Origin of the sequence: Neobacillus sp. NPDC093127 (genome assembly GCF_044754175.1) — a bacterium.
GTDB lineage: Bacteria > Bacillota > Bacilli > Bacillales > Cytobacillaceae > Neobacillus.
On sequence record NZ_JBIVOP010000032.1, the window covers coordinates 1 to 51,411 of the forward strand.

The window sequence follows — 51,411 nt, forward strand, 5'->3', positions numbered from 1 at the left end:
ACTTACTGGCTTCCCCTTTCTATCGGCCAATATCTCCGTCAGATTTAGGACAAATAATACCGTCAATTTCTTGCCAAAATAGAACGTCAGTAACAATATTACAAAAACGCTTGGAAAAACCAAGCGTTTTTATGTGCTAATTTACTTGTTATTTTTACTGCAAAACAATTTATATTTTACATACTAATTCAGCATCTATTTTAGATTTTCTACTTCAAAACTGAACTACTTAAATGCGGGAAACCGCTGCTTTTTTCTTTCGGAAAAACATTCTAGAAAACAAGAAAACCGCCCTACGCCGTCGCAAGCAAAAAGGGTGGTTCTCACAAATAACAAACTATGACAACCACCACCCTGACGGTAGCAGTTGCAGGGAGAAGTGTTAGCGCACTTCTCTTTTTTATTATATATCATTATATACAAAAATATTCTTATTTAAAAGGGAAAACTCCAGAACTTATTCACTGCTAGTGTTTATTCATCAGGCGCGTTTTTTCGGACCTTTCTTAATGGGATGGGGTACATATCCTTTCTCAGCCATCATTCTCTTAAATTGATCAGCGGTTTGCAGTTTATGGTTAAAAGAATAAAGCTTCGATGGAACTGTGATGATTAATCCATTCGTAAACTCTACCTTAGCTTTCCATTTAACGTGTTCGTTCTAACAATATGCTCAGGATTAAACCACATGGTGTCAGCATGCTTGGCAGATTTATTAGGAAAGACACAAATGTTATGTATAGGATTAACCATGACGGGACACATATGTTTATTACCAAGGAGCCATTTGGCCGTTTCCATCGCCCCTCTTAAATCAAAACCGATACATCTGATACTGTCATTTAGGATTTCTAAAGGAGAACTGTCAACAATGAAAGTTCTATTAAGTTCCGTTACCCCCTGCTTTATTAGATCAGCTAAAGAAGCACTTTGATATTGAGCAAGAAGGAAAAGAAAATTAGAGAAACTAGAAAATAATTACTGTATTTGGAAATCAAAAATGTATGGTATTGTAATAGAAAGATAGAAAAAATATTATCATAAAGCAGCGTAAAACCCCTAACTTCAGATATGGGGATATAAGCTGTTTTTTTATTCTTTGAAGAGGGCAAATACTTTGTATTCTATCAACCTATTTGATATAATAAGAACATAGGTTCCGTTAATAGGGGGTGAAAGGAATGTATAGCGCCTATAAAATACAAATCCGTTCCGATCATGAACTATTTGAATATTGTGATTCTCTCTGCTTCAAAGCCAAAAATTTATATAACATTACAAATTACTACGTTAGACAGGTATATACAGCTCTGAAGGCAGAAAAGAAAAATGAAAATCAATTACAAGTACTAATGGATATCGAAACAAATTTACCGATAATGAATGAAATTCGACAGAAACACTATGAAAAGGAAATGAAAAAACCTAAGAAAGTAGATAAAAAGGGCAAAGAAATAGAACCGATGCTAAAACTCTTTAAAATGCCAACCATAGATCAATCATTCATTGGGTATTGTTTTGTAGAAGCCTTGTTTAAAGTCATGAAGCAGATTGATTACACTTCCATGCCCTCTCAGTCTAATCAGCAAACGATGAGAAAAGTATTTGATGATTGGAAAAGTTTCTTCGAAGCTTCAAAAAATTACAAACTGAATCCAAGCTGCTTTTCGGGTAAACCAAAGATTCCAAAATATAAATCAAAATCGGGCAGAACAACCTGTTATTTAACGAATCAAATTACAGAAATTAAAGAAGGAAATGTTCTTAAATTACCGGGTACCAGCCTTCAACTGAAATTAGGAAAGGTAGCCCTTTCAGAAGGAAAGCTGCAACAGGTTCGAATCGTACCTTCCTATGGTCAATATGTTGTGGAAGTCGTTTTCAAAGCTGAACATCAAGAAAGGACGATTGTAAGAACAGCAGAACAAATCAATAAATTCATTTTCGAGCCGAAAAAAGTAATGGGTATTGATTTAGGAGTAGATAACCTGGCAACTATTGTCGATAACTTAGGGCTTAAACCTCTGCTTATCAAGGGCGCATGGTTAAAATCCATCAATCAATACTATAATAAATTACGAGCCAATTACATGAGTATAATTCGAAACGGAAAGAGTCCCAAAGAAGGCGTATTTACGACAAACCGTTTGGTTGCATTGGACCGAAAAAGAAACAATCGAGTGATGGATTTCTTACACAAGGCAAGTGTTAAGGTGGTTACTATTGCCCTAGAAAGAGACATCGACACCATTATTATTGGTAAAAATTCGGGGTGGAAATTAGACGTTAACATGAGAAAATCAGCAAAACAAACCTTCATCCAAATCCCCTACACGACATTTATTGACATGATTCGCTACAAAGCAGAACGCAAAGGAATTCAGGTCATTATCCGCGATGAAAGCTACACATCCAAGTCTTGTTTTTTAACAAAGGACCCGATTCCGACATTTGGTGAAGAACACCAAACAACTTTTAGCGGACAACGAGTGAAAAGAGCTTTTTACAAAATCACAGGGTCTACTATTCAAATACACGCCGACGTAAATGGGGCGTTCAATATTGTTCGGAAACATGTTGGTGGTGCCTTTGAAGGACTTGAAAAAAAACAATTCCTTCAATCTCCTAAGAAGATCATCATCGTTAAAAGTAAGAAAAAAGCAAAGCTGAAGGCTTCGGCCTGATGTATTAGCGGGACTTGTGGTAGCCCACGTAAAGACAATGGGGCTTTTTAGCCTATTCTTTCGAAACCCCTAGCTTTAGCTATGGGGATACTCATTTGTTGTTGAATGAAAAAGATCAGTGTCCATGGCTGGGGTTAATGATAATTCATGCAGATTACCAAGGCTTTGGATTCGGAAAGCAAGCCTATTGTAAATTTGAAAAGGAATTGATTGAAAAAGGATTGAGCATTTTACGTGTGGGCGTTTTGAAAGAGAACCATCATGCCCAGAGGTTCTGGAGTTCTCTTGGATTTGAATACTTTAAAACAGCGCAATCAAATCACTCAAATGAAGTGAATTGTTATGAAAAAAAGTTATAAGACCATGGGGGACGGTTCTTGTGGAGCCTCCGAGAACTTACGATGTATTTTTGAGCGCTTACAGGTATATTCGGTAGCTTATGACATCCTTCCGGTCACTTACGACCTATTTTCCAAAACTTACGACATTTATTGGAAATTAATTGGAAATCAAACGAAGGAAAAATGAAGCCAACTATCATAGGGAGAGTTGGCTCCGTAGGTTTTAATAATTATTTAAGTTAATCTACCAGAGGTTTTGTTTTTATGTTCCTCTGCTTATTTATCGTCCCTTCAGTTTCTTTACTTATATCCACACGTTTAATGAAGAAAACTAATAGTAGGGCGACAATATTAATGCCAAGTGCTATATAGAATGAATATTGGATTCCGGCTAATAATGCTTTCTGGGTTAATAAAGCTTTAGTAGCTGCTGTAAAGGTTGTTGGATTAACCCCGCTCATTAAACTTTCAGCTTTAGTTTTTGTCACAGAATTCATTATTGTAATAAGAATAGCCGTACCAATCGAACCGGACACTTGCTGAGCTGTATTGTTAACAGCTGTACCGTGTGGATTTAAGCGTGTTGGCAATTGATTAAGGCCGTTTGTCATAATTGGCATCATCACCATTGCCATCCCAAACATACGCAGACTGTAAACAATGATAATATATGTGTGACTAGAGTCGATTTGCAGGTTTGCCAACATGTAGGTTGAAACGGCTGTAATGGCAAGCCCTATTACGCCAAGGGTCCGTGGTCCATATTTATCGAATAATTTACCTGTAATTGGTGACATAATTCCCATAATTATCGCACCAGGCAGCATCATTAAACCTGAATCAAGTGGTGAGATACCTCTCACGTTTTGTACATATGCCGGTGTTAAAATCATGCCGGAAAACATCGCTACTGCGTTTACAATGGCAATGACAGAGCCAAGTGCAAACATTGGGTACTTGTAAACACGTAAATCCAGTAATGGTTCATCCATTTTTAATTGACGTACAATGAAGGTGATGAGGGCAATAGCGCCAACGATTAAAGTTGTTAAGACAACTTTATCTGTCCAGCCATCAGAGCTTGCAGAACTGAAGCCATATAGCAAACCACCAAAACCGATAGATGATAAAAGTACTGAGAAATAATCAAGTGTAGCATCTTTGTTTACCGCCATTACATTCTTTGATTTCCAAATCCCCAAAATCAAACTAATGACAGCTAACGGTAAAATCATTTCAAAAAGTAATCGCCAGTCATAATATTCTACAATATAACCTGATAAGGTTGGCCCGATTGCTGGGGCAGTAATCATAACTAATCCGAAAATCCCCATTGCTGTTCCGCGTTTTTCTCGTGGGAAGCTGACAAGCATAATATTCATTAATAAAGGTCCCATTACCGAAGAACCTGCTGCTTGAACCATCCTTCCTGTAAGTAATAAACCAAAATTCGGTGCAAAGGCTGCTATGGCAGTACCTAAAGTGAAGATTGCCATGGATGTAATAAATAAACTTCTATTTGAGAAGCGTGTTAATAAAAATGCTGATGCCGGAATTAATATCCCACTGACAAGCATGTAGCCAGTAGAAAGCCACTGGATCGTGGAGTAATCTTTAATGTTTAAATCCACCATGATGGATGGCAATGCTACATTTAATAGCGAGTTATTTAGAAAAGAAACAAATGCCCCGACAAAAAGAATCGCAAGCATTAAATAGGGTGGTTTTCTTTCTTGTAATGTTGAATCCATATATTCGTTTTCTCCTTTTTTATCATTTCATTTAATATTTTAGGTCGTTTGTATATTTGTGCATCAATACCTTGTTCCTGAAGTTTTTTCACAAATCTCTCCAAATGGGTACTCTCTTTTTTCACTGCTTTAAGGGAACTCATTAGTGCTCTTCCTTATATATTCCTCTTTTTAGCATCTCCATTTGCTCAACATAACTTTTTAAAGCCTCTTCATCCGATAAATCCCTTACAAACTTTTGAACAAGGTTTTGAAAAGTTACCGCCATAATTATTTTTAAAATAGAATGAAGTTCTCGTTCATCATTTATGTTTAAATTTTTGGTATTCATTAAGCTAATCATAGTTAAATACTGATTTTTCTGATTCTCTTCATAAATATTATTAGCTAATGTATTTTCCATTTTATAATTCATATTTAAAAAAGCATTTTTAAAAAAGTTTTTGTGTTCTTGATTTCTGTGATTCTGAGTCATAAATTGAAATGAATCAAAAAAAGCTTCAAATATATCTCCGTTTTTCTCCTTTAAGACTGCAATAAATCGGTCATTATTTTTCTGTGAAAGCTGGTTTATCAGATAATAATATAGATCTTCTTTGTCTTCAAAATATTGATAAAAACTACCTCTGGGAATTCCAGCATCTTTGATAATATTAGCGATTGATGCTTCGTGTAATGGAACTCGAGAAAATTCCTTTTTAGCAGCTTGAATTAAAGTGTCTTGTTTATCTTTAGGCAAGTGAAGAAATGTTTGTTTTGGCATAATAAAATTCCCCCAATCTTAGCAAGTGACGACGTGTCACAATTGATTATGAATTGATTATATATGACACGTTGTCATAAGTCAACAGAAAAATGACACCGTGTCATAGATGTACTGGAAAAATTCCTGTGCCACCACTCGAGGGTGTCCATCGTGAGGAGGAATAAAGGAAGTGTTGTTTCTTACGAAGTTCTTGATGAAACAAAGAGAAAAAGTGCAATGAGGTGCAATGGGGAGAGGTTTAGCTGGATCTTTAGTACTTGGTCCAGTTGGTCTACTTGCTGGGTTGTCTGCAAAATCTAAAAGCACCCATACAATTGCAATTCATTTTAAAAACGGGAAGAAAAGTTTATTAGAAATTGACTGAATTATTATACCTTCGCCACTTATAACGACATTTGGACCGGATAGCACAACGTCTTTTTCTGTATAATCACCAGCAATAACCATGTTTTTCGCCACTATTATCCCCCCAATTATCAATAGTTAAATTACTACCAATATTATACAATATAAAACTATATTTATACATTTGATTTCCGTAATTGTTCCAATTTCAAGCCAGTCCCCCGCCCAGCTAAAGTTTAAAGCAGTAAAGTGTAATAGGTAAACAGGGTGAAAATAAGCGGTAAAATGAAGAAAAGCAAGAGCAGCTGGCGGCCCTTACTTTTTCAAATTAGTGAATCGTAGATGGCTCCCGGTTCATTAACAAAAGCATTTGAATCGCATTCATAATGGGTAACCGGTCCATAAACTGGTTTGGATAGCTTAGCTGAACAAAAGTTAAATGGAACCGTTCATTTAGCGATACTACTATTCTCTATTTACTAATCAGGTTTTTCCCAATTATACTGAAGTAAATACGTTTATTAGGAGATTTATTTATGAGAACATCTGTACCTTGCCCAAATTGTCAAAAAGCAATAACTCTTGATGACTTTGAGGATTTTTCATCACCTTTTACCATGAAGTGTCCGTACTGCAAAGCCAAATTAAAAGAAACAAAAGTAACCCCATTTCTTTTAATTGGTTTGATAGCAATAATTCCTATATTTATTTACTTAACAGAAACAATAATATCTTTGCTATCTGGCATAATACCTGTTATTGAAAAAATACCTTCCATTATTGTATTTATTGGTCTGTTATATCCTTTATATGCCCTATATGAGCGAATTAATGGACTTATTATGTTCAATAAAGGAAATTTAAAATTAAAAAAACGACAGTGAGATCTGCTTAGATAAAAGACTAAAGCGTTAAAGTAAACAGAGAAAGGTAACTGAGCTAAATAAAATACAAAAGCCCTTCAGATTTCTGAGGGCTTTTGTTATGGGGAATATAATGGTGCTAGGGTTTACCAATGGAGTTTTAGGGTCAGACAAACATGGAAACCAAGGTTTTCACCGCAAAGTATGGAAATAAGCCAATTTGTTTAGAACTATTAATTTAGATTTCAGTAATTCGGCTTATTTTCAGTGTAGACCCCCACCTGCAGGGCACCATACTGACTAACCTTTTTACTTGTTTTTATCATAGGTCCATTGAATTCCTAATTAATAATAATAAAAAACCTTTTTTCATAACACACCTTCTTTCAAAATTAGGACATTTAAGCATTTAGACGAATAATTCTATAAAAAGTTCCAAATACCTTCTTAACAGCAAATAGCATCAGCTATAAAAATGATGCTATTTTTTATGCTAATTGCTTAGCGGATTTCCCGCTATTTTGATATAAAAAAGGGTAACTGTTTTCAATTTTCTACTTCGAAACTGAACTACTTACCTTTGTAAGAAGGGTGCTCCCAAAAAAAATATAATAAGCAACAATATACGATAAGACCATTTTATTAATTGCATATATTTCCTTTTACTTTTTTCCTCTATTACAGCATTGAACAAGTTTAGTTTTAAAAATAATTTATTTATTAATAACCAACAAGCTAAAAAAATAAAAATACTAATTGCTAAAAATTTAAAGCCTTTTTCCATTAATCCTGTGATTTTAATGAATATTATAAATATCAATGATACATTAAAAGCTATTTTAAAACCTTGTTCTTTAAGAAATTCTCTGATAGTCATTTCATTTGTACCCCTTACTTTTAGTTAATTATATCAACGGAATAAGCATCTGTAATTAGGGGTTTTTACCTTTTTACATTGAATTTCAAATAATCCTTCTTCAACTAATCTGTCACGGTACTTGAATAAGAAAAAGGCATTACCTGGTTCCAGTAATGCACCCGTTTGTTGAATAAGAAATATTTTAAGTTATTTGGTATTTCTTTTGAAACACCTTAAACTGTTTTTCGTACTTTTGTAGCTTTTCAATATCTTTAGTTGAATTCAAGAATGGCTTTCGCTTTCCAATAACCATAATATCTTTTCCATCTATAGGGTCATCCTCCAGTTTAATGTAAGGATAACTTTTTTCTGAATCAGGCAATTAATTTAACGATAACGATAATATCATTACCCGTCTTTATTTTTGTATAATAATATTTAGGTATAAAAGAGGACAGAAGGGAAGCGAAAAATTGAAACCGAAAAGAATTACACTTGTCATTCCAATCATGATTATCGTTATGGCTGTAGCAATTTGGATGCTTAATGAGGAATTTTCAGAAATACAACTAGGGATTAGACTAATCATTGCAATAGGAGCTGCTCTATTTTCAGGAGTAATTTCCTATTTTCTTTTTCCAGAAAATGAGGGGAAGAAACGGTCTTGATTAAGTGGGACGATGGGACAGTAAACTGTACCCTTTGTCAAGGACACTTTAATTTGGGACATTAAGCTACACTAAGAGGATGATTTCTGTAATCCACAGGGATCATCTTTTTTAGATTCCATTGATATCTTGTAGGGATCGTGGGGTCAGCCTCCTATTGCACGGATGTTCCTATTCTAGAATTAGGGCGTGATTCCTTAACGCAATTCGCAAAAAGCTCTGTTCGTTTTGCGTGCTAAATTGAATAGTACAAGACCCTTTAGAACATATAGATAGTAATATCCATCAAGGTATATATTTTTAGGAATGGGGACCAGTATCTTTTGCTTTGTATCTTAGCTGCTATCGGCGGCGGGGCTTGGTATATTGGTATGAACTAAATATTTATACTTCTTACAAAGAACACACATAATAAGGTAAAAAAGGTGTGTTTGTCATTGGATTTCCCTACCATTAAAACGAATTTTTGGGATGCGATTTTTGCGATACCCATCATTATCGTGTTCACTCAACTAATTAAGATTTATTTCAGATTACCGAAATGGTTTGTACCAACAATCGCACTTTTTTTCGGACTAGGAATTTCCATATTTATCAGTCACAAACACAACATTGTTGGCGGAATATTTATGGGATGGTTTTATGGGTATGCGGCGATTGGAACATATGCTTCGTTAAAAACAAATATTATTGCTTTTCGAAATAAACGAAGCAATAAAGGATGAGCACTACACTTGGGCACACCGATAATCAAACGTTTGATTAACTGACAAAAATTTTGGCCGTTAATCTGAATGAATCCTTTACCAGAGGGCTTTCCGATAAATTCAATCAAACGTTTAGTTAACTGACAAAATTTTCAGCTGCAAAATGGGTTTATTCCTTATCCTGCGGGTTTCCTGGCCGATTTAATCAAACGATTGTTTAGTTTTTCTGAAGGTTTTTTTGTTGGGGTTTGTTGGTTTATGAGTGATGTAGGTGAAAATGGATGAGTGGAGCCAGGAATAAAGCCAACTTTCGTCAATTATTTTTTGAAAAGAAGGGAAGAAACATTGATATCACTAGGATAAGTACCAGTTTAATCAAACGTTTAGTTAACTGACAAAAATTTTGGCCGCCGAATGAATTAAATCCTTAAATGGCGGGATTCCTGGCATGTTTAATCAAACGAATATTTAGTTTTAATGGAAGGGAATTTTGTTTAGATTTGTCAGTTGAGTATTGCGGATAGAAAAAGCCAGCTGTGCGGAGTTTTGAGCCACTGTTTCCTGATGAATGAGCCATTGAGTGCGGCAAAGTGAGCCACTAGAACAGGTACTGTTCTAGTGGCTGTAGCTGTTTATCTTATCTAAATCTTTTATTCTCTGAATTTGGGGCTCAGACCCCCGCTTACTGATGCGTCGGTAAAAGAATCAAAGGAACAGGTTTCAACTGCACTGCATGATATGGGGTATTCTTTAGTAGATATGAAAGTAACCATTAATCTATCGCCTTCTGAACAAAAGAAAAATGATCCACTTTACCGGCAGCGAAAAGGGACGGTCCTTCCGCTTCACAGCAGAAGAACCGTCCCCAGATTTAACTATAGCCCTTTACATTGACCAGTTAAGGAGCCTTCTATTTTGTTTGCTGCTCCGAAATCATTTACCTTTGAGCTATTACCTTCACATTCTACTTTTCCGGTGAATGTATTTCCAGATACGATTGGTCCGTATTCACCAAACTGTTTGTTAGCTGATACTTGGTTGTTATCGGCCAGGGTTAGCCCGCCGTTAAACTGATTTCCTGCTAATGTTACGTTGCTGGAAGTCCCGGCGATTTGTGATTTTCCATTTACAGTGGTACCGAAAACTTGTATAACGTTCGCCTTGTCAGCCTTCAAGCCGCCATTAATTGTACTGTTGGAAATCACTAATGATGCACCTTTTTTAACGGTGACACCACCGCGGACGACCGCATCTTTGAGGCATGTTACACCTTTAGAAACAACCAGTCCGCCATTTTGGCTGCCGGTAACTGTTGTTGTACAATCAGGCATTTCTCCTGGTAAAACAGTTGCTTTAAATAATTCGACATTTCCAATGTTACCGGTGGCATCAATCGCTCTATGCTCAACGGTATGCGTACCGAAGCCTGGCACGAATGGACCGCCGGGATCACCGGTTTTATAGGATTGTTCAAAGGTTGCCTTTGACAGGCCGCCGGTTCCAAGGTTGCCGTATGTTAAGGCTTTGATATCCGTTCCGGAATGTGTGAACTTGAATGGTGTGCCATCCGGCTGCTCCGGGAACCCAAAATAATTGTACCAGCCGTCATGATCTAAACGGAACTCGCCGACAACGAACCCTTTCTGGTCATCCTTTGGATTGAGCAGCATATCAAACTCGTTAAAGTACACATTGTGCTCAATCTTGCCGTCCAGTTTTACAAGCGGCTGGGATAGAGTTCGCGGTGCTGAAGGCATTCCGTTGTCAACCGTCCATTGTACTGTGTCCGATGGGCCGTTAGGATTGGCCGGATCTGTCAGGGTTGCCTTTAGCTGGGAAGCTCCCTTTGGCAAGTCAAACTTTTCAAGATTGAGAAGCTGGCTGTTGTTTGTCCCCTCTATTTTTTTACCATTAAGTTCCCAAGTTACGTTAAGCACGCGATCATTCGGATTGGTCGTTTCAACGAAAGCAATCTCGTTATTAGCTAACGGGTGATCCGTTACGGACGTATTGGTGAACTTCACATTAACATCCGTCTTTGGCAGCGGTTGTCCGACAGTCCATTCACGGGTCTGTGTCATCCTTGGACCATTTAAATAGTTCGGATCACGGACGAACTCCGTTTTGTCTTTCACAGTTACTTTTATCTTGTCACCGTCTTTAACATTTAGTTCTGCAAGCTTGAGGTGGCGGCTGTTATGGGTGTCAGTTACCTCTTTGCCGTTAATTTCCCAAGTTACATCAAGGGCATGGAATCTTGGGTGCATCGTTTCCACCCATACCACATCTTTTGCTCCGACTTCGCCAACCGGAGTGGATGCTAATGGCATTGCATTGGCATTACGCATACCGGTAATCCGCTGTGTCATTTGTTCTCTTCCGACTTGGTCAAAGTAGAAGCCGGTATGGCGCATCATCGAATGTTCACTTGGACGCCATACGTTGGAACTGTAATATACGCCGCTCTCATGCCCGTCCGGGTCGGCCGCACGGATAATACCGCCGGATTCACTTTCCTCGCCGAGCCAGCGCCACCATTTGGTTTGTTTTTCAGTCATCTCCTTGGAGGTAAGACGGGTATGGTGATTCGAACTAGGTTCCTTTTCAGGATGTGGACCACCTGGAACACCGCGGTCATAGTAGGCATATTCATCTTGCAAATTACCAAGTGAATGCCCGAGTTCGTGTAATGATACTAGCGGTCCTTGCGGGCTGCCGCCAGTGGTAGTTGCATGAACGCCGCCGATACCGCCATACGTAAAGGTGTTAGCAATGTTGAGTGTTTGAATATTTTGGGCATTAGCCGAGATGCCCAGTTTGGGTGCAACATAGTTGGTCAGAATGTCAGTGCGGGCCTTGTCACCGCCAGTACCATAGGTGACACCGCGGGCAAGCTTGTCTGCAGGGCACTTAGCTGCATACTGAAGATTGAAGACTGTGTCACGCCGGATGTTGCCGTCATCCGGGTCACAACTGATGCCGGAGTCTTTGGATGGAGTTTGGATCATGTAGATATTGAAGTAATAACGGTAGCTGCGGAATGGCTCTACACTCCACTGGACGTTCAAGTTTCTTTCCACATCCTGCTGGAACCTGTCCATTTCTTCAGCGGTGTAACCATCGCCAAAGATAATAAGATTGAGTCGATCCTTTGCCGAACCGGTTACTTGAAGAGGGACCACTTTTACATCCCCAACTTTAAGTTCCGCTGCGGCATTTGTTTTCTGCAGATTCTGTTGCTGCGCCTTGACATCCGTTACAGTCAATCCTGTACCGGAGATCAGAAGCGCGGTACTTAGAACCACTGACTTAAGTAAAGACTTTCGTTTTAACATTCAAACCCACCCTTCTTTTCTACTAAATATTAGCATTATGCCAACCCTATTTTAGCACTGGGTAGAAGCGGTTTCTAACGGTATTTTGAATTTTCTGATTAATAATCCTTAAGTCCTATGAAAGAGGGGGGCGTTTTTCCTGCTTCTTTTAATGCATGGGGATGGGTTAGACTGCTCCTTGTTCTGGTGCCTGTCACGCCCCGAATTTTGTCGAAGATTGATAGATTTTTAGGATAGTGTGCTGAAAAGAAACATGGGCCCAACTACTTGCGGTTCTCGACATACTTTTTAGTGGTTTGAAGGTTGAAATATAGCAATAGTGCCCGCTTAAGCCGTTTTCAATCAAACGTTTATTTAACTGACAAAATTTTTAGCAGCCAAAGCTGTTGAATCTCAAAATAGCGGGTTTCGCGGCAAATTTAATCAAACGATTGTTTTGTTTTTCTGTAGAGGATTTTATCGAGGGGTGTCATTTCCCGAAAGAGATGGTTATCAGGCTGGAATGGATTCAGACAATAAACCAACTTTCGCTAATTTTTTTTCAAAATATAGAGGGAAATCATTGGTCTCACTGGCTTCCGCAGCAATTTAAATAAACGTTTGATTGAGTGACAAAGTTTTTGTCCGTTAAACCGCATTAATCCCTATGTGCCGCGGTTTCTAGCAAATTTAAATAAACGTTTGTATGGTTTAATCCATTGAGAAAATTGGCGAATGAACACAAACTTGAAGGTTTTGCATTTTTTACAGCTAACATTTGATAATTAGGCCAACTTTTATTGTAGCGTTTACTACATCGATGGACAAACCTTAAATGATTTTAACCTACAGCTCAAAAAAACAACCTTATCATATATGATAAAGTTGCTCTTCATGTTTACCCTCTAATCATCGGTATCAAATAACTTATAATAAACCACAGTATTCCGAAAAAAATAATAAGATAAGCAGCATATTTTATAAAGGTAGAAGCTACTTTACTGGAATCCGACTTCCTTTCAGTCCTTTCGACCTGCTTATGTTCGTCCATTATTAACATCTCCTTACTAAGAGTTTTTTACTTAAATACCCTTCCGGAGGAAAAATAAACTTTACCAATCGCCTCGACATTGGTGTCAGACCCCCACCCAACTGGAACTGGATGCTCAGAAAATTATTGATAATACAATTCTTAAAAGATTACAGATTTCGGGGTCAAACCTCCGCTCTAATAAATGTTTAAAGCGGTATAAAGTTATAATATTTTTTGGATTAAATTTTTTAAATAGATTATTTTTATACACTATTATAAATTTTTTGAATTTTAAAATTAAGTTTAATTATGATAGGTTATTACTATAGCGAAAGGGGAAATGTTGAAAATGGCACTAATAAAATTTTCCGGTGTATCCAAACAATTTGAACGTAATGATGAGACATTTTGGGCAACACGGAATATTAATTTAGAGGTTGAAAAAGGGGAGTTTCTAACAGTAATTGGTCCAAGCGGCTGCGGGAAATCAACCGTGCTAAATATGTGTGCCGGAATAATGACGGCCGATGAGGGAACCATCAAGTATGATGGGAAGCTGGTAAAGAAGGTAAATACTAAAGTTGGCTATATGACCCAAAAGGACAACCTGCTGCCTTGGCGAACAGTAATGAAAAATGTGGAACTGGGGTTAGAAATCCAAGGGACCAGTCGAAGTGAACGAGAAAAAAGATGTAGGCGCTATATTGAAATGGTAGGATTGGATGGATTTGAAAAACATTATCCTCAAGAACTTTCCGGTGGAATGCGAAAACGGGTAAGTTTGGCTCAATTGTTGGCCTACAATCCGGAAACCTTACTACTAGATGAACCGTTTGGTGCGCTAGATGCTCAATTACGGTTAATCATGCAAGATAAATTATTAGAAATATGGAAGGAAACGAAGAAAACCATTATCTTTGTTACCCATGATCTTGACGAAGCGGTTTCTTTAGGCGATAGAGTAGCGGTATTTAGTAAGCGCCCGGGGACCATTAAAATGATCGAAGAAATCAATATTCCTAGACCAAGAGACGTATATAACATTCGTCTTTCACCGGAATTTATGAAAGCGCACACAACTCTTTGGAGTGCACTAAAAGCTGAATTTGAATTGGAGGGTAGCAAATGAGTTCAGAAGCTATTATTGTCGAACAGTCAAATAAGAAGGCCTTTTCTAAAAAGAAAATGAGGAAACGGAAGGAATTTATTAAACTTTCTATTATTAGACTATTTATCATCATTTTTACACTTTTCATTTGGTATTTCTTATCTGGAAGAGTGATAGATAAGTTTTGGATCAGCTCTCCCAATGATGTTATGCATGCGATTTACAAGTGGACGGTTAGTGGCGAATTGTTTTTTCATCTATCCATCACAGTGCAAGAAACGTTACTAGGGTTCGTATTCGGTGCATTGGCAGGAGGGATTGTAGGATTTTTGCTTGGTCGCTGGACATATGGAGCGAAAATTTTCGAACCTTTTATAATGGCTTTATACAGCTTGCCTAAGATTGCGTTAGCACCGTTATTTATTCTTTGGTTTGGAATTGGAATCGATATGAAAATTGTCTTGGCTGCGGTTACAGTGTTTTTCTTAGTATTTATCAATACCTATGCTGGTGTTAGAAATGTGGATAAAGAAATGCTGGAAAACATTCGGATTATGGGAGCTTCTGAAAGACAAATTACCTTTAAAGTAGTTCTACCTTCTGCACTTTCTTGGATCATGGTTGGACTAAGAACGTCTATTCCCTATGCTTTAATTGGAGCCGTTGTAGGTGAAATTACTGCCTCGAACAGAGGAGTTGGTTACTTAATTCAATATTCGGCTGGACAATATGACACGGGTGGCACCTTTGCGGCCTTAATTATTCTAATGTTATTTTCAATTGCATTAAATTTCGTCGTTACAGGATTAATTGAAAAGCGCTTCCTGCGTTGGAAGACTGATAATTCAAACTAACCAAAGGAAATGGGGAGAATCTATGCGTAGGGTAAAAACATTTGCAGCAGGGTTATTAACAAGTATGTTATTATTATCGGCCTGTAGTGCTGAAAAATCTTCGAACGAAGCAGGAAAAAAGGGGAAAGCAGAAAAAATAACCATCGCTCAATCCTCTTCCAGCTTATTATTTACACCGATTTATGTTGCCCAAGAGAAAGGCTTTTTTAAGGAAGAAGGTTTGGACGTTGAAGTGACAATTGCCGGAGGGTCTACCAATGTTCTTTCCGCAGTAGTAGGGGGTGGAGCAGAGGTTGGGGCAACAGGCTTGGCCGTGGTAATGGACGTGAATAGTAAAGGTCAGGAAGTTCAAGCATTTGCCTCTTTAATTAATCAATATGCATCAAATGTGGTGATTAGGAAAGATGTGGCTCAGAAGCTAGGTGTAACCGAAGAATCGTCCATTGATGAGAAAATTAAGGCGTTAAAGGGCTTAAGCATTGGAGTTACACAGCCAGGCGGCGGCAGTGATCGTTTAGTTCGCTACTTATTAAAAAGTCAACATTTGAATCCTGATAAGGATACAACGATCGTCCCTCTAGGGAAAGCAGAAGCCATTCTCCCAGCATTTAAGAATAATCAAATTCAGGCATTTGTATTCTCTTCACCGACATCTGAACAAGCCATTAGCAGTGATGATGGTATGTTATTGCTAAACCTGTCGAAGGGTGAAATTAAAGAATTAGATGGGTTTGCACATAGTACATTACTAACAAAGAAAGATTTTATTAAAAAGAATCCGGAAACGATCCAAAAAATGACAAATGCAATTGCGAAAGCGGAAAAGTTTATAAGTGAGAATAAAGAAGCTGCGAAAGAAATAGTCAGAAAATCATTTGATAAGCTCGATAAGGAAACCTTTGATGCCGCATTTGAAAACAACTTCGATGCGTTTGCACGGACACCGGTTATAACCAAAAGTGGATATGAGTTGAATGTTGAGTTTGAAGGAGTGAATGCGCCTTTTGAAAAGGTTGTAAACAATGAGTTTGCCGAAAAGAGTATTCAATAAAACAAAGGGATAGAGTAGAAAAAGTCTTGTGGATGCTGCAAGACTTTTCCTTTTAATAGTGGGATTGGAAATTTTCTGAGGTAGGAAGAAGGTTTTTATAGGTGAATCGGAAAAAACTTTATATTTTGTTACTCTGTATCCTCTCGGGGTATCTTGTTTCATTAACAGGCATTTCTGTTGGTTGGATGATTGGGGCCTTCCTAATCGGTGGAATCTTTTCTCTTTGGATACCGTCTTGGATTCACCCTGCCCAAGGGTTAAAAGGAGTTCCGAAATACTGGATGTATATCGGTCAATGGATATTGGGGGTAGAATTGGGACAAAAAATGAATTCGGGCGTTTTCCACCTATTTATTGAAAGTTGGCATTATGTCATCACCATCCTCCTAGTATCCATTCTTTTTTCCCTTCTTTCCGGTTATTTGTTATGGCGATTTAGTCAAACGGATCTCTTAACAAGTTTTATTGGAACGGCACCTGGGGGAATATCAGTCATGCCTATTTTTGCCGAAGAAATAGGGGCGAATCCTGCTTTAGTTAGTATCATTCAAATCATCCGAGTTCTATTAGTGATTGGTACAGTGCCGCTTTTGGCCATTCATTGGACGAACAGCAGTGAAAAGTTTGGGGCAATCGTGCATACCAGTGTAATCGCCAGTGATGCTCCTGTGGAGGCCCAGCAACTTCTTTGGATGGGGTTAGTAGTGATTCTTTCTGTTGGTGGTTCATTCCTAGCGAAATATTTAAAATTCCCTACGCCATGGCTGCTAGGCAGTATGATCGTGGTAGCCATTTTGCAGGCAATAGGAGGTCTGTATAAGGAAAGTTTTTCAGTCATTTATTGGCCGCACTGGCTGCTCGTCATATCACAGCTATTAATTGGAGTCAGCATCGGCTCTCGATTTTCGAGTCGAATGTTTGTTGGAATCAAACGGATATTATTGGTCGGTACACTTGGATCGGTAGGGTTAATTATGGTGATGGCACTATGTGCAACCGTGATGTCAAAAGTAACCGATATTAGTTGGATTACTGCTATTTTAGCCTTCGCGCCAGGTGGAATTGCGGAAATGGCAGCTACTGCTGTTGCCCTAGATGCAGATTCTACCTTCGTCGTGGTCGTGCAAGTGCTCCGAATCGGCGTTGTCATCTCGGTATTACCAACAGTATTTAAATTTCTAGAGCGGCGAATAATGAAGAAAGAAATAAGTATGACAAAATAATGGTCAACCTAACGCGAATGGGAGCACACGAATCAGATCCGTGTGCCTTATTCGTTTGTATTCCGTTTGAGGATGAAATCTACGAATGCCTTTACAATTGATAATTCTAGGGAACTTTCATTAAAAATTAGCCAAGTCTTTCGAGAGAATTCACTATTATTTTTTGATGAAACTTCAATTCTATGTAATTGATGATAGCCTTTTAAGGAAATTTCAGGTACAACTGCGAATCCAAGTCCGTGTAACACCATCTCAATACAGGTATCAATCCGGTCGACCTCCATTGTATAGTTTGGAGGTGTATCAAATGTTTCTTGCCACCAGCTATCCGTTAATCCTTTTAATGTAAGATCCGTTTTGTAATTAATTCTAGGGAATTTAGGCAAATTTTCTATATTAAGTTTATTTTTAGAGACGACAAATAACTTTTCCTCATTAAGCAAATACTTCTTCCCCGGCCAATTATAATTCCCACGAATAATCCCAACATGTGTCTCTTCCTTCTGCAGTAAATTATGCATATCAGCACTCCAACCAGTTTTGAGGATGATTTCAATGTCAGGATATTCATTTAGGAAGTCACTTAAGATCTCAGGTAACTCATATCTTGCAAAAATACTAGCAACCCCTAGTCTTAATGTTCCTCTAATTTGGGTGTCCATATTTTCCAGATGTTCTTTCGTTTTCCTCAAATCTGCCAACATTTTATTTGAATAGAGTACTAGATAGTTCCCTTCCTGAGTAAATTCAACGCCTCTTTTTCCTCTTAAAAGTATTCTTACATTAAATTCTTCCTCTAATTGTTTTATTCGGTAGGTTAGGGCTGGCTGAGATATGTATAAACGCTCAGCAGCCTTGGTAATATTTCTCTCCTGATAAACTGTTTGAAGAATTCTCCAATCTTTTTCGTTCATTTTGCATACCTCGTAATCTATAATATTCTAAATATTAAGTATATTAGAATCTTAACATTATCTGTAAAGTTCCTCAACGCATCTATAAAAAAAATTTATTAATCAAAATAAAATAACGGTATTTTATTTATCGGTAATTTCCAAATAAACTAGAATTATCAGTTAATTGAGGAGGAGAAATAAATGATGAATTATGATGTTGTTGTTGTTGGAGCAGGAAATGCGGCACTTTGTGCGGCCATTTCAGCTCGAGAAAAGGGAGCAAACGTCCTTGTTCTTGAAAAAGCTCCATTGAACAAGAGAGGCGGAAATTCATTTTTTACTGATGGAGCGATTCGATTTGCTTATCAAGGAATAGAAGAAATTAGAAGAGTCATTCCTAGTATTACGGATGAAGAAGCTGAACAAATTAATATGCCGGTTTATTCCGAAAACGATTACTATCATGATTTGATGAGAGTGACAGAGGGGAAAAGTGATCCCGAATTAGCGAACCAACTTGTATCAAAGTCTTTTGAGACGATTGCGTGGATGCAGAGTCATGGAGTTGAATTTGAACTAAACTATGAGAATCAATCATATAAAAATGAGGGGAAACATCATTTTTGGGGTGGGCTCCCGGTAAAGACTCATAATAAAGGCGTGGGTCTTGTCCAGCAATTAAATGATCGGGCTAAAGAGATAGGAATCGATATTTGGTATGAGTCCCAGGCAATCGAACTTTTGGCTGAAGGTGATAAATTGAAAGGCGTCCTCGTTCAACGAGGAGAGGAAGCTGTCACTGTCAACACGGGTAGCGTTATATTGGCGTGTGGTGGTTTTGAAGCGAATAAACAAATGCGTACCCAATATATTGGATTGGAATGGGGGGCAGCCATTGTACGTGGAACCGAATATAATACAGGAGATGGCCTTTCTATGGCATTGGCTCTTGGTGCGCAAAAGTATGGTGATTGGTCAGGATGTCATTCCATTGGGACAGATCTTAACGCACCAAAAGTAGGAGACTTTAACAAGCCAGGTGATATTTATAAGAAATCTTCCTTTCCGATTGGTCTTTTAATAAATAAAAATGGCGAGCGATTCGTTGATGAAGGGGCAGATTTCCGAAATTATACCTACGCCAAATACGGACGGGAAATTTTAAAACAGCCAGACCAAATCGCCTACCAATTATTTGACTCGAATGTTCGCTCCATGTTACGTAAAGAGTACAATTTAGAAGAAGCGACAGTATATGAGGCGAATACTCTAGAAGAATTGGCTGACCAAATGGATGTGAATAAGGGACAATTTTTAAAAACGATTCTGGAATACAATGAGGCAGTCCAAGAGGGAGAATACAATCCAACCGTGAAGGATCAAAAAGGAACCGTTGGGATTACGCCTCCAAAAACGAACTGGGCTTTACGCTTAGACAAAACGCCTTTCTATGCCTACCCCGTCACCTGCGGAATCACTTTTACATTTGGGGGAGTCCGTGTTAGCCCGATAGGTGAAGTATTAAATAAGGAAGGAAATGCAATTAAAGGTCTTTACGCAGCAGGAGAAATGGTCGGCGGTCTTTTCTATGGAAATTACCCTGGAGGATCAGGTCTAATGTCTGGTGCAGTCTTTGGAAAGTTAGCAGGTGAATCGGCAGGAAGGCATTCACTAGAAAAGAGGGGAAATGTAGTTTTCTAATTTAAATTTGGAAATGGAATCTGGGATTGTTCCCAGGTTCTTTTTTGTATTATCAGAATTTATATCATTGGACTTCAAGAAATGCCCAGCCCCTAGCCCCTCGTGGTCAAATGTTCTTCTGAACGCATTAAGGGAGACTAAGCCGTTTTTCAATCGACTAAGTCTCCCTATATCGGGGCTGAACAAGGCGCTGTGCATTTCTTAAAAGATAAGAATAAAATTTTGGATCTACCACAGCTGTTTTGGCTGTGGTATTTTCAATATATTGAGACAAACATACTTAGACAAATTTTTTTCGATGAAAACCAACATTGGGAAGCTTTTAAGGAAAAAAACGCAGGTAAAATTCGCCCTATAGTGATTAAGTAGGTTTAGAAATTTCGCGAATGAGGAAACATCAAGACGGGATTCAAGCTTACTGTTGCACTTCTATTTTTTCTTTTCCTACTTCGTCATTTGCAGTAAGCATTGGAAATGGGACATAGGCATATCCATCCATGATTCTTCTAGCCGTTCTCCCGATTGCTGCGCGCGGGACATACCAGTTGGAATCTAACTTTTCGACAGTGGCCTCAGTATAAAGTATGCCTGTAGGGTGGCCAATTCTGATTCCGCTACCTGCTGCAAATACTTGTTGGTTCGGAATGGTTCCATTAATTTGGGTCGCGGTCGCAACAGCGATGGAGCCACTAACCGCAAAGGCTCGATGTAATGTCCCCATTGAAATATATCGGGATGTAATATCAAAATTATCTTTTCGAATGATTTCGTTATTTATATTTACATAATCTTGTGGTGGTGAAACAATAGCGATTTTTGGCAATGCGTGTGTGGAAGGTGTAACATGATCTCTATTTTTAAGGAAACCTGCAAGGATTCCTGCTTCTACACGAATTTTCTCAAGGGTATTTAATAGTTCTAGATTACCATTTATTTGAACGGGTAACTCAGTACCTTGTATACCTAGGTCCTTAGCTCGCACAAAGACAAGAGGATTGATAGAGTCTATAATCGAAACTTCAAATTTCCTTCCATCCGGTATCTGAATGATATCTGTTGGATTGGAGGTAGGCAATGTTTTTCCTGTATGTGTACCACCTGTATCTAAGAAATTTAACATGATTTTTGATGAATGACCGGGAACTCCGTCAATTTTAAAATCCCCTTCATACTGAATGTGACCATTTGCTACAGGTATTTCAATAGCAATTATTTTTTTTGTATTTGTGTTATAGACACGAATACATGTCAGGGATTCAGTTAATTTAGTATACCCTTCTTCTAACGCATAGAGCCCAACCGCTGTGGCAATATTTCCGCAAGTAGCCTGATAATCTATTGTATTTTGATTAAGACTGACTTGACCGAAAGTATAATCAATATGTGCATCTGGATGGGAAGGAGGACCAACAATCGCTAATTTACTCGTTAAGGAAGACCCACCTCCCAAACCATCAATCTGGCTTGTATCAGGGCTTCCAAATATGCGTAAAATCACTTGATCTCTAAGAAAGAGATTGGATGGGAGGTCGATGGAGCGTAATATTAAACCTTTGCTCGTTCCGCCTCTCATGATGGTAGTAGGAATTCGATAATTCTGAATATAGTTGCTCATCATATACACAACCTCGTTAATCAATTTACATATAGCTTAACGGGATTGAGACCATAAGAAAAATACAGGATTTTTATATTAGTTTATAAAAAAAATTTATAATTAATAATTTCGGTGCCTGTCACGCCTCTGGTGTGCTAACGGTTAAAGCTGAAATGAACCAGTTGTAAAAACGGAAATAGCCATCTAAAGTGTCATTGCTCAAATGGCAAAACATTAGATTGGCCCATTTCACGCCTCTAAGCTACATAATACCTAAACGGAAATAAGCGGCGATATGAAAAAAGGTAAGAGCAAATTTAGGAGCTCTTACCTTTCTTTGTTTTGGTTTGACATAGCTGGCTGCGGGTTCCTAGCCAGTAGGATTTCTAGGGTTCTCCTATTAGAACGTTGAATCATCCTCTTGGAAGTCTGAAATACTGTAGCTATTGTTTTCATTAATCACCGCAAAGTCCCTTTTTGATAGGTAGGGGAAATCTTTAGGATTGATTTCCCTAACAAAAACTGAGTTTAAATTATCGACTTTTATCCCACATTTGCTTGTACTGGTCAGTTCAAATAAGGCATATTTTGGAGACCACCTAACGGCGTTCGTAAGTTTAATAGAAGACATGCACATAAAAAGGTAACTAACGTATATTGTTGATAACTACCTTTTTAGGAGAGATGTGTTTTGTACTACTATAATAATCCGTATTTGAACCACCTCGTTAACGGTTATAGGTATGGTACGCAATATCTATATTCAACCACCGGAAGTCCAAAAGGGTATAGAAATAATCGTTCTGGAACTAGGGCTAAGTCTTTTTCCAAAGAGGAAGCAGCAGCAATTGCTTTACTTTTAGGCATTGACTTTAATAAAAGCAAGTTTGATTTAGATGAGTTTTGGATGGGAGTAAATACAGAGCTTGAACATGGAAAAATATCCAGCCAAACGAATGTTACAGGCGATGATCCTATTATTACTGGGAAAATTGCACTGGCTCATCTTAACGAGTTTCCTGATTACTACAAAAGATTAAAGGTACTTGAGGAAGAAGCAAAAGCCTATTGGAATAAATGATTTTTTGGATACTTAAATGATAAGAATATTTTATATTTGTAAGCGAGTTTGTGAAAATCGTATTTAGCTAACGGGGGGCCAGTGAGGTCAGAGACCCCCACTCAGCTAAAGTTTTATGCGGTAAAGGAACCACGGAGACAGTTCTCGTGGTCTTCTTTTTCAGCTATTTTCAATCTTGTTTAATTCTTCGCCATTAACCATTTCTAATTGGTGCCGCAACTCTGTTATGTAACGTGTCATTGCCAATCTTACAACTGATGGGTAGTATCGTGTGTTAAGCTCCTGTTCACATTCCTCTAAATCCATTTTTTTCACCGCGATAATTTTAGTTAATTCTTCAGTACTCATTGGCCATCCCCCTACATATTAAACTATTTTTATAGCTTTAGGATGGACACTTTTTTCATAGTTTATACAAAATGAAGCAGGGGAAGGAGGTTTTCATGTTTCATTGTACTTAGGGTGATGTGTTAGAAGAAATGTCGTTGGGTATCGGGGTTACATATTTCGACTCCTTTTATAATAGCAACTCGCTATTTACCAGTGGTGTGGGTAGTTTAATTAACCGTTTGTTTAGTATCAAAACGTGCCAATTTTTGTAGATTGATAGTTTTTATAAGTTACTATTGAAGATAGTTATCGAAGATGGGGACCTTTCATCGACAGAAATTCTTCTCACAAACTGACCTGAGTTCGTTTTACATAAGGGTTCTGGCCGCATTTAATCAAACGATTAAGTCGTAAATTTCTTGTTAATCAAACGATTGATTAGATTTGTTGCATTTGCAGTTAAAGAGGGGGTTAAGTGTTTTTTGGGGTACGAAGTTTGTCGAGAGGCTGTTTGGTAATAACGAGTGAAAATTGGTTTGATTTCACTGCTTTTTGAGGAAAAGGAGGGCTCTACTGACTTTTGGTAGAAGAAAGTGTTGTATAAAACTTGCGCTATATTTCCATTTCAACACAAAAATTTAGGGTTCAGTTCTGCTGTTTACGGAGCAGAACTGAACCTATTTATATGGATAAAACGTACTGAAGTTGTTTTCAAATAAACGTTAAAGTAATTGCGGAAAATAAATGATAATCCAGAGGTGCAACTGAATATTGTGAGGGTGGTTGGTTGTCACTCTCCTTCTGATTAAGGAAAGGAGGTGATAATTATGGAAACGTTTCTCACCGATTATCGATTAATTATTAAATTTCCCACAGGTTCTTGGATTTCAAATTATTTTGTTAGAAAAAGCATACCTCAAAAGTTGCTGTTTTGTAAAAATACGGAAGTCGTTAAGTGGAAACCAATAAACTAGAAGAATAGATTGACGAGTGTGGTGAATATTCCCACTAGGATAAAATAATAAAATATTGCGTTATTGCATTAGCATTTTTGCTATAATTATAGCAAAAGTGCTATTTTTCTGAAAAATGGAACGGAGGAGTATTTCGATGGAACATCTAGAAGATTTTTTTAAGGATAAATCTGAATTTTTACTTCGCAAACTCATTGGCAGTTCATTTGATGGTGTTACAATTACGAATTCAAGGGGACAAACCATATGGTATAATCAATCTTTTTTACAAATGTCAGGGTTACTGCCATCGCAGTTAGATAACTATACAGCGGTAGAATTAATTGAAAATGGCTGGATGAAAGATTCTGCATCCATTGAAGCTATATCAAAAGGAGTTACTACAACAAAGTCAGTTAAATACTCCACAGGAATAGAAGCTTTAGTTTCCGCTACACCTATTTTTGATGATGAAGGTAAACTTATTTTTACATTTCAAAATGTTAGAGATATTACAGAACTAAATAAATTAAAACATCAGCTGGATGAAACATATGCACTTTCTGAATCTTTTAGACAAACCTTGCAAGAGGTTCAACGAACGAAGGAAAATGGCAGTCAAATAGTCTTTCAAAGTGAATTAATGGAGAAAATTATTGTCCTTGCTCATAAATTTTCTAAAGTGAATACTCCTATTTTAATCCTAGGGGAATCTGGGACCGGAAAAGATGTTTTAGCCAACTACATACATTTTATTGATTCCCGAACCAATAAAGGACCTTTTGTAAAAATCAACTGTGGAGCCATTCCTGAACAGTTATTGGAATCAGAACTATTTGGATACGAAGCCGGTGCATTTTCCGGTGCTAACCGCAGTGGAAAAGCAGGGTTATTTGAAGTAGCCAATGGCGGGACAATTTTTTTAGATGAAATTGGAGAAATGCCCTTTGCCCTCCAGGTAAAATTACTTGGAGTATTGCAGGATATGAAAATTCAGAGAGTAGGGGGAACCAAACAAATACCAATAGATGTTAGAGTCATAGCTGCAACCAATGCAGATTTAGAAAAAATGATTAAAGAAAAACAGTTTAGGCAGGACCTTTACTTTCGGTTAAATGTATTGTCTATTACTATTCCACCACTTCGAGAAAGACCTGAAGATATCATCGTACTTATTGAACATTTCCTTAAAATGTTTAATGAAAAACATCATATTAATAAGTCTTTTTCGCCGAATATAATTAAATTATTTCTTTCTTATGGTTGGCCAGGGAATATTCGTGAATTAAAAAATTTAGTCGAGAGACTCATGATTATTTCGGATGGAAATGTGGTGAATGACACAATTATTCCAGCTAATATGCGAAATAAAATCAATAAATCGAATGATAACCTAATTGAAGGTTCTACAGACGAAACTCCAGACCCCCAGCTTAAGAACCTAATGGATGAATATGAAAAGAAAATTCTTTCTTACTATCTATCAAAGTATCGGCCTATGAAGAGTTGTGCAGATGTTTTAGGAATTGATCTTACTACCTTAGCCCGAAAGAAAAAAAGATATGGGCTGTGATTCAATAATATTTTTTTGGTTTTTACAAACAAATGCTAAAACACATGACAAATGTGTTTTGGCATTTTCTTTTTTGTAGAGTTATTTAAAATATTTGCCTAGCTTAAATTTTGGCACAATAATTGCATTCAATATTTATGAGTTTTAAAAACCTTGTTGAAAGAAATGAAAGGCCTTTCAGACTAAAAATTGAATGGCTGGATGGTTTTAAACGGAAAGCAGCAAAGGGCCGACAAAGGGGGTTGAAGATATCTATAGCAACTCAGTATAATGCAGAAGTTTTGCATTTAAAGCCCATTTTGCTTTTCCCTAAAAAGTCTAATGATCAGAAGGATGTGGAGAAATTGGTTAACGTAAAAAGTAGGATTGAAACAGAAAATCAATATTCAAAAGAATTTTTAGTTAAGTTGTATGAAGAAATGGTGAGAATCAGAACGTTCGAAACAAAAGCAGGAGAATGCTTCAACAAAGGAATGTTAGCAGGAAATATTCATCTTTGTATTGGCCAGGAAGCAACAGCAGTTGGGGCAAACTATGCCCTTGAGGAAAGAGATTTTATTACAAGTACTCACCGAGGACACGGTCATTGTATCGGAAAAGGAGCTAAAACGGATAAAACAATGGCTGAGCTTTTTGGTAAAGCAACAGGCTATTGTAAAGGAAAAGGCGGATCCATGCATATTGTAGATGTGAACTTGGGGATTCTTGGAGCAAACGGGATTGTTGGTGCAGGTATCCCAATTGCGACAGGGTCTGGTCTAGCTTCAAAAATTAAGGGAACAGATGAAGTAACTCTTTGTTTCTTCGGCGACTCTGGTGCAAATACGGGTGGATTCCATGAATCCATTAATATGGCTGCAACTTGGAAACTTCCTGTTGTGTATTTAATCGAAAATAATGGGCTTGGGGTTTCGGTTGATATCAAATCAGTTACAAACACACCCAATCTATCTATAAGGTCTGTAGCCTATAATATTCCAGGTAAAACAGTGGATGGAAATAATGTATTGGCCGTGTATGAAGCAGTCAAGGAAGCGGTGGATTATGCAAGAGCTGGTAACGGGCCATCTATCATCGAGTGTGAAACGTTTAGACATGAAGGCCATTATTGTGGGGATCCATCAAGCTATCGACCAAAAGAATATATTGAAGAAGCATATCAAAAAGATGCAATTAAGAGATTTAAAGAATACTTACTTGAAAATGATGTGACTGAGGCAGAATTAGTAGAAATCGATGGAGCTATGAAAAAGGAAATTGAGGAGGCATATGAATTTGCTGTTAATTCTCCCTATCCTGATCTTAGTGAAGTAACAACTGATGTATATTCTCAGGACAATGAAAGGAGTGTTATACGATGAGCAAAAAAATAAGCGTTAGTGCGGCAATAAGAGAAGGAATGCATGAAGAAATGGTAAGGGATGAAAATGTCATTATGGTGGGTGAAGATTTAGGAAAAATGGGCAGCCCTTTTGCTTTGACATTGGGATTTTTAGATGAATTTGGTCCGGATCGAGTAATTGAAACACCTATTTCTGAGTTAGGATTTACAGGGATGGCAGTAGGTGCGGCCATGAGAGGCATTAGACCAGTAGTTGAATTAATGTACAACGACTTTATTAGTGTGAGCCTAGACCCTGTTATGAACCAAGCTGCGAAATTACGATATATGACTGGTGGACAAATGACCATCCCAATGGTGATTCGGGCGCCTATGGGAGCAGGACGCAGAAATGCCGGTCAGCATTCACAGTGTTTGGAAGCGTTATTTGCACATATCCCCGGTTTAAAAGTGGTTTGTCCGTCAACCGCTAAAGATGCAAAAGGTTTAATGAAAGCAGCGATTAGAGATAATGACCCTGTTATCTTCCTGGAGCATAAACTCCTTTATGCTAAGAAGGAAGAAGTTCCTGAAGAAGAATATGTGATCCCGCTAGGTGAAGCGGATGTCAAAAGAGAAGGGAAAGATGTAACCATTATCACTTGGAGCAGACAGGTTTATTTCGCCTTAGATGCTGCTAAAGAATTTGCGAAATCAGGTATTGATGTGGAAGTATTAGATCTTCGTACCTTAGTTCCGCTTGATTGGGAAGCAATTAAAAAGTCAGTTTTAAAAACGCATAATGTAGTCGTAGTTGAAGAAGGAGTGAAAAGAGGCGGTTTCGGCGGTGAAATTAGTGCACAAATTATGGAGGAACTATTTGATGAACTAGATTCACCTGTTGAAAGGGTAGCGGGACTTAATATCGTATCACCTTTCAGTCCGCCACTCGAGGATGTAAATTTCCCACAAGTGAATGATATTACTGTTGCCGTTAAGAAAGTGTTAAATAAAGCGGTTAGTTTAGCTTAATCTAAAAAGTATATTTACGATTGATCGCTAGAAATAATCTATAAAAATAAAGAAATAGTTTGGAGGGTAATAGACATGGCTTTTGAAATTAGAATGCCACAGTTAGGTCTTACGATGGAAGAAGGAACCATAGACCAATGGCTGAAACAAGAGGGTGACGAAGTAAAGATCGGAGATCCGATTGTAGAGATCCAAACAGATAAATTGACGAGTGAAGTTGAAAGTGAAGCAAATGGCGTCCTATTGAAAATAGTGGCACAAGAAGGAGAAGACATTCCTGTAAAAGGCCTACTCGCCTACATTGGTGAAGCGGGTGAAACAGTAGGTATAGTAGATGAAGCTGCAGTAGAAGAAGTTGTTCCCGTTGAGGAAGAAGTAAAAATAGTAGAAACAGAAGAAACTTTACCAGTACAGATGGGGGGAAGAATCAAAATCTCACCTCTTGCTAAAAAAACAGCCAAAAAACTGGGGGTAGAATTTACAAGTCTTAAAGGAACCGGTCCTGGGGGAAGAATTGTCCAACAGGATATTCTGAAAAAGGCAGAAGAGTCAAAACCGGCTGCTCCTTCCCAAGTTTCTGCAGAACCTGCTGCAACGCAAAGTGGAAATATTGAATTAATGGATGGTGATACAGTTGTTAAACTCAGCGGAATGAGAAAAACCATTGCGGAAAGAATGTTCAAATCTCACAATGAGATCCCAGTTGTTACTCAAGATGTAAAAATTGATGTCACAAAATTAATGGAGTTCAGGAAACAACTTAATGCAAACAGAGAAACAAAATTATCGGTAAATGATTTTATGTTAAAAGCTGTAGCTAAGGCGTTGAAAAAGAATAACAATATTTTAGTAAGTCTGGATGGAGACAAGATCATTAAACGCGCTCATGTAAATCTTGGTATGGCTGTCTCATTAGAAGAAGGCCTTATTGTACCAGTAATAAAAGATGCAGATAAAATGGGAATCGAAGAATTATCGGAAACGGCAAAAAATCTAGCAGTAAGAGCACGTGAAGGAAAACTCAATATGGATGAATATGCAGGTTCGACATTTACCATCTCTAATTTAGGTATGTACGGTGTTACATCTTTTACTCCAATCATTAATCAACCAAATGCGGCGATTCTTGGTGTCAATACGATTCAAAGTGAACTGGATATGGATGATGAAGGCAATGTATTTAAGAAACAAGTATTGACCATTTCTTTGACATTCGATCATCGACTTCTTGACGGTTCAGAAGCAGCTGTATTCCAACTAGACATCAAGAAATTACTCGAAGATCCGATTACTATTATTCTCTAATATTTAGTATAAAAAGAACCATTTAAATAAATCTATACAATGAGTTTACACATAGGGGGGATAGTAAAATTGTCTAATGAAAACCAAGAAGTCATTGTCGTTGGAGGAGGGCCTGGTGGATATGTGGCAGCAATTAGAGCGGCCCAACTAGGTGGAAGAGTAACATTAATTGAAAAAAGTAAATTAGGTGGTACCTGCTTAAATGTGGGCTGTATCCCTACAAAAGTACTGCTGCATGCTGCGGATTTATTAGCGGAAGCGAATCATGCAAATGATTTCGGCATTAATGTGAATGTAACTGGTTTTGATTGGAAAAAGGTATTGAAGAAAAAGGATAGTGTCTCCAGTCAGCTTGTAAATGGCATAAACGGCTTAATGAGGGCAAATAAAATTAAAGTAATAAACGGAACGGCTGAATTCGTCTCTTCTGATACATTGTTCGTAACCAAAGCAGATGGAACAAAAGAAACATTAAGTGGCGGAAAAATAATTATTGCAACTGGATCCGTTCCAGCCATCCCGCCGATTCCAGGTGTAAAAGAAAATGATCATTGTATTAATTCTACAGGTGCCCTTTCCCTTGCGGAAATTCCTAAATCACTTCTTATCATTGGAGGAGGGGTAATCGGTGTAGAATTTGCATCCATCTACAGTCAATTCGGTACAAAAGTAACCATCATCGAAGCATTACCTAAACTTCTTCCATTGATGGAAGGTGAATTAACAGCTTTATTAAGAAATAAAATGGAAAAGAGCGGTATTGAGATTTATACAGAGGCGAAAGTGCAGTCTGTTGAATCGTCATCCGTAGGAGCCAAAGTAAATGTTGAATACAAAGGCGAAGGGAAATGTTTTGAAGCTGAAAAGGTTCTTGTAGCAGTTGGAAGAAGAGCTAATACAAAAGCATTGAATCTTGAAAAGGCTGGAATTGAGAACGACAATGGCAAAATTCGAGTGAATCATAAAATGGAAACAAATGTTCCTGATATCTACGCAATAGGAGACTGTTTGGGACAAGTCATGTTAGCACATGTAGCTTCTGTACAGGGTGAAGTGGCTGCCGAAAATGCAATGGGTTTAGAGGCTTCTTATAATGGTAAAACAGTTCCTTCCTGCATCTATACTAATCCTGAATTTGCAGGGGTAGGTTTAACGGAAGAAAACGCAAAAGAGAAGGGCATTGAATATATAACAGGTAATTTCCCCCTTATGTCTAATGGAAAGGCTCTCATCATGAATGGCGGAGAAGGTATGGTCAAGGTTATTCTCGGCAAAGAGTTTAAAGAAATCCTTGGTGTCCATATCTTAGGGCCAAGAGCAACCGACATCATTGCTGAATGCGCATTAGCCATAGGAATGGAAGCCACTATTGAAGATTTAATCGAAACCATTCATGCACATCCTACATTAACAGAAGCTGTAAGAGAAGCGGCTTTGGCTGCTGAAAAAATAGCTATCCATGCAATCAATAAATGATAAAAGAAAAGAGTGAATGCCAATGAATAAAACAATTGGTTTTATAGGCTTGGGTATAATGGGATTGCCCATGTCATTAAATCTATTAAAGAAAAGCGATTACTCTATTATGGGATATGATGTTTTTAGAGAAAAGCGGAGTATTTTTATAGGAAATGGAGGGAGATCCCCTGATCACGTAGACGAAATCTATCAAAATTGTGATATTATTTTCCTTTGTTTGCCTTCTAATAATCTTGTAAAAAGTAGTATTCAAGACATTATCGCTAAAGGGAAAAAAGGTACGATTATTGTGGATCTTAGCTCTACTTCTCCAACTCTTATTAGAGAAATGTATGAGAAGGCAAAGCAAGTTGGAATAAGGATTTTAGATTCGCCCGTTAGCGGTGGAGAATCTGGTGCGATTGCCGGTACACTGGTTATGATGTGCGGCGGGGATCAGGAAGTATTTGATCAAGTGAGTCCCTTACTTCGTTATATGGGAAGTACCGTTACATATATGGGACAATCAGGTTGTGGCAGTGTGGCTAAACTCGCAAATAATATGATTGTCGGTGGTTATCTGGGTGCTATTTCAGAGGGATTGGCGTTTGCTAGTAAGGCTGGACTTGACCCTGAAACATTATTTTATGCAATAAAAGATGGGGCTGCTGGAAGTTCAGTATTTGATTTAAAAGCTCCAAAAATGATAAGCCGAAATTTTGAAGCAAGTGCTAGAATTGCTGTTCATCAAAAAGATCTTATGAATGCTGTCCAACTTGCAGAAGAATTGAGTGTTGAAATACCCATGTCTAAAATGGTTCTCGATTATATGAATGAAATGGAAGCTTTAGGAAAAGTAAATGAGGATCACTGCGCTATTGTAAAAATTTACGAAAAAAATATGGGGGTAGAAATAAAAAAGCAACAAGATGTACGGATTAGTAAAAACTAAATTTGTAGAATATATTCAACCAATCTTTAGCTCTTAGGAAAATACCAGTAAGCCGTTGGGGAAATTTAAAATAAATAAAAAGTTTAACTTGACATCCAAACTAAATATTCATAATATTTTAAATATAGGACATTGTATACAATTATCGTTTTTGTATTCATTTTTAATTCTTGTATACTTAATTCTAGTTGATAAATTAAAATGTAGGGAGTTGGGTGTCATGAACACGAAAGAAGCGGTTGGTGATTTAGTCGAGAGAGCGAGAATAGCACAAAAAATTGTAGAAGGTTATTCTCAAAGGAAATTAGATGAGCTAGCAGCCGCAATTGTTTACACTCTTTCAAGGCATGAGGTAGCACAAGAGATAGCGGAATTAGCAGTAGCAGAAACAGATATGGGTGATGCAGAATCTAAAATAAAAAAACTCACTAAAAAAATGCCTGCAGTTTTTTGGCAAGTAAAATCTGTAAAAACAGTTGGTGTAATAGAGAGAGATCTTGAAATGGGGATAAGGAAAATTGCGAAGCCAGTAGGAATTATCGCAGCTTTAGTTCCGAGCACAAATCCAGAAGCTACACCAGTGTTTAAAGGAGTATTAAGCCTTAGAGCGAGAAATGCGATCATTTTTGCACCACACCCTAGAAGTAAAAATACAACTAAGAAAGTTGTAGATATTATGAGGGATATTCTTGAGAAAAATGGTGCACCAAAGGATTTATTTATTTGTGTAGAAACTCCATCTAAGGAAATATCTCAAGAGTTAATGAGCCAATGCGATTTAACGATGGCTACTGGTAGTGGTGATATGGTAAAAGCAGCCTATAGTTCTGGTAAACCAGCTTATGGAGTTGGGGCTGGAAATGCTGTTGTTGTAGTTGATGAAACAGCTGATTTGGCAGATGCAGCTGAAAAAATAAAACTAGGTAAACTTGGTGATTTGGCATCTGGCTGTTCTGCAGAAAATTCTTTGGTCATTCAAGAAAGCGCTTACGAAGAGATGATAGAACTTCTTAAAATGAAAGGTGGACATCTCGTAAATCAAGAAGAGAAGGAAAAACTGAAAAATACTATGTGGGTGGATGGTCACCTTTCTAGAGAAATAGTCGCAAAACCAGCTTCAAGAATTGCGGAAGTTGCAGGTTTTTCAATACCTAATGAAGCTAAATTTATTATGGTTGAGGAAACTGGTATTGGACAAGGTTATCCATTCTCAGGAGAAAAAATGTCCGTAGTAGTAACAATCTATAAATATAATGAATTTAGTGAAGCCATAGAAAAAGTTAACAAAATAACTGAGTATTCTGGGTACGGTCACTCTTGTGGAATTCATTCTAATGATGATGATCATATCATGCAATTAGCTTTGAATACCAAAACGACTAAAGTAATTGTAAGACAACCTCACGGTATGGCGAATAGCGGTGCTTGGTTTAATGGTCTTGCGAATACATTTTCTCTAGGTTGCGGCACTTGGGGTGGAAATATTGTTTCGGAAAACGTTACACAAAAGCATTATATGAATACAACTTGGGTAGCTGAGCCGATTAATAGAGAAGAAGCTTCAGAAGAAGAGATTTTCGGAGATCTTATTAAAAACACAGTTCTAATTTAATTTATGGAGGTGAACTAGATTGGATCAATTTAAAATAGGCCCATCTATTTACGAATTTAAAACACTAAACGAATTTATTGATCGATTCAATGTATCTTCAAAGGATACTATTTTTACAGAAAAATTTTTATATGAAAAATACATGAAAGATAAAGTTGATTGTAATTTTATCTTTCAAGATGATTATGGGCTTGGAGAACCTAGTGATATAATCATCGATAAGATTTTAAAGGATATTCAAGGGCAAGAAATCAATAGGATCATTGGGATTGGCGGCGGAACAATCTTAGATATAACAAAACTCCTTTGTATTCAAAATGCCACCTCCACAGAAGAGATTTTTGAAGATAAGATACCACTTGTAAGAGATAAGGGGCTTATATTAATCCCTACTACATGTGGAACGGGCTGTGAAGTTACATGTGTATCCGTAGTCGATATTACAAAGAGAAAAACCAAAATAGGAAAAAGAATTGAGGCTAACTATGCTGATTCTGCAGTTCTGATTGAAGAACTACTTGATAGTATTCCACCTAAAGTATTTCTCTATAGTTCAGTAGATGCTTTGATTCATGCTCTGGAAATTTTTGTTGCTCCAACAGGGAATCCTTATAACGATGTTTTTTGTAAAGAAGCGATCAAATTAATTGTTACCCGTTACAAAGATCTTGTAGAGAATGGGCTAGACAAAAGGTTCGAGCATATTGGAGAGTTTTTAAGGGCAAGTACATATGCTGGAATCGCACTTTCAAATACGGTTTGTGGAGCTGTTCACGGATTGGCTATGCATTTTGGAAGTGTTCACCATGTGCCGCACGGAGAATCTACTGCAAGATTTTTAATGGGAGTCTTTAATAAGTATGTTGAACTCGCACCCCAAGGCAAATTAATAGAAGTTTCTCAAATAATTAATGAAGCTTTAGGAATAGACACTGATTTAAAAGGTTCATTTGCAGCTCTTGAGGAATTAATCAATAAGCTTATTCCAAGAAAGCCATTGCAGGAATATGGCGTTAAAGAAGAGAATATTGAAAAATATGTCGATAAAGTGATAGAAAGTCAACAGAGGCTTCTAATAAACAATTTTGTAGAGTTGTCTAAAGATGATTTAATTTCAATTTACCGAAGTGTCTATTAATCTTCAAAAAAGGAATCGAAGAAGTGATCATCAATTGGTAATCTGTTGTATTAAAACTAAAGCGGTTACAAATAGGAGGACTATACATGGTCGATAATAGTGCGTTAGAGAAAAGAACATTAAGGAAGGTATCACTGAGAATTATACCTTTTATTTTCATCCTTTATATCGTTGCCTTCTTAGATCGAGTAAATATTGGTTATGCTGCACTTAATATGAATCAGGACCTAGGAATAACTGCAAAAACGTTAGGATTCATTTCGGGGATATTTTTTATAGGTTACTTCATTTTTGAAATTCCGAGCAATATTTTTATGAATAAGTTTGGGGCGAGAAAATGGATTGCTAGAATTTTAATAACTTGGGGAGCAGCAGTTGTGGTAACTGCTTGGGTACAAAATGCTACACAATTAACGGTATTGCGATTCTTTCTAGGGGTTGCTGAAGCTGGATTTGCGCCAGGGATTATTCTTTATATTACCTTTTGGTTTCGACCTAAGGAAAGAGCACGTGCCTATGCATTATTTTTGACAGCGATGGCCGTTTCAAATATTATCGGTGCTCCACTTTCTACATGGATAATGGATACTGTTTCATGGGCAAATATGCCTGGATGGCGATGGTTGTTCATTTTGGAAGGAATCCCTGCCATTATATTAGGGATTGTTACCCTATTTTATTTAACTGATCGCCCAGAAGATGCTAAGTGGCTAACTTCTGAAGAAAAAGGGTGGTTACTCTCTGAATTAAGCAAAGAGAATAAAGAAAATAAGAATAATAAACATACAAATTTGGGCCCAGTATTACGTGATTTGAAAGTTTGGCGTTTAGGATTGATCTACTTTGCCTTTGTTACGGGGTTATATGGTATTGGATTATGGCTGCCAACAATCATTAAAGCTTTTGATGTAACAACTACGCAAGTCGGTTGGATTGCGGTAATTCCTTATGTATTAGGAGGAATTGCGATGATTTGGTGGGCTCTTCGCTCTGATAGGCTTGGAGAAAGAAAAATGCATACAGCTATTCCATTATTCCTTGGTGCTATCGGGTTAATTGGTGCTGCCATTTTTGGCTCCAGTCCAATCATGTCCATGATTATGATTTGCATTGCAACGATAGGACTTTATAGTTTCTTGGGAACCTTCTGGTCGCTCAGTTCAGCCACTTTATCAGCTTCGGCAGCAGTAGTAGGAATTGCTGCAATTAATAGTTTTGGGAATTTAGGCGGATTTTTGGGACCGTACGTTGTAGGATATTTGAAGGATTCAACAGGTCTAATGGAAAGTGGATTGTATTTTCTAGGTATCGTTCTTGCGATAGGATTTGCCTTAGTTCTTTCTATTAAGAAAAAAGATGTTAATAATTCAAAACAAGAATATTTTGAAAAGGCCGCAAAAAATAATGTCGTTTAAAACTATTGCTCTTACTAGCAATTTCTAAGTTGAAAATGGATTAGCTTATGAAAAACTAAAAAAGCTTGAGTTGGCTACCTGGTTTATAGCTAGGTAGCTTCTATTATTCAAAATAATAATATTGGAAATTATGTAGGGGGTAACGTCAGATGGAAATGCCCAAGGAGATAAAAATCATTGAAGTCGGTCCTAGAGATGGTCTGCAAAATGAGGCGATGTTTCTAGATACAAAGAAGAAAATAACGTTAATTCATAACCTTGTTGAGAGTGGATTTAAGGAGATTGAAGCAACATCCTTTGTTAACCCAAAATGGATCCCAAACTTGGCTGATGCAGAAAAGGTAATCCAAGAAGTTCGTGATCTACCTGCTACATTTTTTGCATTGGTTCCTAATGAAAGAGGGTATGAAAGGGCAGTAAATAGTGGTGTAGACGGGATTACCTTTGTCCTTTCTGCTACTGATTCACATAGTAAAAGGAATTTGAATTCCACTACCGAAGAATCACTTAAACAGCTAGCACCACTTGTTCAACGAACGAAAAAAGATCAGCTACAATACAGGGCTTCCCTTTCTACCGCTTTTGGTTGTCCTTTCGAAGGGAATCCAGGTAAAGATAAAATCGTTAATATAGTGAAAGAATTAAAGAATATAGGATTTAAAAGAATCAGTCTTTGTGACACAATTGGTGTAGCTAATCCATTACAAGTTTTTACATGGATGACACAATTAAAGGAAACCTTTAGTGATATCGAATTTGAATTGCATTTTCATGATACTTATGGGAGAGGATTATCAAATGTTCTTGCTGGGATTCAAGCAGGCGTATCTTCCTTCGATAGTAGTATAGGTGGTTTAGGTGGATGCCCCTATGCACCTGGGGCATCAGGAAACATTTCAACAGAGGATTTAGTCAGTCTTTTATCTGAAATGAAAATTGATACTGGTATCAATCAAACAAAAATGCTTGAAACTTCAAATATACTTTGTCATCATATTGGTAAAGATTTAGATAGCCGAATTTGGAAAGTGAACAAATCATCCTCTACAATTAAAGCATAATTCATTTTCAAGGTGGTTAACTAACAAGAAATTGGCAATATAAATCAGCAAAATAAATAGATGGAGGTGGCTGAATTGCCTTTAACAAAAGATGAAAAGAAAATAAGCCTATATGAACAAGTATACTTAACAATTAAAGACCATATCATAAAAGGTGTATTTAGTCCGGGACAAAAATTGGTTGAATCCAAATTAGTTAATTTGTTAAATACTAGTAGGACACCTATACGAGAAGCCCTGAGAAGATTAGAAATGGAAGGCTTAGTAGTTTCTCAGCCATCACAAGGGGCGGAAGTGACAAATTTCACCAAAGAGGCCTTGACCGACCTTTTTGAATGTAATTCAGTGTTAGAGGGATTGGCCGCAAGAAAAGCAGCGGAAAACATAGATTATGAATCAATTGTCCAGTTAGAGGAATGTCTCTTTTTGGCTAAAAAATATTTTGAACAGGATAAATTAGACGAAGTAGTTGTAAAAAATACTCTTTTTCACGAAACTATTTTAAATTCTAGCGACAATCTTACGGTCATTCACATGATGAGACTAATAAAATCGCAAGTCCTTGCCTATAGATCATTTATCAGTTCATATAAATTTCGTTCAACCTTTATGGATGAACATTGGGAGATCTTTCAAGCAATCAAGAACCGTGAACCTGACAAAGCAGAAGAATTAATGAAAAAACATATAATGAATGACTATATAGCAATTGATACTCAAATAGGAAATTATTTTAATTGAATTTCGGTGCCTGTCACCGCCCGAATAATCTTGTTTCACAGCATTTTTCCACGGAGTAACTCTTAGTGCTACCAAAAAGAATTAAGCCAGAAATAACCTAGGGAAATTAACTAAGTTATTTCTGGTCTTTTCTGTTTATAGATTCCAACTTTACTCCCCATGAATATTGCCATAAATTCCGGTGCCTGGTCACGTCCGAATGACAAAATGCGCCTACTCTATTTAATCCTCAATTAAAAATATATCCTTTGGCTGATGATTAATTTTTACTCTGCTGAACCTATAATCAAATACTATCAATGAGGGTCAGAGCTATGTTAATCAAACGTTTGATTAACTGACAAAAATTTTGGCCGTTATTCTGAATGAATCCTTTACCAGTGGGCTTTTCGGCGTTTTTAATCAAACGTTTATTTAGTTTTAATGGAAGGGAATTTTGTTTAGATTTGTCAGACCGGTGTGCTAAAGGTTAAAGCTGAAATGAACCAGTTGTAAAGCTGGAATAGCCATCACCGTCCCGATGGCTATGTTTTCCCCATTATTCCTAAATTTGTCACAAGGCGATGTTTGATATAATCGATAATCGCTTTTCTAGAACCTTCAAAAACAGTCCAGGGATTGTCACTGAAATACGGTAGATCCGCCACATCTACCTGGAAGTATTCAGGTGAAACATTCTAGTGAAACAAGATTCTTCGGGGCGTGACAGGCACCGCCGCAATTGATCAATCGAGTTGCACAAGAATATCACCGTTAATAAACAGAAAATTTAAAAGGTGTAAAGTAGTTTACAGAATGGAACCGCTTTCAACTATTACAATATTAATTAAGTAAAATATACCTTTAAACGCAGTTACCTAGAAGTGAATGAAAAAAGTTCCAATCGATCGATATCCATTATAAGGTATTTGTTATCCTTCTTTTGAAGGATTCTCTCGTTTTCAAGCCGTTTCATTGTATACGCTACGGTCACACGCGAGGTTCCAACCAAATTGGCAAGCTCCTGATGGGTAAATCCGATCTTGATCAAATCACCGTATTTCGTTTTCACTCCATACGTATGGACAAGTTGCAGGAGTGTGTAACATATTCTTTGTACGGCAGAGTAATTGCTAAGCATCATGGTATGTGAAGCCAAAATCCGGTTCTTAATATTCATGATCATCATGATTTGCCTTGCAAGTTGATGATTGTCTTGAACTGCAGCTTCAAATGCAAGTTTTGAAATTTTGATAACGGTTACCTTGCTTGCTGCGATGGCACTTGAATTGTAGGAGGAGAAATGGAAGGCTCCACATTCTCCTAGGATCCCTTTTTCACCCATAATCGCGATGGTATTTTCATCGCCTGAGGGTGAGGTTAAAAATAGCCGGACTCTGCCTTCAGCCACAATGTACACATATTCTGCAGAATCATCCTGGTGAAAAATGTATTCATGCTTTTTAAACGTTATTCTTTGGCCGATTTGTAATAAAGGTTCCCATGAAAAAGGTAGATTTTCGATCCAAGGAGATATCAATGATTCATTTTTTATTTTCTCCAAAATTATTCACCTCAAATGATATGAAAGAAGGGACTATGTATGATTTTTCCATTTGCAAAAGAAAGAGAGCAATTTCCCATCTTAAATGAAATGACTCAGTTATCAAGCTGTTCCCAAAGTGCTATCAGCATTCCTGTAAAAGATGCCATGAACGAATATATGGATAGCTGGAGCAGGGAAGGGATGGATTGGATGGGCTGGATGGAAAGGGTTGAGCGGGCCAAAGCCTCATTTGCAAGCCTGATCAACGCTTCTCCGGATGAAATAGCTGTATTGTCTTCTTTATCAGAGTGTGCTTCATCTGTTGCGAGTGCACTGATGTATTCAAAAGGACGTCATAAAATTTGTACAACAGAAATAGATTTTCCAAGCATTGGACATGTTTGGCTTGCCCAACAAGAAAGGGGTGGGGAAGTTCATTTTATTCCGGGTGAAGATCATAAAGTGCCACTAGAATATTACGAAAAATATGTCGATGAACAAACGGTCGTTACTTCTATCCCGCATGTTTCCTATTATAACGGTTTTAAACAGGATATTAAGAAAATTGCTTCAATTGTTCACCGGAAAGGTTCCTATTGTTTTGTTGATGCCTATCAATCTGCCGGGAGTGTGCAAATTGATGTAAAAGATATGGATATAGACTTTCTTGCTGCAGGTTCACAAAAATACTTGCTTGGAATTCCTGGGATTGCCTTTTTATATGTGAAAAAAGAAGTGGCCAATGAGCTAAAGCCAGTGGTGACAGGCTGGTTCGGCAGAGTGAATCCTTTCGCTTTTGATATTAAGCTGCTCGATTATGCAGATGGGGCGCGCCGTTTTGAAACAGGAACTCCGCCCATGATCAATGCCTATGCAGCAGATGCGGCCATTCAAACATTATTAAAAGTTGGAGTAGACCATATCGAGACATACTTGCAAAAACTATCCCAAACGGCCATTGCGCATGCTAAAGAAAGAGGGTTGATCGTCGCCAGCCCGGAAAATATGGAAGAAAAAGCATCTAATACAGCGATATTTACCGGTGAGGCAAGCATCTACGAAAGAAAGATGAAAGAAAGGGGCTTTATTGTATCAGCGCGAAATGATGTCATTCGGATTGCTCCTCATTTTTATAATACAGAAAACGAGGTTATTGTGGCAATTGATACTTTAGCGGATCTAGTGAGAGATGGAAAATAAGGGCCTGATTAAAAGACATACTGTCGATATTTTAAAAATTATTTTAGGCACAGCCATTATGGCACTGAATTATTATGTGTTTTTGAAACCCAATCATATTCTAGCCCCGGGACTCGGCGGCATCGCTATCATCATTGCCCAATTTGTCCCGCTTTCACTAGGGGTGACTTATTTCATATTGAACATTCCTTTATTCTTTTCAGGGTTTCGCTTTGTTGGAGGGAGATTTGTTTTATACAGTTTGTGTGGAATGTTTTCTTTGTCTATATTCCTATTATTATTCGATTTTCTGACAGGCTTCCATCAACAGCTGATCGGATCGATTTTTGGGGGAATTTTAAACGGCGCTTTTCTAGCCATGGTGTTATTAGTAGGAGGATCTACAGGCGGGCTTGATATTGCGTTTGTGGTGATCAATAAATTCTGGCCGAGGTTCTCCATCGGAAATGTGATGTTTGTGATTAACGCAATTGTCGTCATTGTATCAGGTCTCTTGTTTGGTTTTGGAAGTTCTATCTATACGATCATCTCCATCTATTTAGCTGGAAAAGCACTCGATTTCTGTATGAGGCAAAAGGAGCGGAGCACCGCTAACATAGATAGTCTGTCTAGTTAGTACGTAAAAATGAACAGATTTGAGTATATAAAAAATACGCTCTGCTTGCGCCGTCTTGTTGATTTTATAGAAACAATGGATCTTTATAGTTGAATCTTTGTTTTTTTTTAGTCCACTTGCAGTCCGAAAAGCTGTAAAAGAACTTATTTTATTATACGAGAGAGATGTTAAGGTTTTATTTGCATTAATTTTTCTGAATATTGCCAAAATTAGGGGGTTTGAAAGTGAAGGATGACATCGTTGAAAGAGAAGCAGGGCTCCATCGTGGGCTGTCAAAAAGCAAGCTGACAATGATCGGTTTAGGTGGAGCAATTGGTACTGGTTTATTTATGGGTAGCTCCATTGCGATAAATTATGCTGGTCCAGGAGTGATTATTAGCTATGTGATTGCCGCCTTTATTGCCGTAATCATGATGTTCAGTTTATCCGAGATGGCGGTTGCGTTTCCGACCCCCGGCTCATTTGGGGTTTATGCTGAAAAGTTCTTAGGGGGCTGGGCAGGATTTGCCTCTAGGTGGACGTATTGGGCCGCTCAAGTTATTGCGGTTGGCGGAGAAGCTGTCGCGGTAGGTATTTATATGACCTATTGGTTTCCTGGTATTCCGGTTTGGGTTTGGACTTTAGGATTTGGTACCATCCTTATTTATGTTAACTCGCGATCTGTCGAGAATTTTGCCACCTTCGAATATTGGTTTGCCATGATCAAAGTAGTGGCGATTGTTGCGTTCATTATTTTTGGTGTCTCAACGGTGCTGGGAATTGGAACCCCGGCAGTTGGATTTGAAAACTTTACACACCATGGTGGATTTCTCCCGCACGGATTTAGCGGTGTCTGGATGGCTGTTTTAATGGCTATTTTCAGTTTTGTTGGTGTAGAAGTTATCGCAGTCACGGCAGGAGAAGCGAAAGACCCTCAAACCGCCGTTCCGAGAGCAATGAAAACAATGGTTTTCCGGCTTATCATTTTCTACTTCCTTGCAATATCCATCATGCTTGCGGTAGTGCCATGGATAGATGCAGGGGCAAAAGAGATCACACAGAGTCCTTTTGTAAAAGTATTTGATCATATTGGATTTACTTATGCTGCCGGGGTCATGAACTTTGTTGTACTGACTGCCGCATTATCAAGTATGAACACAAATCTTTATTTAACTACTAGAATGATTTTCTCTTTGTCACGCGGTAACTATGCTCCTCAATCCTTTGGAAAGCTTTCAAAAAGTGGATCACCAGTTAATGCATTAGTTCTTTCAAGTATTGGCATTATTTGTGCCGCCCTAATAGCCAAATTCAGTCCAATGGCATATAACTATTTATTTGGAATAGCCTTATTCGGCGCTCTATTTGTCTGGCTGCTCACTTTGCTCAGCCACTTGCGTTTTAGGAAACAATGGGTTAAGGATGGAGGACATAAGCTCTCCGTTCAGGCTCCTTTCTTCCCAGCTTTGCAAATAATCGGTGTTATCTTAATCGCTGCCATTCTTCTCACAATGGGCATAAGCGAAGATTGGCGCGTTTCCTGGATAGTCGGCGTTCCTTGGCTCATATTTCTGACCATTGTATACTACAAGAAATATAATCCTAGAATTAAGGTGCCTGAGCCTAAGTACAGTGAAGTGGTAAAGTAATAAAAAGGTACCTGCACCCATCTCTGGTGAAGTTCTAAAGTCCGGTCTCTTTTATGAGCCGGACTTTATTTGGTGCTATTCGTGCTCTCCAATATACTTAAATGAATACATATGTGTTTTGGTTAGATCAATGACTTCTTGGATAAATTCCTCTTTGGTTACTTTGAAGCCATCTTGAATCCAATTCTGAAGGAGTCCATAAAATCCATAGGCAGTATAACGTTTAAAATAATCCATATTGACTGGGATATTGTTGATTGTTTCGAACATAAATTGTTCTTGATAGATTTTTAAGATCGTTTGAGGGAACCGTGTGTGTAACCCTGGTAACGTGTCATCGTAGTTAATCAGTTCAAAAAAATCCCGGTTTTTATAGATATAAGAAACGATATTAAAAGATGGTGCATGCAGCGTGGCTGTATAAACTTTGTGACCAGGTACATGTGGTTTGCCTGCTGAAGCTTCTAACCCTTGAAGCATGGAAACAAGTAAATCTTCAGCTAATTCAACTTTATCCTGGTAATGGATATAAAAGGTACTGCGATTATAAGCGGCATAATCGACAATGTTTTTTACAGTAACGGTATGGTAACCCATCTCTTTTATGAGCTCAATCAATGCTTGCTTTAAATGTTCTTTTGTCCGATTTTGTCGTTGAGATGTCGAATTTTGTTCGTTTTTCATGAAAAACCTTCCTCAAAATAGACAGATTTACCGTAAGTGTCTAACAAGTAGACACTTTATGATATCTTAATGATTGTTAAATGTGAACAGAATAGTACAATTAAATTGTGAACAAAATAGTACAGATGATAGATTTGTCTATTATTTTTCACTGAAATGTGGTAAGGAAATTTTAATACTAGGAGGATCTTGGGATGGGAAAATTACAAGACAAAGTCGCCGTGATTACCGGTGGAGCATCTGGTATTGGGGCAGCAACAGCACGTTTATTCGTTTCTGAAGGGGCCAAAGTGGTTCTTGTTGATTTAAATGAGGAAAAAGGGAAAGCTTTTGAGGCAGATTTGAAAGCGCTTGATGCTGAAGCTCTTTTTATAAAAGCAAACATTACGAGTGAAGAAGACGTCGCCAATGTCTTTAAACAAACCGTTGAAACGTTCGGCAAAGTGGATGTTGTCTTCAATAATGCGGGTATCGGCCGTGTTCATCCTTCACATGATTTAGATTACTCAGAATGGCGCAATACTATAAATGTTGACTTAGATGGTGTCTTCTTAGTAGCGCGTGAATCGATCCGTGAAATGCTAAAGACAGGTGGCGGTTCGATTGTTAATACGGCATCTATGTACGGTTGGGTGGGGTCGCCCGGTTCAGCAGCCTATAACGCTGCAAAAGCTGGCGTGATCAACTTAACTCGTTCACTGGCACTTGAATATGCAGAACAAAATATTCGTGTCAACGCATTATGCCCTGGTTTTATTGATACACCGATTATACCGGAAGAAAGCAAGCAAGTTTTAGCTGCAGCCACACCGGTAAAACGTCTAGGTACAGCTGAAGAGATGGCAAAAGCAGTTTTATTCATGGCTTCTGATGATTCTTCATTCATGACTGGCAATAGTTTAACGGTTGATGGTGGGTATACGGCTCAATAATCAATCATGGGGATGCAACCTTTGTTTCTAGGTTGAAAAAGTGAATGGTTCTTTGTCATCCTAGCTTTGTGAAAATACTACTACAAGTAGGAAAAGTTGACTTATGTTGTCATATATCTTTAATTTGAGAATTTTTAAATCAGGATAATTCAATATTTAATTATAAGTTATTTATCGTTGCCTTGATTAATATAAAGGAGGAAATTTCCAATGAGCAATCGTTTTGATGGGAAAGTGATCGTAATTACAGGTGCTGGATCTGGCTTAGGCCAAGCCTCAGCCTTACAAGTAGCAAAAGAAGGTGCAAAACTATCACTCGTTGATTTAAACCCTGCTTCATTAGAAGAAACAAAAAGTAAAGTGTTAGAAGTTGCACCAAACGCAGAAGTGTTGCTTATCACTGCAAATGTGGCAGATGAAAAAGCGGTTGAAAACTATGTAAATGAAACAGTTGGGAAGTTTGGGAAAATCGATGGTTTCTTCAACAATGCAGGGATCGAAGGAAAACAAAATCTAACAGAGGATTTTGGCACCGATGAGTTTCAAAAAGTAGTTAGTGTTAACTTAAATGGTGTGTTTTATGGTTTGAAACATGTATTGAAAGTCATGAGAGAACAAGGATTTGGCTCTATTGTTAATACTGCTTCTGTTGGTGGTATTCGTGGAGTAGGAAACCAATCAGGTTATTCAGCTAGTAAACATGGCGTGGTTGGATTAACAAGAAACTCGGGGATTGAATACGGTCAATACGGAATTAGTATCAAAGCCATCGCACCAGGTGCCATCATGACACCAATGGTTGAAGGTTCATTAAAACAAATGGATCCGGACAACTGGGAAGAAGTGGGGAAACAATTTGTTGAGCCAAACCCAATGAAACGTTTTGGTAAACCTGAGGAAGTAGGTTATTTGGTGGCATTCTTACTATCTGATCAAGCCAACTTCATCAACGCAACCGTTATTCCAATCGATGGCGGACAATCTTATAAATATTAAGAAGTGCTGAGAGGGTTCATCTGCTGATTTATACTAACAAATAGGAGGGTTATCATTATGATTTTTGAAAACAAAGTAGTTTTAATAACTGGTGCAGCTGGCGGTATTGGTATTGCTGCTGCAAAAGCATTTGCAAAAGAAGGTGCAAAATTAGCGTTAGTAGACCTAAAGAGGGAGCCGTTAGAAAAAGCGGCTGAGTCTGTGGATGCAAAAGATATTTTATTACTTACTGCAAACGTTTCAAATGAAAATGAAGTGAAAGAGTATGTTCAAAAGACGAAAGATCACTATGGGCGCATTGATGTTTTTATTAACAATGCTGGCATTAATGGTGAATTTAAAAATATAACGGAGCAAACAGAAGAAAACTTCAAAAATGTATTTGGAGTGAATGTAATGGGCGTATTCTTCGGTTTAAAATATGTCCTTCAAATTATGAAAGAGCAAAAGAGTGGTGCAGTTGTGAATACAGCTTCTAATGGCGGTCTATTAGGTGCCCCAGGAATGAGCGCATATGTTGCATCCAAACATGCTGTCATTGGTTTGAATAAAACAGCAGCACTCGAAATGGCCGAATATGGGGTTCGTGTAAATGCTGTTGCTCCATCAGGTGTAAATACAGAAATGATGAGAAGAATTGAGAAGAATGCTATGGGTGAAAGGGCAGAAGAAGCTAGGGAAGCCTTTGAAGCATCAGTTCCTTTGAAGCGATATGCAACTGCAGATGAAATTGCAGATTTAATGGTATTTTTATCTTCTGAAAAAGCATCATTTATTAGTGGGTCTTATTACAGAATCGATGGTGGACAAGGAGCTACGTCCGTTTAATATAGGCTTGATTAAATCGTTGTTTTCCAATTAGGGATGAGTCCTTCATAGAATAATGAAGGACTCTTATTCATATTTTGAGCCGATTGGGACGTACCCAATTAGCGCCCATTGGATACATTTTACAAGATTATTTAGTAGAAACGGGTTCCAATAGTGCCCATTGGATACATTTTACAAGATTATTTAGTAGAAACGGGTACCAATAGCGCCCATTGGATACCTTTTACAAGATAATTTAGTAGAAACGGGTTCCAATAGCGCCCATTGGATACATTTTACAAGATAATTTAGTAGAAACGGGTACCAATAGCGCCTATTGGATACCTTTTGCAAGATTATTTAGTAGAAACGGGTTCCAATAGCGCCTATTGGATACCTTTTTGAAGATTATTTAGTAGAAACGGGTTCCAATAAGCTTTATTGAGAACCCTTTTCTTTTATAGTCGCCTTTTCCTCCAAATACGTAACATAAGAACGCCATTACCGTGAGAACCGTCCGTGTAGTTCGTTGCAGTCCTTATGAGATAGTGATATAGTTATCTTCGGTAATCATTTAGTTACCATGGGTAACTAAAATGGGAGGGATTTAGTTTGGAAGGGTATTTACAGCGTTTTTTAGCTTTATATAGACCAGTAATAACGAGATTGAACGAGCTGATGAGTCACTATGGCATCACGTATTCGCAATGGATTGTCATTTATCATCTGAAACATCGCGGGGCATCTACATTGGTCGAAATTGCAGCTCGACATGAGGTTGAAAAACCAACCATTACAAGACGGGTCAAGAAATTAATGGACCTTGGCATCGTTGAACAAATTTTAGGTAATGATAAACGGGAAAAAATTATTCAATTAACGGATATAGGCGAGAGCATCTATCGGGATATACGTAAAGACATCACAGAGCTTGAATTTCGGATTATGGATAACATTCCAGAGCATGAACGTCAAATCGCTTACGAAATTTTTCCAAAAATCGATGATAATCTTAAGAAAGAAAAGGAGCTTTATTAATGCAACAAACGAAATTATGGACAAAGGATTTTATTATTGTTTCCCTTATTAACTTCCTTCTCACATTAGTTTTCTATTTGCTCGTTGTTACCATTGCATCATTTGCAATCGATGAATATCATGCAACGATTAGTCAATCTGGGCTTGTCAGTGGTGTTTTCATCATTGGTGCACTGATTGGCCGCTTTGTCTGCGGCAGCATTATCGATAAAATTGGCCGCAAACAACTATTAATTACGGGTACTCTTTTATTTATTGCGATGACGGCACTCTATTCCGTGCATCTTGGCATCGGTTTTTTAATTTTATTGCGTCTCCTTCACGGGATTACACACGGGATGGCAAGTACAGCTGCTGGTACAGTCGTGGCACAAATTATTCCGGCGCCGCGGAGAGCAGAAGGCATCAGCTATTATAGCATGAGTACAACGCTTGCTACAGCGCTCGGACCATTTATTGGTCTTTATATGCTGCATAGTACAACTTTCCCTGTTATCTTTACATTATGCTTAATTTTAGGGGTCATTTGTTTTATGATCGGTCTCATTTTAAAAGTGCCTGCTGCTATCCAAAAAACACCTGCACAACAAAATGAGAAAAAATCAGGCATCTCCATTAAAAACTTTATCGAACCAAAAGCGGTCCCAATTGGGATTATCATCTTACTTCTTGGCTTTGGTTATTCCAGTGTTTTAACTTACATTAACTTTTACGCAACGGAAATTAATCTTGTAACAGCCGCAAGTTTCTTCTTCCTTATATATTCCATTATCGCGCTTGTTTCACGTCCGTTCTCAGGACCTTTAATGGACAAAAAGGGCGCCAATATCATTATGTATCCTGCGTTTATTTTGTATGCGATTAGTATGTATCTGTTAAGTGTTGCGGGCAGCAGTTGGGTACTACTTCTTGCCGGCGCTGTAATGGGCCTTGGATTTGGAAACATGCAATCTGCTACACAAGCGATTGCCATTAAAGAAACGCCGCCAGCTCGCATGGGACTTGCAACGTCAACATACTTCATCTTCTACGATGCGGGACTGGGTCTTTCACCTTATTTACTCGGTTACATTACGCCCTATACAGGCTATGCGAAAATGTATGCCATTATGGCAGTGGTCATTCTTGTAACTGGAGTGCTTTATTTCTTCCTTCACGGCTTAAAAGAAACACATCTTCGAAAATTAGCACACTAAAAAAACCCGAGTAAATCTGAATTTCTCCTTGTCAAGTAGACAGGAGAATTTAAAAAATGATAAACAGCTTGAGCCTTGAAATCTAAGGGCTCAAGCCATTTAATCATTTTTGTTAACGTTGCTTGTAAATATAAACAGATTTCAATGTAGGTCCCGCCACATGACCATCAAGAAAATTTTAGACTTTTGTTCCCCAAAATGAAAACCATCCTTCTGTATTTGAAAATAACATTACACCACCCCCGCGGGTAGGCTTTCGCCAGCCGAACTGTTAAGGTGAATGCTAATTGCTGTGCCTGACACCACCCGATTCGGAATATGATAGAACCACGCAATAGTAATTAAAATTGCTTAATAGCATTTAAAAAGCGTTCCACTTCTTCCTCAGAATTATATGGAGCAAGTCCTGCCCTAATCCAGCCTCCGCTCCCGTTAATTCCTAAAATATCACTCAGTGTAGAAGCATAGAAATGACCATCTGCGACAAAAATCCCATGTTCTTCTGCTAATCTTCTACAAACCTCTTGCGGTGTGTATCCGTCAATGGTAAAGGCAATCGTAGGTGTCTTTGGTACAGAAGCATCTGCTTGATATAGGGTGACCTTGTCCATTTCAGCTAAACCTGTTCGTATTTTATTTGCTAGTTTATTTTCGTAGGCTTCAATTTGCTGTAAACCAGATACAATCTGTTCCCTCCGTGTTTCTCCTTCCCCCAAACTCGCAATGAACTCGATTGCAGGGGTAATTCCAGCGATTCCTTCATGATTTTGTGTGCCGGTTTCTAATTTATCTGGTATATACGTTGGTGCTGGTGCCAGTTTAAAAGGGGTTAAATTTTCAAACACTTTCTCTCGTATGACGGCTATTCCCACATGTGGGCCAAAGAATTTATAGGCTGAACATAATAATATATCAGCTCCCATTTGCTCTCGATCAATAGGAATATGTGGTGCAGCATGAACAGCATCAACAGCAACTAATGCACCCACAGCTTTTGCTCTTTTTGCAATTGTTTCAACATCACTGATTGTCCCTACCGCATTCGAAGCAAGACCGACTGCAACAAGGCGGGTATTCTGATTGATAATTTCATTCAAATGATCTAATTCTAATGTTAATGTGTCAGGATTAACCTTTATCCATTTGACCGTTAACCCTCTATCTTCGGCCATCGTCAACCAGGTATCAACATTCGCCCGGTGGTCAATTTCAGTGACAACAATTTCATCACCCTTGCCCCAATTCCTCCCTAGTGCACGGGCAATCGCAAATGCTAACGTTGTCATATTTGCACCAAAAGCAATTTCCTCTGGCTTCACATTTAGAAAATCGCCAATAATTGCTTTTGCATTTGCGATAATTTCTTCTGTCTCACGGCTTGATGGAAAGGAACCGTGCAAATTTGCTCCGCCATTTTCCATATATTTTGTTATCGCATCAATCGAAGACTTGACGACTTGTGAACCTCCAGGCCCATCAAAGTAAACTGCTTCCCCTCCATTAAATTCGCGTTTTAATGCTGGAAATTGACTGCGTACCTCGTTAATTGGAAAAGCCTTTAATTGTTGAGTCATTTTATTTATTTCCCCTTTCACTTATTTGATCACCAATCCTATAAACACCTCATCTTTTCTAGTCATTTAGTAAAAATAGTTTAATTATAATAACCCTATTTGCGTTATTTATATAATTTTACCAAATATTCAAAACTTTTTAATGGAAATTTTTCAATAAAATTTTAAAGAATTTCAGATCTCCGCTCAGCTAGGAATTTTCCTCCCATTCATTCGTATAAATGTTAAGGGCTTTTGGGGAAAGCTATTACTTGATATTTAGTTTTGAAAGGAGAAAAGTGGATGGAATCACTATGGCTTGAGTATGCTTGGGCATTATTAATTCTAATTGGATTAGAAGGATTGTTATCGGCTGACAATGCCCTTGTACTAGCAGTTATAGCCAAGCATTTACCCGAAGATCAGAAAAAAAGAGCTATCAATTACGGAATTATTATGGCCTTCGCTTTCCGATTTGCTGCCCTTTTTGCTATTTCATTTATTGCAAATGTCTGGCAAATACAGGCAATAGGAGCAGCTTATCTTCTTTACCTCGGATTAAAGCATGTCATTCAGGCACGGTTCGGAAAAGAAAATAAGAATGTTCATAAGGATAAGGAAAAGGAATCGGCAGGTAAGAGCTACTGGTTCACAGTAGGGAAGATAGCATTAGCTGACCTTGCTTTTGCCATTGATTCCATACTAGCTGCGGTTGCTCTTGCCCTGGGTCTTCCGGATTCACCGCTAAATAATTTCGGTGGTATGGATGGGGGACAGTTCATTGTTGTTCTTCTTGGAGGTATTGCTGGACTCATCTTAATTAAATTTGCAGCAACTTGGTTTGTGCAACTTCTTGAAAAACGTCCAGCATTGGAAACAACAGCCTATGCCATTGTGGCCTGGGTCGGTGTCAAACTTGCTGTCATTACCGTTCCTAAAAATATAGACATTCGTGTATATCACTATCTATATGTTCTAAACGAAAATATAAGCTATTCCATTTAGCACGCAAAACGAACAGAGTTTTTTGCGAATCGCGTTAGGGAATCACGCCCTAATTCCGGAATGGAAACATCCGTTCAATTCGAGTCTTTAGACCAAAATAGACTTCAATGCTTCCGTCGCAATGCCATGGTTTCTTTTCTTGCGAAAGAATTCCATGCACAGGATATCTTTTGAAACTCCAGAAAGGCTGTTAGCCACGCTGGTATTACAAAATCTCCCACAAAATTGGAGTACGTGGTCCACATCTTCCTTGCAGGTAATGAGGAAGCGTTGCTCCAATTTTTTTGATTTTTACCGATCTGCCTTTACTATTTCAATCTTATCCTGAAACAGGTACTGTTTTTTCAAGTGATTTGTAATGATTCTCCACTTGCTAAAGTTCGATTGATTTTTATTCAAGTTATTGGGAAAAGAAAGAATCGTATCGTATTTCGGTTTTTCCGTTTTGAGAAAGTATCCTCTTCTGGCAATTACGCATGCCGCGGCGCAATGTGA

The 51,411-nt window shown here is 37.9% G+C and carries 45 protein-coding genes and 1 pseudogene; 32 read left to right on the top strand and 14 right to left on the bottom strand.

Features of this window, described 5'->3' with window-relative positions; all coding sequences use genetic code 11:
- Window positions 1-630: 630 nt before the first annotated feature.
- Window positions 631-909 carry a competence protein ComK gene (locus ACIQCO_RS26255; RefSeq protein ID WP_400434968.1) on the bottom strand — a complete coding sequence of 93 codons (279 nt, stop codon included), beginning with the start codon at window positions 907-909 and terminating at the stop codon, window positions 631-633.
- A 272-nt stretch (window positions 910-1,181) separates the two neighbouring features.
- Here ACIQCO_RS26255 and ACIQCO_RS26260 point away from each other — a divergent pair, with 272 nt between their 5' ends.
- Together ACIQCO_RS26260 and ACIQCO_RS26265 are read left to right on the top strand one after the other, a co-directional pair.
- Complete coding sequence (locus ACIQCO_RS26260; protein ID WP_400434886.1) at window positions 1,182-2,684, top strand: RNA-guided endonuclease InsQ/TnpB family protein; 1,503 nt, start codon at window positions 1,182-1,184, stop codon at window positions 2,682-2,684.
- A gap of 101 nt (window positions 2,685-2,785) precedes the next feature.
- The gene (locus ACIQCO_RS26265; RefSeq protein ID WP_400434887.1) at window positions 2,786-3,043 is read left to right on the top strand and encodes a GNAT family N-acetyltransferase; all 258 of its coding nucleotides are present in this window, start codon (window positions 2,786-2,788) and stop codon (window positions 3,041-3,043) included.
- 221 nt (window positions 3,044-3,264) lie between these two features.
- Here the strand turns inward: ACIQCO_RS26265 and ACIQCO_RS26270 are convergent, their stop codons facing one another.
- From ACIQCO_RS26270 to ACIQCO_RS26280, 3 genes are all read right to left on the bottom strand, one after another.
- Window positions 3,265-4,776: an MDR family MFS transporter gene (locus ACIQCO_RS26270; protein ID WP_400434889.1), complete on the bottom strand. Its 1,512-nt coding sequence runs from the start codon at window positions 4,774-4,776 to the stop codon at window positions 3,265-3,267.
- A 142-nt stretch (window positions 4,777-4,918) separates the two neighbouring features.
- Window positions 4,919-5,539: a TetR/AcrR family transcriptional regulator gene (locus tag ACIQCO_RS26275; RefSeq protein ID WP_400434891.1), complete on the bottom strand. Its 621-nt coding sequence runs from the start codon at window positions 5,537-5,539 to the stop codon at window positions 4,919-4,921.
- Window positions 5,540-5,863: 324 nt separating this feature from the next.
- Complete coding sequence (locus ACIQCO_RS26280; RefSeq protein ID WP_400434893.1) at window positions 5,864-6,001, bottom strand: hypothetical protein; 138 nt, start codon at window positions 5,999-6,001, stop codon at window positions 5,864-5,866.
- 422 nt (window positions 6,002-6,423) lie between these two features.
- Between ACIQCO_RS26280 and ACIQCO_RS26285 the strand changes: the two genes are divergently transcribed.
- Window positions 6,424-6,771, top strand: a complete 348-nt coding sequence (locus tag ACIQCO_RS26285) for a DNA gyrase inhibitor YacG (RefSeq protein ID WP_400434895.1) — start codon at window positions 6,424-6,426, stop codon at window positions 6,769-6,771.
- Window positions 6,772-7,324: 553 nt separating this feature from the next.
- Here ACIQCO_RS26285 and ACIQCO_RS26290 read toward each other — a convergent pair.
- The gene (locus ACIQCO_RS26290; protein ID WP_400434896.1) at window positions 7,325-7,627 is read right to left on the bottom strand and encodes a hypothetical protein; all 303 of its coding nucleotides are present in this window, start codon (window positions 7,625-7,627) and stop codon (window positions 7,325-7,327) included.
- 184 nt (window positions 7,628-7,811) lie between these two features.
- Window positions 7,812-7,967: pseudogene (locus ACIQCO_RS26295) on the bottom strand (leucine-rich repeat domain-containing protein); the annotation flags it as partial.
- Between the two features lie 115 nt (window positions 7,968-8,082).
- On the opposite strand from ACIQCO_RS26295, the gene ACIQCO_RS26300 reads away from it, so the two are divergent.
- The 3 genes from ACIQCO_RS26300 to ACIQCO_RS26310 all read left to right on the top strand — a co-directional run bounded on the left by ACIQCO_RS26300 (window position 8,083) and on the right by ACIQCO_RS26310 (window position 9,878).
- Window positions 8,083-8,277, top strand: a complete 195-nt coding sequence (locus tag ACIQCO_RS26300) for a histidine kinase (RefSeq protein ID WP_066093510.1) — start codon at window positions 8,083-8,085, stop codon at window positions 8,275-8,277.
- A 437-nt stretch (window positions 8,278-8,714) separates the two neighbouring features.
- A complete protein-coding gene (locus ACIQCO_RS26305) occupies window positions 8,715-9,002 on the top strand; it encodes a hypothetical protein (protein WP_400434898.1) in 288 nt (95 codons plus the stop codon).
- A 645-nt stretch (window positions 9,003-9,647) separates the two neighbouring features.
- Window positions 9,648-9,878, top strand: coding sequence for a magnesium chelatase domain-containing protein (locus tag ACIQCO_RS26310; protein ID WP_400434900.1), 231 nt, complete (start codon window positions 9,648-9,650; stop codon window positions 9,876-9,878).
- Here the strand turns inward: ACIQCO_RS26310 and ACIQCO_RS26315 are convergent.
- The gene (locus ACIQCO_RS26315) at window positions 9,860-12,319 is read right to left on the bottom strand and encodes a M64 family metallopeptidase (RefSeq protein WP_400434902.1); all 2,460 of its coding nucleotides are present in this window, start codon (window positions 12,317-12,319) and stop codon (window positions 9,860-9,862) included. The two genes, ACIQCO_RS26310 and ACIQCO_RS26315, sit on opposite strands and share 19 nt — an antisense overlap.
- 1,361 nt (window positions 12,320-13,680) lie before the next feature.
- Between ACIQCO_RS26315 and ACIQCO_RS26320 the strand changes: the two genes are divergently transcribed.
- The 4 genes from ACIQCO_RS26320 to ACIQCO_RS26335 all read left to right on the top strand — a co-directional run bounded on the left by ACIQCO_RS26320 (window position 13,681) and on the right by ACIQCO_RS26335 (window position 17,567).
- Entirely contained in the window at window positions 13,681-14,460 is a 780-nt protein-coding gene (locus ACIQCO_RS26320) for an ABC transporter ATP-binding protein (protein ID WP_400434904.1), read from the top strand.
- Window positions 14,457-15,293, top strand: coding sequence for an ABC transporter permease (locus ACIQCO_RS26325; protein ID WP_400434906.1), 837 nt, complete (start codon window positions 14,457-14,459; stop codon window positions 15,291-15,293). The genes ACIQCO_RS26320 and ACIQCO_RS26325 overlap by 4 nt, the downstream gene beginning before the upstream one ends.
- 22 nt (window positions 15,294-15,315) lie before the next feature.
- Window positions 15,316-16,344: an ABC transporter substrate-binding protein gene (locus tag ACIQCO_RS26330; protein ID WP_400434908.1), complete on the top strand. Its 1,029-nt coding sequence runs from the start codon at window positions 15,316-15,318 to the stop codon at window positions 16,342-16,344.
- Window positions 16,345-16,445: 101 nt separating this feature from the next.
- On the top strand, window positions 16,446-17,567 hold the full coding sequence (locus ACIQCO_RS26335) for an AbrB family transcriptional regulator (RefSeq protein WP_400434910.1): 1,122 nt from the start codon (window positions 16,446-16,448) through the stop codon (window positions 17,565-17,567).
- Window positions 17,568-17,614: 47 nt separating this feature from the next.
- Here the strand turns inward: ACIQCO_RS26335 and ACIQCO_RS26340 are convergent, their stop codons facing one another.
- Window positions 17,615-18,481 carry a LysR family transcriptional regulator gene (locus ACIQCO_RS26340; protein WP_400434912.1) on the bottom strand — a complete coding sequence of 289 codons (867 nt, stop codon included), beginning with the start codon at window positions 18,479-18,481 and terminating at the stop codon, window positions 17,615-17,617.
- Between the two features lie 183 nt (window positions 18,482-18,664).
- Here ACIQCO_RS26340 and tcuA point away from each other — a divergent pair, with 183 nt between their 5' ends.
- Window positions 18,665-20,164: an FAD-dependent tricarballylate dehydrogenase TcuA gene (gene tcuA / locus ACIQCO_RS26345; RefSeq protein ID WP_400434914.1), complete on the top strand. Its 1,500-nt coding sequence runs from the start codon at window positions 18,665-18,667 to the stop codon at window positions 20,162-20,164.
- 415 nt (window positions 20,165-20,579) lie between these two features.
- Here tcuA and ACIQCO_RS26350 read toward each other — a convergent pair whose 3' ends face one another.
- On the bottom strand, window positions 20,580-21,779 hold the full coding sequence (locus ACIQCO_RS26350; protein ID WP_400434916.1) for a 2-methylaconitate cis-trans isomerase PrpF family protein: 1,200 nt from the start codon (window positions 21,777-21,779) through the stop codon (window positions 20,580-20,582).
- Between the two features lie 673 nt (window positions 21,780-22,452).
- On the opposite strand from ACIQCO_RS26350, the gene ACIQCO_RS26355 reads away from it, so the two are divergent.
- Window positions 22,453-22,842 carry a DUF5661 family protein gene (locus ACIQCO_RS26355; protein ID WP_400434918.1) on the top strand — a complete coding sequence of 130 codons (390 nt, stop codon included), beginning with the start codon at window positions 22,453-22,455 and terminating at the stop codon, window positions 22,840-22,842.
- 159 nt (window positions 22,843-23,001) lie between these two features.
- Here ACIQCO_RS26355 and ACIQCO_RS26360 read toward each other — a convergent pair whose 3' ends face one another.
- Window positions 23,002-23,190, bottom strand: coding sequence for a hypothetical protein (locus ACIQCO_RS26360; RefSeq protein ID WP_400434920.1), 189 nt, complete (start codon window positions 23,188-23,190; stop codon window positions 23,002-23,004).
- Window positions 23,191-24,282: 1,092 nt separating this feature from the next.
- Here ACIQCO_RS26360 and ACIQCO_RS26365 point away from each other — a divergent pair.
- The 11 genes from ACIQCO_RS26365 to ACIQCO_RS26415 all read left to right on the top strand — a co-directional run bounded on the left by ACIQCO_RS26365 (window position 24,283) and on the right by ACIQCO_RS26415 (window position 37,733).
- Window positions 24,283-25,698, top strand: coding sequence for a sigma-54 interaction domain-containing protein (locus ACIQCO_RS26365; protein WP_400434922.1), 1,416 nt, complete (start codon window positions 24,283-24,285; stop codon window positions 25,696-25,698).
- 419 nt (window positions 25,699-26,117) lie between these two features.
- Complete coding sequence (locus tag ACIQCO_RS26370) at window positions 26,118-27,059, top strand: thiamine pyrophosphate-dependent dehydrogenase E1 component subunit alpha (RefSeq protein ID WP_400434970.1); 942 nt, start codon at window positions 26,118-26,120, stop codon at window positions 27,057-27,059.
- Window positions 27,056-28,051: an alpha-ketoacid dehydrogenase subunit beta gene (locus ACIQCO_RS26375; protein ID WP_400434924.1), complete on the top strand. Its 996-nt coding sequence runs from the start codon at window positions 27,056-27,058 to the stop codon at window positions 28,049-28,051. Before ACIQCO_RS26370 ends, ACIQCO_RS26375 begins: the two co-directional genes overlap by 4 nt.
- 75 nt (window positions 28,052-28,126) lie before the next feature.
- Window positions 28,127-29,356 carry a dihydrolipoamide acetyltransferase family protein gene (locus ACIQCO_RS26380; RefSeq protein ID WP_400434926.1) on the top strand — a complete coding sequence of 410 codons (1,230 nt, stop codon included), beginning with the start codon at window positions 28,127-28,129 and terminating at the stop codon, window positions 29,354-29,356.
- A gap of 69 nt (window positions 29,357-29,425) precedes the next feature.
- The gene (lpdA, locus tag ACIQCO_RS26385) at window positions 29,426-30,832 is read left to right on the top strand and encodes a dihydrolipoyl dehydrogenase (protein WP_400434928.1); all 1,407 of its coding nucleotides are present in this window, start codon (window positions 29,426-29,428) and stop codon (window positions 30,830-30,832) included.
- Window positions 30,833-30,854: 22 nt separating this feature from the next.
- A complete protein-coding gene (locus tag ACIQCO_RS26390) occupies window positions 30,855-31,766 on the top strand; it encodes an NAD(P)-dependent oxidoreductase (RefSeq protein ID WP_400434930.1) in 912 nt (303 codons plus the stop codon).
- Between the two features lie 220 nt (window positions 31,767-31,986).
- Window positions 31,987-33,378: an aldehyde dehydrogenase family protein gene (locus ACIQCO_RS26395; protein WP_400434932.1), complete on the top strand. Its 1,392-nt coding sequence runs from the start codon at window positions 31,987-31,989 to the stop codon at window positions 33,376-33,378.
- A 19-nt stretch (window positions 33,379-33,397) separates the two neighbouring features.
- Window positions 33,398-34,516, top strand: coding sequence for an iron-containing alcohol dehydrogenase (locus tag ACIQCO_RS26400; protein ID WP_400434934.1), 1,119 nt, complete (start codon window positions 33,398-33,400; stop codon window positions 34,514-34,516).
- Between the two features lie 86 nt (window positions 34,517-34,602).
- Window positions 34,603-35,931: an MFS transporter gene (locus tag ACIQCO_RS26405; protein ID WP_400434936.1), complete on the top strand. Its 1,329-nt coding sequence runs from the start codon at window positions 34,603-34,605 to the stop codon at window positions 35,929-35,931.
- A gap of 149 nt (window positions 35,932-36,080) precedes the next feature.
- Window positions 36,081-36,992 (top strand): hydroxymethylglutaryl-CoA lyase, encoded by a 912-nt coding sequence (locus ACIQCO_RS26410; RefSeq protein WP_400434938.1) that lies wholly within the window; start codon window positions 36,081-36,083, stop codon window positions 36,990-36,992.
- A gap of 75 nt (window positions 36,993-37,067) precedes the next feature.
- The gene (locus ACIQCO_RS26415) at window positions 37,068-37,733 is read left to right on the top strand and encodes a GntR family transcriptional regulator (protein ID WP_400434940.1); all 666 of its coding nucleotides are present in this window, start codon (window positions 37,068-37,070) and stop codon (window positions 37,731-37,733) included.
- 853 nt (window positions 37,734-38,586) lie between these two features.
- Here ACIQCO_RS26415 and ACIQCO_RS26420 read toward each other — a convergent pair.
- On the bottom strand, window positions 38,587-39,276 hold the full coding sequence (locus ACIQCO_RS26420) for a Crp/Fnr family transcriptional regulator (RefSeq protein ID WP_400434942.1): 690 nt from the start codon (window positions 39,274-39,276) through the stop codon (window positions 38,587-38,589).
- Window positions 39,277-39,315: 39 nt separating this feature from the next.
- On the opposite strand from ACIQCO_RS26420, the gene ACIQCO_RS26425 reads away from it, so the two are divergent.
- From ACIQCO_RS26425 to ACIQCO_RS26435, 3 genes are all read left to right on the top strand, one after another.
- A complete protein-coding gene (locus ACIQCO_RS26425) occupies window positions 39,316-40,458 on the top strand; it encodes an aminotransferase class V-fold PLP-dependent enzyme (RefSeq protein ID WP_400434944.1) in 1,143 nt (380 codons plus the stop codon).
- Window positions 40,448-41,074 (top strand): YitT family protein, encoded by a 627-nt coding sequence (locus ACIQCO_RS26430; protein ID WP_400434946.1) that lies wholly within the window; start codon window positions 40,448-40,450, stop codon window positions 41,072-41,074. Before ACIQCO_RS26425 ends, ACIQCO_RS26430 begins: the two co-directional genes overlap by 11 nt.
- 224 nt (window positions 41,075-41,298) lie before the next feature.
- Window positions 41,299-42,702 carry an amino acid permease gene (locus ACIQCO_RS26435; protein WP_400434948.1) on the top strand — a complete coding sequence of 468 codons (1,404 nt, stop codon included), beginning with the start codon at window positions 41,299-41,301 and terminating at the stop codon, window positions 42,700-42,702.
- 75 nt (window positions 42,703-42,777) lie between these two features.
- On the opposite strand, the gene ACIQCO_RS26440 is transcribed toward ACIQCO_RS26435, so the two are convergent.
- Entirely contained in the window at window positions 42,778-43,386 is a 609-nt protein-coding gene (locus ACIQCO_RS26440; protein WP_400434950.1) for a TetR/AcrR family transcriptional regulator, read from the bottom strand.
- A gap of 194 nt (window positions 43,387-43,580) precedes the next feature.
- On the opposite strand from ACIQCO_RS26440, the gene ACIQCO_RS26445 reads away from it, so the two are divergent.
- From ACIQCO_RS26445 to ACIQCO_RS26465, 5 genes are all read left to right on the top strand, one after another.
- Window positions 43,581-44,318: an SDR family NAD(P)-dependent oxidoreductase gene (locus tag ACIQCO_RS26445; protein ID WP_400434952.1), complete on the top strand. Its 738-nt coding sequence runs from the start codon at window positions 43,581-43,583 to the stop codon at window positions 44,316-44,318.
- A gap of 210 nt (window positions 44,319-44,528) precedes the next feature.
- Window positions 44,529-45,314, top strand: coding sequence for an SDR family oxidoreductase (locus ACIQCO_RS26450; protein ID WP_400434954.1), 786 nt, complete (start codon window positions 44,529-44,531; stop codon window positions 45,312-45,314).
- Between the two features lie 57 nt (window positions 45,315-45,371).
- Window positions 45,372-46,142, top strand: a complete 771-nt coding sequence (locus tag ACIQCO_RS26455) for an SDR family NAD(P)-dependent oxidoreductase (protein WP_400434956.1) — start codon at window positions 45,372-45,374, stop codon at window positions 46,140-46,142.
- A 594-nt stretch (window positions 46,143-46,736) separates the two neighbouring features.
- Window positions 46,737-47,162, top strand: coding sequence for a MarR family winged helix-turn-helix transcriptional regulator (locus ACIQCO_RS26460; RefSeq protein WP_400434958.1), 426 nt, complete (start codon window positions 46,737-46,739; stop codon window positions 47,160-47,162).
- Window positions 47,162-48,358, top strand: a complete 1,197-nt coding sequence (locus tag ACIQCO_RS26465) for an MFS transporter (RefSeq protein ID WP_400434960.1) — start codon at window positions 47,162-47,164, stop codon at window positions 48,356-48,358. The genes ACIQCO_RS26460 and ACIQCO_RS26465 overlap by 1 nt, the downstream gene beginning before the upstream one ends.
- Window positions 48,359-48,699: 341 nt before the next feature.
- On the opposite strand, the gene ACIQCO_RS26470 is transcribed toward ACIQCO_RS26465, so the two are convergent.
- Window positions 48,700-49,932 carry a cysteine desulfurase-like protein gene (locus ACIQCO_RS26470; RefSeq protein ID WP_400434962.1) on the bottom strand — a complete coding sequence of 411 codons (1,233 nt, stop codon included), beginning with the start codon at window positions 49,930-49,932 and terminating at the stop codon, window positions 48,700-48,702.
- A 282-nt stretch (window positions 49,933-50,214) separates the two neighbouring features.
- Between ACIQCO_RS26470 and ACIQCO_RS26475 the strand changes: the two genes are divergently transcribed.
- Complete coding sequence (locus ACIQCO_RS26475; RefSeq protein WP_400434964.1) at window positions 50,215-50,916, top strand: TerC family protein; 702 nt, start codon at window positions 50,215-50,217, stop codon at window positions 50,914-50,916.
- Between the two features lie 291 nt (window positions 50,917-51,207).
- Here ACIQCO_RS26475 and ACIQCO_RS26480 read toward each other — a convergent pair.
- The coding region (locus ACIQCO_RS26480; RefSeq protein WP_400434966.1) for a hypothetical protein at window positions 51,208-51,411 on the bottom strand (204 nt) is incomplete at its 5' end.

Excerpts from the sequence above, each read along its gene's own strand:
- ACIQCO_RS26260 (WP_400434886.1), top strand. The coding sequence starts at position 1,182 with ATGTATAGCGCCTATAAAATACAAATCCGTTCCGATCATGAACTATTT.
- ACIQCO_RS26270 (WP_400434889.1), bottom strand. The coding sequence starts at position 4,776 with ATGGATTCAACATTACAAGAAAGAAAACCACCCTATTTAATGCTTGCG.
- ACIQCO_RS26275 (WP_400434891.1), bottom strand. The coding sequence starts at position 5,539 with ATGCCAAAACAAACATTTCTTCACTTGCCTAAAGATAAACAAGACACT.
- ACIQCO_RS26285 (WP_400434895.1), top strand. The coding sequence starts at position 6,424 with ATGAGAACATCTGTACCTTGCCCAAATTGTCAAAAAGCAATAACTCTT.
- ACIQCO_RS26290 (WP_400434896.1), bottom strand. The coding sequence starts at position 7,627 with ATGACTATCAGAGAATTTCTTAAAGAACAAGGTTTTAAAATAGCTTTT.
- ACIQCO_RS26315 (WP_400434902.1), bottom strand. The coding sequence starts at position 12,319 with ATGTTAAAACGAAAGTCTTTACTTAAGTCAGTGGTTCTAAGTACCGCG.
- ACIQCO_RS26320 (WP_400434904.1), top strand. The coding sequence starts at position 13,681 with ATGGCACTAATAAAATTTTCCGGTGTATCCAAACAATTTGAACGTAAT.
- ACIQCO_RS26325 (WP_400434906.1), top strand. The coding sequence starts at position 14,457 with ATGAGTTCAGAAGCTATTATTGTCGAACAGTCAAATAAGAAGGCCTTT.
- ACIQCO_RS26330 (WP_400434908.1), top strand. The coding sequence starts at position 15,316 with ATGCGTAGGGTAAAAACATTTGCAGCAGGGTTATTAACAAGTATGTTA.
- ACIQCO_RS26340 (WP_400434912.1), bottom strand. The coding sequence starts at position 18,481 with ATGAACGAAAAAGATTGGAGAATTCTTCAAACAGTTTATCAGGAGAGA.
- tcuA (WP_400434914.1), top strand. The coding sequence starts at position 18,665 with ATGATGAATTATGATGTTGTTGTTGTTGGAGCAGGAAATGCGGCACTT.
- ACIQCO_RS26350 (WP_400434916.1), bottom strand. The coding sequence starts at position 21,779 with ATGAGCAACTATATTCAGAATTATCGAATTCCTACTACCATCATGAGA.
- ACIQCO_RS26360 (WP_400434920.1), bottom strand. The coding sequence starts at position 23,190 with ATGAGTACTGAAGAATTAACTAAAATTATCGCGGTGAAAAAAATGGAT.
- ACIQCO_RS26365 (WP_400434922.1), top strand. The coding sequence starts at position 24,283 with ATGGAACATCTAGAAGATTTTTTTAAGGATAAATCTGAATTTTTACTT.
- ACIQCO_RS26370 (WP_400434970.1), top strand. The coding sequence starts at position 26,118 with ATGGTGAGAATCAGAACGTTCGAAACAAAAGCAGGAGAATGCTTCAAC.
- ACIQCO_RS26375 (WP_400434924.1), top strand. The coding sequence starts at position 27,056 with ATGAGCAAAAAAATAAGCGTTAGTGCGGCAATAAGAGAAGGAATGCAT.
- ACIQCO_RS26380 (WP_400434926.1), top strand. The coding sequence starts at position 28,127 with ATGGCTTTTGAAATTAGAATGCCACAGTTAGGTCTTACGATGGAAGAA.
- ACIQCO_RS26390 (WP_400434930.1), top strand. The coding sequence starts at position 30,855 with ATGAATAAAACAATTGGTTTTATAGGCTTGGGTATAATGGGATTGCCC.
- ACIQCO_RS26395 (WP_400434932.1), top strand. The coding sequence starts at position 31,987 with ATGAACACGAAAGAAGCGGTTGGTGATTTAGTCGAGAGAGCGAGAATA.
- ACIQCO_RS26405 (WP_400434936.1), top strand. The coding sequence starts at position 34,603 with ATGGTCGATAATAGTGCGTTAGAGAAAAGAACATTAAGGAAGGTATCA.
- ACIQCO_RS26410 (WP_400434938.1), top strand. The coding sequence starts at position 36,081 with ATGGAAATGCCCAAGGAGATAAAAATCATTGAAGTCGGTCCTAGAGAT.
- ACIQCO_RS26425 (WP_400434944.1), top strand. The coding sequence starts at position 39,316 with ATGATTTTTCCATTTGCAAAAGAAAGAGAGCAATTTCCCATCTTAAAT.
- ACIQCO_RS26430 (WP_400434946.1), top strand. The coding sequence starts at position 40,448 with ATGGAAAATAAGGGCCTGATTAAAAGACATACTGTCGATATTTTAAAA.
- ACIQCO_RS26440 (WP_400434950.1), bottom strand. The coding sequence starts at position 43,386 with ATGAAAAACGAACAAAATTCGACATCTCAACGACAAAATCGGACAAAA.
- ACIQCO_RS26445 (WP_400434952.1), top strand. The coding sequence starts at position 43,581 with ATGGGAAAATTACAAGACAAAGTCGCCGTGATTACCGGTGGAGCATCT.
- ACIQCO_RS26450 (WP_400434954.1), top strand. The coding sequence starts at position 44,529 with ATGAGCAATCGTTTTGATGGGAAAGTGATCGTAATTACAGGTGCTGGA.
- ACIQCO_RS26455 (WP_400434956.1), top strand. The coding sequence starts at position 45,372 with ATGATTTTTGAAAACAAAGTAGTTTTAATAACTGGTGCAGCTGGCGGT.
- ACIQCO_RS26465 (WP_400434960.1), top strand. The coding sequence starts at position 47,162 with ATGCAACAAACGAAATTATGGACAAAGGATTTTATTATTGTTTCCCTT.
- ACIQCO_RS26470 (WP_400434962.1), bottom strand. The coding sequence starts at position 49,932 with ATGACTCAACAATTAAAGGCTTTTCCAATTAACGAGGTACGCAGTCAA.
- ACIQCO_RS26475 (WP_400434964.1), top strand. The coding sequence starts at position 50,215 with ATGGAATCACTATGGCTTGAGTATGCTTGGGCATTATTAATTCTAATT.